Consider the following 55,549-nt stretch of genomic DNA (forward strand, 5'->3'; position numbering starts at 1 on the left):
CGGGAATGTCGCGGAAGATCGTGATCAGGGAAGGCATCCGAAAACTCCAAAATAGGAGCCATCCAAAGAATCCAGATCAAACCTCCACGCCAGTCCTATTTCTCAAATGCGATTCCCCTACGCAGGCGCAGCCGACGCCCGCCGTCAGGCGAGGACCGCGGCCGCGCGCGACAGCGCGCCCGTACCGTGCGGTATGGCGAGCGCGGCCATGGCGGTTTCGATCGCGCCGAGCACGCCGAGCGTCATGTGCGTGTTGACGTGGCCCATATGCGCGACGCGCATGAAGCCGTCGCCGGCCGGATCGCCGTCGGGCGCCATGCCGAGCCCGATGCCCAGCGTCACCCCGGCATGGGCCTGCGTCCACCGGCGGATCTCGGTGGCGAGCGGCGCGGCGAAGCGCACGCTGGTGACGGCATGCGAGCGGCAGGACCGGTCGGCTATGTTGAGCCCGATGCCCGACGCCTTGCCCTCGTCCTCGCCCCAGGCGTCGAAGGCCGTCCAGACCGCGCTCGCCAGCCGCTCGTGCCGCCGCCAGGCCGCCTCGATGCCTTCCTCGCGGATCAGCATGTCGAGGGCCGCGCGCAGCCCGAACAAATGATGCGTCGGGGCGGTGCCGCCGAAGCGGTGGTAGAACTGCTCCCCCTTGGTGCGCAGCCGCCAGTCCCAGTAGGGGGTGCGCCAGCGCGCATCGGCGCCGGCCTGCAGCGCGCGGTCGTTGAGCCAGACGAAGCCGAGGCCGGGCGGCGTCATCATGCCTTTCTGGCTGGCGCAGACCATCACGTCGACGCCCCAGGCATCCATCTCGAAGACGTCGCAGCCGAGCGAGGCGATGCAGTCGACGGCGAGGATGGCGGGATGCCCTACCCGGTCGATCGCTGCCCGGACCGCCGCCGCGTCGTTGCGCACTGATGTGGTGGTGTCGACATGCGACATCAGCACGACCTTGATCTTCCCGCCACGGTCTTCGGCCAGGGCCTTCGCCACGGCATCGGGATCGACCGGGTCGCGGCGGCCGAAGTCGAGGCGCTGCACCGTCACGCCGAGCGCCTCGGCCGCCTGCGCCCAGCCCTCGCCGAAACGGCCAGTGACCAGCGCCAGCGCGTGGTCGCCGGGACTGAACAAATTGGTGTTGGCCGCCTCCCAGGCGCCGTGCCCGTTGGCAATGTAGACGGCGACATGGTGCTTCGTCCGCGCCAGCCGCTTCAGGTCCTCGTAGAGGCCGGGCATCATCTCGTGCAGTTCGCCGCCATAGATGTCGGGCGAGGCGCGGTGCATCGCGTTGAGGACGCGGTCGGGAATGACCGAAGGCCCCGGGATGGCGTGGTAGTGGCGGCCTGTGGCGGTCATGTCTCAACGAATCCGGAAGGGGAGGGCGCGAGCCCGCGATATCCTCCCGCGGAGCGGCGCGGTCAAGCCGCGGCGGATGCGGCGGCCACAGCGGCGAAGTCGCAGGTGCCTACGGCCCGTCCGCAATCCAGCCACTGCGGCGACAGTAGAGAATTTCGGTGCGACCGCTGACCGGGCTGTTCTTGAATCCCGGAACGTCGATAAGTCTTGTCCCCATCTCGGCGAGATAAGCGTCATAGGACGCGTTGCGAAGCAGGCCGACATAGAAGACATATCGCGGATCCGCAGTCTTCTTTGCCCGCCTTTCCAGATGGGACCGATTGAGGATCCGATATGGTCCGATCAGCGTCGTCGCGGCCATCGCGCGCCTCACGCCGCCGAACGACTGGAGGCGAGCCCGCCCATCTCGACGATGTAGCGCACCACCTCGTCCAGCCCCTTGCCGCGCGACAGGTCGGTGAAGCCGAAGGGGCGCTGGCCGCGCTGTTTGGCGGCGTCGCGCTGCATCACGTCGAGATCGACGTTGACGTAGGGCGCGAGGTCGCTCTTGTTGATCACCAGGAAGTCCGACCGGGTGATGCCGGGGCCGCCCTTGCGCGGGATTTCCTCGCCCTGGCACACCGAGATGACGTAGAGCGTCAGGTCGGCGAGGTCGGGCGAGAAGGTTGCGGCGAGGTTGTCGCCGCCCGATTCGATGAAGATGATGTCGAGATCGGGGAACCTGCGGTTCATCTCGGCGATCGCCTGCAGGTTGATCGATGCGTCCTCGCGGATCGCCGTGTGCGGGCAGCCGCCCGTCTCGACGCCCACGATCCGCTCTTCCGGCAGCGCCTGGAGGCGGGCCAGCATCATGGCGTCCTCCTTGGTGTAGATGTCGTTGGTGACGACCGCGATGGAAAAATCCTCGCGCATCGCCTTGCAGAGCTTCTCGGTCAGCGTCGTCTTGCCGGAGCCCACCGGCCCCCCGATGCCGACGCGCAGTGGTCCCGTGCCCTTGGTCATGATCTGAACAGCCTCGAATATTGCGTTTCGTGTTTCATCGCGGCGATCTCGGCAGTCACCGTACAGGAGCCGAGATCGTCGAGCGTCGACCGCCCCGCCCGCGCCGCCGTCTCGATGATCGCCGGTTCCAGCGCCGCGAGCAGGCCGACCGCGTCGGTCTGGCCGATGACGGAGAGGCGGATGGCCGCCTGCAACTGGTTGGAGGCGAAGGCCTGGAGCCAGGCGCCGAGCGCGGCTTCCAGCGGCACGGCGTGCCGGCCGGCGGTGGAGCCGACGGCGACGCAATAAGGCAGGGCGACCGCGCCCTCGCCCCAGGCGGAAGCGGCCGTCATGAAGGCCGCGCCCTGAAGCGTCGATTCCATGTGGCGCTCGCGCGAGCCGGCCATCGCTTCGGCCAGTTCCGCTGCCGTCCCGACATCCTCGCCCGAAGCGCCGCGCCGCCAGCTCTCCGCAAACAGCACCGCGTCGTTCCAGGCCGAGCCATGGTGGAGCAGCGCCTCGATCCAGCCCTCCAGCCCGTGGCGTCCGTCGACGAGGCCGTCATGCACCGCGCGCTCCAGCCCGTGGCTGTAGGTGAACGAACCCACCGGAAAGGTGGGCGACAGCCAGGCCATCAGGCGCAGCAGCGCCGAAGGGCCAAGGCCATCATGCATGGTTGTGGCCGTAGTGCGGGTCGCCGGGCAGGCGACCGAAGCGGTCGCGATCTCCGTCTCCGCCATGCGCGTGGCCGTGCGAATGCCCATGTCCGTGGGAATGTTCGTGGGCGTGGCCATGATCATGGGAATGGCCATGCTCGTGCCCGTGGCCGGAATAGGCGCCGCGCACCGGCTGGAACGGCTCGGTCACCAGCGTCACCGTCGCGCCCAGCCCCTCCAGCATCGCCTTGATGACGTGGTCGCGCAGAATGAGGATGCGGCTCGCCTCGATCTGCGCGGCGAGGTGCCGGTTGCCGATGTGCCAGGCGAGTTCCGACAGATGCACGGGGCTCGTCGCGCGGATGTCGTAGACCTCCTCGTCCGCGGCGATGATTTCGGCGCGGCGCCCATCGTCGAGCACCAGCACGTCGCCATGGTCGAGCGAGACCGGGTCGGCGAGGTCGACGAGGATTCGGTCGCCATGCACCAGAGACACGACGCGGCGGCGCAGGTGCCGCTCGTCATGCGCCAGCACCGCGAGGTCGAATGGCAGCGGTCGGCTCGCCTCGGGTTCGAGATCGGCGGCGCGCAGCACGCGGCCGGCCCGGGGTAGCTTGGTGAAATCGGTGTTGAGGTTGAGCTTCATGCGGCGGCGGCGTCCTTTTCCCGTTGGCGTGCCCGCTCCAGCGCGGGGCGCGACAGCACGCGCTCCAGATAGGCCCTGACACGGTCGGATTCGACCGGAAACTTGCCGCCACGGGCCCAGTAGCCGCAATGGCCGAGGATGACGTCGACGGCCGAGAACCGGTCGCCGAGCGCATAGGGACGGCCGCCGAGCTTGGTTTCCAGCGCCTTCACCTCGCTTGCGAAATCATGCGCGGTCGCGGCACCCACGTCGGCCCGGCAGGGCTCCGGCAGCACGAACTTGTGGCGCATCTTGTTCCACAGCGGCGCCTCGAATTCCGACTGCGCGAACTGCATCCAGGCTTCCATCTCGGCCTCGCCGCGCAGTCCCGGCTCCGGGCCCATGCCCTTGTCGGCGTGTTTCTTGGCCAGATAGCTGCAGATCGCCGCCGAATCCGCCAGCGCGAAGTCGCCGTCCACCAGCGCCGGCATCTTGCCGGTCGGGTTGTAGCGCCGCATCGTCTCCGTGTGCTGCTTGGCCTTGACGATCTCGTAGGGCTCGCCGAGCTCCTCCAGCATCCACGTGACGCGCGTCAGGCGCGATCCCGGCGTTCCGACGGCCTGGTACATGGGGTGTGTCCTCAATCGCGGATGAGATCGTCCGCCGTCCACGGCGGACCGGGCAGGAAGGCGTCGTCCAGGGCCTGCGCGGCGGTGTATGGCGGCTTCTGCGGAAACGTCGCGGGCGCAAGCCCTGTTTCGCGTGCCGCATGTCGCGCAGCCCAGCGGTAGGACCAGTCCATCGACTCGTCGGGAAACCGAGCGAGGCTAGGACTGAGCTCGATGAGGCCCTGCACATGCGCCCGCTGTTCGGAAATCGTCGATTGCCAACTATGGCTTCGTTGCGTGGGCTGGTGCTCCCACTTCAGCAGATGCATCAACAGGACGCCGAGCCGCTTGCGGATCTCACGCTTCTGGCTCAGTCCCACGCTTTCGACCTCCTCCGCAAGGTTGTCCCAGTCGATGTCGTTGTGGGAGCGGGCGCGAAGCCTCTCGGCCTGGTCCATCAGCCAGGCGTGAAAGTCCCGCTCGTAGAGCGTGTCGGGGGTCTTGGCCAGTGTCTTGCCCATGGTCGAAATCTAGTACGGCGGCGCGCCGCGCGCCACGGTCAAAACGCCTCCACCTTCTCCGGATGGACGATCTCGATCGCGCGCGATACGAGATAGGGCGCGCTCGCATCGCGCCACACCGCCAGGTGCGGCTGCTTCGAATGGGCCGTCAGGTGCTCGCGGGTCTCCCACTTCTCGACGAAGACCAGTTTCAACGGGTCGGACAGGCTCTCGTAGAGTTCGTAGGCGATGCAGCCCTTCTCCTTCAGCGTCTCCGCGATGCAGGCCTCGGCCGGCGCCCGCAGCGCCTCCAGCGAACCCGGCTTGATGGTGAGCGTGGCGACGACGTAGATCATGGGAGATGCGATGCCTTGTCTGGAAGGGGAAGAACGCCGCTCAGGGCGCGTCGGGCAGGAAGTCGGGATCGAGGATCTCGTCGATGGTGAAGGGGCAGACGGCCGGGAAGGTGGCCATAGGCAGGCCGGTCTCGTCGGCGGCCTTCAGACGGGCGATCTCATAGGCTTCGTCCAGAACATCCGATGGATGGGACCGAAGGCTCGGGTTTTCCGCCAGCGTGCGGTGCAACTCCCGTCGCTGCGTCAGGATCGTGGACGCCCAGCCGCCCTTCCGCTTCGCCGGCTGGCGCTGCCACTTGAGGAGGTGGGCGAGCAACACCCTCAGCCGCTTGCGGATTTCCTTGCGTTCGCTCCGTCCCAAGCTCTCGATCTCCTCGGCGAGGTTTTCGCGATCGAGCCCGTCCTGATGGCCGGCGCGCAGCAGCGCCGCCTGCTCGGCGCTCCACAGCGCGAAGTCCTCGTCATAGGCCGCGAGCCGGCCGATCCGCGTGATCCTGTTCATGGGTGGCATATTGCGCTGAAACGGGCGGGGAGCCAATGCAGCGCAAAGGGGTTTTTCATGCGCTGGCCTGCCCCGCGGGCGGGAGCATCGCTTCGTCCGGGGCATGGCGGCGCAGGGCCAGAAGCAGGACGAGGGCGGCGAGCGAGGCGGCGAGCGCGATCCACAGCGCCAGGCCGGGCCCGAAGCCGGAGAGCAGCGCCGCGAAGGCCGGCGGCGCGGCGGCGAAGGCGAGGTTCAGCGGCAGCGCCAGCCGGGCGGAGGCGGCCGCATAAGCGTCGCCGGGGAAGAAGACGAGCGGCAGCGTGGCGCGGGCCACCGCCAGGGCGCCGGTCGCCGTCCCGTAGAGCAGCACGAAGGCGATCACGGCCGTGGTTCCGGTCCCGATCAGGAGGACGACCAGGCCGGACGCAAGTAGGACGCCGGCCGCGATCGTGGTCGTCAGGCCGTTCCAGCGCGCGCCGCCTGCGAAGTCCACCGCGCGCGCCGCGATCTGGACCAGGCCCATCGCGGACGCCGCCGTGACGGCTTCGGCCCGGTCGAGACCGCGGGCCTCGAAGAGGGCGATCAGGGTCAGCGCGAAGCCCCAGCTGATGAAGCCGTTGAGCGAGATCGCGCCGGCGAGCAGGACGAAGACGCGCCTTCCGGTTGGCGGCCCCAGCCGTCGCGCCTCGGGCTTGCCGGACGCCGGCGCCGCGGGCGGGATGTGCGGCAGGGTGAGATGCAGCGGCGCGCAGACCGCGAGATGGAGGGCTGCGAAGACGACGAGCGTCTCGCGCCAGCCGATCCAGGCTTCGAGCGCGGCCGCGATGGGCCAGAACAGGCTCGACGACAGCCCGGCGATCAGCATCAGGACGCCGAGCGCCCGCCGGGCGCCGTCGCCCGCGATCGCCGCGAGCGCGATCTGGGCTGGCGTCGTCAAAACCGCCGTTCCGGCGAGGCCCAGCAGCGCCCATGCGGCAAGGAACGCAGCGGGCTGCGCGGCCGAGGCAAGCACGAGCAGGGCCGCCGCGGCAAGCGCGGACCCCGCGGCCATGGTGCGGGCCATTCCGAACGACGTCGCGGCGCGGGGAAGGAACGGTGAGGCGAAAGCCATGACCACGAGCATGATGGTCGGTCCGAACAGCACGGCCGCCAGGGGCAGGCCTACGGCGCCGCCCATCGCCGGGCCGAGCACGGCGGCGACCTGGAACGTGGTTCCCCAGCCGATCAGCTGGGTCGCAGCGAGCGCGCCGACGGCGAGGATGACGGGACGCTGCATCGGAGATTTCCTGAGGAAAGGCATCGGGTTTTACGGCAGCCGTTTCCTCGGCGCAATCGAGCACGCCGGGCGGCGCTCGGTTTACGACCACGGTTTCACGCGGCGGGCGCTCTGCTCCTACCGGGACGCCGACAGGCCGGCCGTCACCGCAGGGTTGTCCGCGAGATACTTCTCCGCCTTGCGGAAATAGGCCAGACAGCCGGGCTCGAGGTGGGTCCGCAGATCGGCTGCGTCCTGCGGGCGGCGGTGCACGAACAGCGCGAGCGCGAAGGCGCGCTCGGCCGGCGAGAGATAGCCCAGCCGCTCGAACGACCAGCCTTCGGTCCCCGTCGCGGCGTCGCGATAGCCGCGGAAGGAGGAGGCCGAATTGCAGTTGAAGACGCCGAAGCCGAAGAACGTGACCGCGAGATCGGTCGCGAACTCCTCCATCTCCTCGCCGCCGGGTGGCGCCTCGTCGATGGACAGCAGCAGGGGATGGCAGATCTCGTGCGCGAATGTCGCGATCAGGTGAATGGGCCGCGCCACGAGCGCGGGATCGTAACTCACGATCAGCCGTCCGCCCTGTCCGGTCGTGAACGTGCCCGCAGGAGCGGCCGGTGCATTCTGGACCACCTGCAGCGGTCCGAGCACCGGATCGATGGAGGCATCCTGCTCCACCAGGTCGAAGGCCGCGGGATCGAGGCCGAACAGCCGTGCGACCTGACCGAAGCATGCGCCGGCGACGGTTCGATCGTCGCCGCGCGCGGGCGTGAAGAAGTCGCGCGTCGGCAGCACCAGCGGGCGGGGGCCAGCGTCGGACGGTGCTGGGAAGCTCGCGCTCAGCCAGTTCCAGCAGTCCAGGATCCACGCCTCGTCGTCGGCATCGAGCGGCGAGCGTGGGCGCCAGAACATGACGGGATCAGAACAGGAAATACCGCTGCGCCATCGGCAGCACGGTCGCCGGCGGGCAGGTCAGGAGTTCGCCGTCGGCGCGGACCTCGTAGGTTTCCGAGTCGACCTCGATGTGCGGCGTGGCGTCGTTGAGGATCATCGAGCGCTTGCCGATGCCGCCGCGGGTGTTTTCCACCGCGACCATGCCCTTGTCGACGCCGAGCTTCTGCTTCAGGCCGGCATCGAGGGCGGCCCTGGAGACGAAGGTGACGGAGGAATTGGTGGTGGCCTTGCCGAAGGCGCCGAACATCGGGCGCATGTGGACGGGCTGCGGGGTGGGGATCGAGGCGTTGGGGTCGCCCATCGGGGCGGCCGCGATCATGCCGCCGATCAGCACCATGTCGGGCTTCACGCCGAAGAAGGCGGGGTTCCAGACGACGAGATCGGCGCGCTTGCCCACGTCGATCGAGCCGATCTCCTTCGACAGGCCGTGCGCGATGGCCGGGTTGATCGTGTACTTGGCGACGTAGCGGCGCGCACGGAAATTGTCGTTCTCGCCGCTCTCCTCCTTCAGCCGGCCGCGCTGGCGCTTCATCTTGTCGGCGGTCTGCCAGGTGCGGATGATCACCTCGCCGATGCGGCCCATGGCCTGGCTGTCGGAGGAGATGATCGAGAAGGCGCCGAGGTCGTGCAGGATGTCCTCGGCCGCGATGGTCTCCTTGCGGATGCGGCTCTCGGCGAAGGCGATGTCCTCGGGGATCGACGGCGAGAGGTGGTGGCAGACCATCAGCATGTCGAGATGCTCGGCGATGGTGTTGACCGTGTAGGGCCGCGTCGGGTTGGTCGAGGACGGGATGACGTTGGGCAGCCCGCAGACCTTGATGATGTCGGGCGCATGGCCGCCGCCGGCTCCCTCGGTGTGGAAGGCGTGGATGGTGCGGCCCCTGATGGCCGAGACCGTGTTCTCCACGAAGCCGCTTTCGTTCAGCGTGTCGGTGTGGATCATCACCTGGACGTCGTAGGCGTCGGCGACCGACAGGCAGCAGTCGATGGCGGCGGGCGTCGTGCCCCAGTCCTCGTGCAGCTTGAGCGCGCAGGCGCCGCCGAGCACCATCTCTTCCAGCGCGCCGGGCAGCGAGGCGTTGCCCTTGCCCGACAGGCCGATGTTCATCGGGAAGGCGTCGAAGGACTGGATCATGCGGCCGATGTGCCAGGGGCCGGGGGTGCAGGTGGTGGCGAGCGTGCCGTGCGCGGGGCCGGTGCCGCCGCCGAGCATCGTGGTCAGCCCGGCCATCAGCGCCTCCTCGATCTGCTGCGGGCAGATGAAGTGGATGTGCGCGTCGAAGCCGCCGGCGGTGACGATCTTGCCCTCGCCGGCGATGGCTTCCGTGCCCGGGCCGACGACGATCGTCACGCCGGGCTGCGTGTCGGGGTTGCCGGCCTTGCCGATGGCGTGGATGCGGCCGTCGCGCAGGCCGATGTCGGCCTTGTAGATGCCGGTGTGGTCGAGGATCAGCGCATTGGTGATGACGGTGTCGACCGCGCCGGAGGCGCGCGTCGCCTGGCTCTGGCCCATGCCGTCGCGGATCACCTTGCCGCCGCCGAACTTCACCTCCTCGCCATAGACGGTCAGATCCTTCTCGACCTCGATGAAGAGCTCGGTGTCGGCGAGCCGCACCTTGTCGCCGACGGTGGGGCCGAACATCTGGGCATAGGCGGATCGGGTGATGCGTGCGGGCATGGGTCGGTCCCTTCAGAACGGTGAGGAGCCGGAGAGATTTCTCCGGGTCCGATTGACGCGCGGGTAAGGTGCGGCATAGTTGCGCACGCTCGTAGCCAGAAATGCACGCGGAACGGGAAGATTCGTCGTGCGTGCCAGCCATCGGAGGAAAAGATGAGCATCAGGACAGTGACCGCGATTCTGATCGCGCTGGGCGGCATGACGGCTGCTCAGGCCGAGACCCCGGTGGAACGAGGCGAATATCTGGTCCGGGGCATCGCCGGCTGCGGCAATTGCCACACACCGATGGGGCCGGACGGCTTCGTCATGGAGCAGGAACTCGCCGGCCGGCTGGTGGAGGACAACCCGCTCTTCACCGCCTATGCGCCGAACATCACTCCCTCGGGCCGCATCGCCCAATGGTCGGACGAGGAACTGGCCAGGGCGATCCGCGAGGGCATCCGCCCGGACGGCAGCCTGATCGGACCGCCGATGCCGTTCACCATGTATCGCGGGCTCGGCGACGACGACCTGAACGCGATGGTCGCGTTCCTGCGCACGCTGCCGGCGGTCGACAACGAAGTGCCGGCCTCCACCTATCGCATTCCGCTGCCGCCGGCCTACGGCCCGCCGGTCGAAAGCGTCACTGCGCCGGAGCGCGGCGTCACGGTCGCCTATGGCGCCTATCTTGCCGGCCCGATCGCGCACTGCATGGAGTGCCACACGCCGATGGGGCCGCAGGGCCTGCTCCTCGACACGGCGCTCGGCCAGGGCGGGTTCGAGTTCCACGGACCGTGGGGCACGTCCGTCGCGGCCAACATCACGTCGCACGAGGACGGGATCGGCGGCTATTCCGACGCCGAGCTGAAGGCGATGATCACCAAGGGCGTGCGGCCCGACGGTTCGCCGATGTTCCCGCCCATGCCCTACGGACTGCTCGCGCGGATGAGCGCCGAGGACCTGGATGCCATCGTGCTCTACCTGCGCAGCCTGCCGCCGCTGCCGGACGCAAACTAGTCCGGCCTTCGGGCGCTCTCGTCCTGACCTGCCGGGAACCATCCGGCAGGTGCCTTCGTTCGGCCAAGAGTCTTGCGCGCTGCTTGCGCTGAGCGAGACCCGATCGTCCGACCGAAGGAGACCGGCTTGACCCGATACGATCCATGGACGCGCATCGCGCGGATGGCGCTTGGCGCATCGCTCGCGGCCGGGCTGACGGCGGCTCCCGTCGCCGCCCAGGGGCTCGACGCGCCCGAGGCGATCGACTCGATCGTCCAGTCCGACGTTCACGAGGAGGAGGCTGAATCCGGTGCCGATGCCGCCAGGGTGATCGCTGCGATCGAGAAGGCGGGGCAGTCGGCGAGCGATGTGCGCAAGGTGACCGTGCTCGATCGCCTCGACATCGTCTTTCTCGCGGACGCCGCGGCGACCGAGGGGGGGCCGCCGCCGGAGATCGCCGAGAAGCTGGCCGAGCATGGGGACGAGATCGAAACGCTGCGGCGCGAACTCACCGGCAACGCGATGCTCTTCCACGCCATCGATTCGCGCAACATCCTGCCCCAGGATGTGCTCGGGATCGAGTTCGACGACGCGCGCGGCGCGATCATCTACGCGGCGGCAAGACCCGCCAATTGACGGGCTTCGGGCGTGACTGCCGCTGGCTGCGCCCCCGTCCTGCATTTCAGAGCTTCCCCATCACCTTCTGCTGGAAGCCGTACACCGTCCGTCCGCCCGACAGCGGCACAAGCGTGATGTCGCGCTCCTGTCCCGGCTCGAACCGCACGGCCGTGCCCGACGCGATGTCGAGCCGCATGCCGCGCGCCTTCTGTCTGTCGAACCGGAGGCCCTCGTTCGTCTCGAAGAAATGATAGTGGCTGCCGACCTGGATCGGCCGGTCGCCGGTATTGGCGACCTTCAGCGTCACGGTCGGCTGGCCCGCGTTGAGTTCGATGTCGCCTGCGGCGGTGATGATTTCCCCGGGGATCATGGCGGCCTCCCGTCAGCCGGCCAGGGCCAGCCAGACGCCGCCGAGCGCGGCGGCCCCGCCGGCCAGCCGGGTCGCCAGCCGTCCGCTCGCGGTCCCGAACGCCTTGCCGAGCAGCAGTCCCGCGGCCACGCCCGCCGCGTGCAGCAGCGCGGTCGCGAAGGCGAATCCCGCGGCGTAGGGCCAGGCACCCGCTTGGCCGATCTCGCCGCCATGCGCATGGCCATGGAAAACGGCGAAGAAGCCGACCATGGCCATCGCTAGGACGGTCTGGACGTTCAGGGCGACGGCCGCGAGCAGTCCGATCACGACGACGGACGACAGGATCACCGGTTCCACGAAGGGCAGCGGCAGGTCCAGCATCGCCGCTCCGAAGCCGATGACCATCGTTCCGACGAAGGCCGCCGGGATCAGCCAGAGCGCGCGCCGATCGGCCGCCTGCGCCAGCAATGCCGCCCACAGGCCGACCGCCATCATCGCCAGGATGTGATCGGTGCCGGACAGGGGATGCGAGAAGCCGGCGGCGAAGGAGCCGTGCGCGACGGGATCGAGATGTGCGAAGGCCGGCGAGGCGGTGAGGCCGAGCAGGGCGGCGGTTGCGGCAATTTTCCGGATCATGGGTCCCTCTTCGGTCTTGGTCGGTGGCGTCAGGCGGCGCGGCCGGCAGGTGCGCAGCCCTCGGCCTTGAGAATGCGGGCGGCGGATGGTGGGTATTTCGACAGGAGTCGCGCAGGGCGGATCGGTCGCGGCACGAAGCCGCCGCCGCAATTGGGGCAGGCGCCGGCCAGTAGGCCTTGGGCGCAATCGGCGCAAAAGGTGCACTCGAAGCTGCAGATCATCGCGTCTGCTGCATCGGGCGGCAGGTCCTTGTCGCAGCATTCGCAGTTGGGTCTCAGTTCCAGCATCGCGCGCTCCTGTCGGCCGGCGGTCCTACCGGATCGGTTCGTGCACTGTGACGAGCTTGGTGCCGTCCGGGAAAGTCGCCTCCACCTGAACGTCGTGGATCATCTCGGCGATGCCCTCCATCACCTGCTCGCGGGTGACGACGTGCGCGCCGGCCTCCATCAGGTCGGCGACCGAGCGGCCGTCACGCGCGCCTTCCACGACATAATCGGTAATCAGCGCGATGGCTTCCGGGTGGTTGAGCTTGACGCCGCGCTCGAGGCGCCGGCGGGCGACCATCGCCGCCATGGAAACCAGAAGCTTGTCCTTTTCACGCGGCGTCAGAATCATGCATCCGTCCCTAGATTGACCACACTTTGGGCAGCCCTGCCGCTCCATTGAGCATCTGAAGCAGGGGTATCAGCCGCTTGCGAAGGCCGTATCCGTCCTCGGCGATCAGCCTCGCAAGAAACTTGCCAGTCTCGCCGATGCGCCAGGCGCTGGCCCCGCCGCCTTCGCCGATGATCGCGCGGGCGGAATCAAGCAGGTCCTCGGCATCGTCGCGCAGTGCCAGCACGGTGGCGATGGCGGGGGCACCGGCGGTCGCCGCGGCGGCTGCCAGACGCGCCGCCACTTCCGGACCGACGGCGAAATCCTCGGCATGGACGAGGCGCCCGCCGCTGCGGATGCGCCAGCGGTCGCCAAACAGGCCGCGCCGCAGCGTTTCGCCCATGGTGAGGCGGCCAAAAAGCGCCGATTCCACGATCAGCCCGCGCGCCCCCGGGGCGAAGTCGGCTGAAATCGTGCGCCGGAAGGCGGAGCCGTCGAACAGGATCGTTTCCTGCGGCAGCCAGGCGAGGCTTGCCCCGGCGCCGACGTCGAGGACGATGGTCGAGGTCGCTTCCCCGCCCGAGGAGCGGTAGATCTTCTCGCAGGCCTGCGTGGTCACCGTCGCATGCGCATCGGCTCCCACGGACACGGTCCAGGACAGCCTGTCGCCGCCCGTCATGCCGCCCGCGGTGTTGATCAGCACGGCCTCGAGCGGATCGGCCGCGCCCTGCGGCAGCCGGATCTTGGCTGCGCCTTCCTGGAAGAGCCGTTCGATGCGGGTCCGGCCGACGCGCCGGCGCACCGCCAGTACGCCACGGGCGTCGACCCTCTGCTCCGCCAGTGCGGCCCCGACTGCGCCCTCGAACGACATCCCGTCCCTCCGTCGGTCCGCACGATAGCGATTGCGCTGGACCTGTCGAGCGGTCTTCTCCGCCGGTCGTGACGCAAGCCGACCTCCGGTATGGCGTTGTACATACGGGTTCGAGCGGCTAGAACTTGGACGGGAGCGAGTAGCATCGGGTACGAACAACGGGATGGAGCCCAATGAGTGACGATATTTCCAGCCGCATCATCGGCCGCATTGCTTCGCATGCGCAGCCCGATGCAGGCGAGATCACGCTGGACACGGAGCTTTCGGCTCTCGGCATCCATTCGCTCGAGCTGACCGAGATCATCTTCGACATCGAGGACGACTACGGCATCGAGGTCGAGATGAACACGGCCGACGCGTGGAGCAACCTGCGCAACGTCGGCGACATCGTCGAAGCGGTCCGCGGCCTGGTCGAGGCAAAAAAGACAGCATGAACAGGCCCCGTATCGTCGTCACGGGCCTTGGCGGTCTCTGCTCGCTGGGAACCGACGCCGCGTCCATATGGACGGCCATGAAGGATGGCGTGGTCGGCATCGGGCCGATCACCACCGTGCCGCTCCGTGATCTCAAGATCACGATCGGGGCCGAGATCAAGGTTCTCCCGGACCACGGGATCGACCGCCGCCAGATCACGACGATGGATCGCTTCAGCCTTCTGGCGGCCATAGCGGCGGGCGAAGCCATCCGCCAGTCTGGCATCGCCGTCACCCCGCAGAACGCCACGCGCATCGGCGCGATCGTCGGGACCGGCGTGTGCGGCTGGGAAGCGATCGAGGAGAACTACCGCGCGCTGCTGCTCGACAACAAGCCGCGCGCCGGCATCTTCACCGTGCCGCGGGTCATGCCTGGCGCCGCAGCGGGCCAGGTCTCGCTGGTGCACGGCATGCGCGGGCCGGTGTTCGGCGTCACGTCCGCCTGTTCGTCGTCCAACCACGCCTTCATCGCCGCGATGGACCAGCTTCGCTCCGGCCGCGCCGACGTCATGCTGGCCGGCGGTTCGGACGCTCCCATCATCTGGGGCGTCATGAAGGCCTGGGAATCGCTCCGCGTCCTGGCGAAGGAAGCCTGCCGGCCGTTCTCTGCCGATCGCGACGGTCTGGTGCTGGGCGAAGGCTCGGCGATCGCGGTGCTCGAGACGCTGGAACATGCGCAGGCCCGCGGCGCGACTATTCTGGCCGAACTCGCCGGCGGCGGCATGTCGGCCGACGCGTCCGACATCGTGTCGCCGACGGTGGATGGACAGGCCTTCGCCATCCGCTCCTGCCTCGACGATGCCGGGCTGGCGCCGCAGGACGTCGACTACATCAACGCGCACGGTACGGCGACCAAGATGAACGACGCGACGGAGACCAAGGCGCTCCAGGCCGTCTTCGGCGAGCACCTGCCGAGCATTTCGGTCTCGTCGACCAAGTCCATGCACGCGCATTGCCTCGGGGCGTCGGGTGCGCTCGAACTGATCGCCTGCGTCAACGCCGTCCGCGACGGCATCGTGCCGCCGACCATGGGCTACCGGGTTGCCGATCCCGACTGTCCCCTCGACGTCACGCCGAACGAGGCGCGCCGCCGGCCGGTCCGGGCCGCGGTCAGCAACTCCTTTGCCTTCGGCGGCACCAATGCCGTCATCGCGGTCAAGGCCTACGGCAGCTGACCGGCCGCGGCGGTGCCGGACTGTTCATCGACGGACGGTGCCGGCGTCATTGCCCCGACGCACGCCGCCGGGCATGATCGGGCGATCGAAGGCCGATTTCCCCTATCTTCCCGGAGACCAGCATGACCGACCTGTCCGCGTTCCCGATCGCACGCGCATATGCCCCGCAGCATCCCGATCGGCTGCAGCTCTATTCCTTCCCGACGCCGAACGGCATCAAGGTTTCGGCCATGCTGGAGGAGACCGGCCTCCCCTACGAGCCGCATCTCGTCAACATCATGAAGAACGAGACCTGGACGCCCGACTTCCTGGCGCTCAACCCGAACGGCAAGATTCCGGCGATCATCGATCCCGACGGCCCGGGCGGTAAGCCGCTGCCGCTGTTCGAATCGGGCGCGATCCTGGTCTACCTGGCCGAGAAGACCGGCAAGCTGATGCCGCAGGATCCCGCCGGCCGCTACGAGACCATGCAGTGGGTGTTCTTCCAGATGGGCGGCCTCGGACCGATGTTCGGGCAGCTCGGCTTCTTCTTCAAGTTCGCCGGCGCCGCCTTCGAAGACAAGCGCCCGCTCGAGCGCTATGCCGCCGAGAGCAAGCGGCTGATGGGCGTGCTCGAAACGCGGCTCGACGGCCGGACCTGGATCATGGGCGACGACTATACCATCGCCGACCTCGCGATCTTCCCGTGGGTCAACACCGTCAAGGGATTCTACCAGGCCGGCGGGATCACCGGGCTCGACACGTCGGCCAACGTCCTGGCCTGGCTCGACCGCTGCATGGCGCGCCCCGCCAGCCAGGCGGCGCAGAACATTCCGCAGCGGCCCTGAGCCGCGGGCGATCCCGGCGCCGGCAGACCGTCAGTCGCCGCCGAACAGCTTCTTCAGCGCGGCCTCGAGCCGGCCGCGCTCTTCCTTGTCGATCGTGACGGGCATGATGAAGCGGTTCATGAACAACCGAGCATCGTTTGCCGAGTTGATCGAGCCAAGCCGCAGCAGCGAGAGCGTCGACAGCAGCGCATCGCCGTCGCATTCGGCGGGCAGATACTGCCAGTAGGAACCCTGCTCGCCCTGCGCCCGCTTCATGCCGCAGCGCTTGTCGGGGGGCGCATCGCGCCAGAACAGCGACAGGATGTCGGTCAACGCCGAGGGGTTGTTGGCGTAGTAGCTGTGCTTCAGCATGTCCTCGCCGATCTCTGTCATGTCGATGCTGTCGACATCGGCGACGTGCAGGATGTTGCGCCCGCCCTGGCCGGCCCGCGGCGAATCGCCGTGCAGGCGACGCGACACCGCCAGCGCCCAGTCCTTGTTGGAGGCATAGAGCGTGATGCGGCGCGCCGTCACGCGGATTGTCTTCATCATCTCGGAGAACAGGCCGGCATCGAGATCGGGCGCGGTGAACAGGACCTGGTCGAAGGCGGGCTGCGAACCGCGGTAGCGCAGCGCGAAGAGTTCCAGCGCGTCGGTCAGGGCGCGGTTGCCCATGGAATGCGCGATCAGGTGGATCCGCTGCGCGCCCGACTTCGCCACAACGTCCTCCAGGAAGCGGCTGAGCCGGCGGCCGCTGAGGTTCACCACGGCCGTGTCGGCGATGTAGGCCAGCAGCGAGGAGCGCGACGGCCACGAATACAGGATCGGCAGGCCGTCGAAATTCATGTCGTAGGCCATCTGCGCCGTGCGTTGCGCGGCCTCGTGGAACGGCACGTTGAAGCCATGCACGAAGACGAAGGCCTCCGCCTTGCCGGTCTCGGCGACCTGTGCCCGCATCTCGACGAACACGTCCTCGTCCGTCTTCGGCGTGACCGACAGCAGCACGATGTGGCGCTCGGGATCTTCCCTGAAGTCGAAGGTCCAGATCGATGGTTTCTCGATCCGTCCGGGCTTGTGGACTTCGGGAATGCTGACGGTCGCGGTGCCGAGTTCGAGTTCGCCGCGATCACCGCCGTAGACCTTGGCTGGCAGGGTCTCCTCGGTGCGCGCGCGGTCGGTGGCGTAGTAGATCCTGACGGTCGAGTAGCTCGTGTCCGGGTCGACGTCGAAGCTGCGGCCCGTCTCCGCCAGACGGTCCGTCTCCTGCGCATGGAGATCGGCGACCGAGCGGGCGCGTTCGGCCGCGTCCGGATCGTCGATGGCGGCAAGCCTGTCGAGGAGCGGCTGCGCCGTTTCGGCAAGGCCGGCCGAGCGGACGATGGCGAGTGCACGGTCGAGGGCGTCGACAGCCTCGCCGGGGCGGCCTGCGGCGATCAGGTCACCCGCCACCGCATCCAGCACCAGGATGAGATCCGGAGCGTTCTCCCCGTCTTCGGCCGCAATCAGGTCGGCGAGTGCCAGCCGAGTCGCGGCTGCCTGCGCTGGCCGCCCGGCTTCCGTCTCGATCCGGGCCTTCTGTTCCAGCAGGTCGCTGCGGGCGCGCGGCTCGGTCTCCTGAACCAGTGCCGCAGACAGCAGAGCGATCGCGCCATCGCGGTCGCCGTCAGCCAGTCGTTCCGAAAGCGTGACGCCGAGCATGGGGTCGCTCGCATGCGCGGGCAGCGGCCAGGCGCTGGCGACGGCAAGGAACGCAGCCGCGACGCAGCGCAGCCCCTTCTCTGCAAGTCGAGTGGAAACGAAGAACATGCCGCACACCCGCATGAGAAACCGGCCTATTTTCAGTGAGCCTGACGGCAGAGACACTGCGGGTCAAGAACGTCGTGAATATGACAACCGCCCGGAGCCGCAAATCATCCAGATTTCGGCACGCCAGATAGAATAAAGGCGCGACCTCGCGGGCCGCGCCTTGGATATGCGTCACTGGAAAAGAGTCTGGAGGATCAGCTGCGGCCGAGCCACTCGTCGATTTCGCGATCGGCCTCTTCCTGGCCCTTGCCGTAACGCTCCTGGAGCCGGCCGGCGAGCTGCTTGCGGTCGCCCTCGATGACCTGCAGGTCGTCGTCGGTGAGCTTTCCCCACTGCGACTGCACCTTGCCCTTGAGCTGCTCCCAGTTGCCTTCCATCTGATTGCGGTTCATCTCGGATCTCCTTGGTTCGCAGGCGACGGGCTGTCGTCCGTTGTTCGAGGCAAACGCCGACGGCGAAGCCCGGTTCCACCGGAGGTCGAAGGGACGTTCGGATGGGTCCCAAGAAAAAACCCCGCCGGATCGCTCCGGCGGGGTCTGCCGGATCGCTCCGGCGTCATCATCATCCCGGCCCGGAGGCCGGAAGGGTTCGTCAGGAGTTGGTCTGCTTCTTCAGCGCGGCACCCAGGATGTCGCCCAGGGAAGCGCCCGAGTCGGTCGAACCGAACTGCGCCACCGCTTCCTTTTCCTCGGCGATCTCGAGCGCCTTGATGGAAACGTTGATGCGGCGGGTCTTCTTGTCGAACTGCGTCACGCGGGCATCGACCTTCTGGCCGACCGAGAAGCGCTCGGGGCGCTGCTCGTCGCGGTCGCGCGACAGGTCCGAACGGCGGATGAAGGTGTCCATGTCGTGGTCGACGAGACGCACTTCCAGGCCGCCGTCCTTGACGCCGATGACCTCGCAGGTGACGACCGCGTTCTTGCGGAGGTCGCCGGAAGCCGCGGCTTCACCGACAGCGTCGCGGCCGAGCTGCTTGATGCCCAGCGAGATGCGCTCCTTGTCGATGTCGACGTCGAGCACCTGCGCCTTGACCATGTCGCCGCGGTTGAACTCCTCGATGACCTGTTCGCCCGGACGGTTCCAGTCGAGGTCGGAGAGGTGCACCATGCCGTCGACGTCGCCCTCGAGGCCGATGAACAGACCGAACTCGGTCTTGTTCTTGACCTCGCCCTCGACCACCGAACCGGTCGGGTGGTTGCGGGCAAAGGCCTCCCACGGATTCTCGAGCGTCTGCTTGAGGCCGAGCGAGATGCGGCGCTTCTGCGGGTCCACCTCGAGCACCACGACGTCCACCTGCTGGGTGGTCGACAGGATCTTGCCTGGATGCACGTTCTTCTTGGTCCACGACATTTCCGAAACGTGGATGAGGCCCTCGATGCCCGGCTCCAGTTCGACGAACGCGCCGTAGTCGGTGATGTTGGTGACCGTGCCGGTGATCTTCTTGCCGAGCGGGAACTTGGTGCCGATCTCCGACCACGGATCCGCCTCGAGCTGCTTCATGCCGAGCGAGATGCGGTGCGTTTCCTGGTTGATGCGGATGATCTGCACCTTGACCGTCTGGCCGATGTTGAGGATCTCGGTCGGATGGTTGACGCGGCGCCAGGCCATGTCGGTGACGTGCAGCAGGCCGTCGATGCCGCCGAGGTCGACGAACGCACCGTAATCGGTGATGTTCTTGACCACGCCCTCGACCACCTGACCCTCTTCGAGGTTCTGGACGATCTCCGAACGCTGTTCTGCGCGGCTCTCTTCCAGCACGGTGCGGCGCGACACGACGATGTTGCCGCGACGGCGATCCATCTTGAGGATCTCGAAGGGCTGCGGGTTGTGCATCAGCGGGGTGACGTCGCGGATCGGGCGGATGTCGACCTGGCTGCGCGGCAGGAACGCCACGGCGCCGTCGAGATCGACCGTGAAGCCGCCCTTGACCTGGTTGAAGATGACGCCTTCGACGCGCTCGCCCTTGGAGAACTTCTCCTCGAGGCGAACCCAGCTTTCTTCGCGGCGAGCCTTCTCGCGCGACAGCATGGCCTCGCCCAGCGCGTTCTCGATGCGCTCGACATAGACCTCGACGGTGTCGCCGACCTTCATCTGGCCGTCCTTGGCCTTGGCGCCGAATTCCTTCAGCGGGACGCGGCCCTCGACCTTCAGGCCGACGTCGATGATGGCCATGTCCTTTTCGATGGCCGTGATGATGCCCTTGACGACCGAGCCCTCGGCGGAGTGGCTTTCGGAGAAGGACTCTTCGAGCAGGCTCGCGAAATCGTCACGGGATGGATTGAATTCCGACATTGGTTCTCCTGGATGCCCCGCACCTCATCTCGGACGGGGCGGCACCGGTGGTTCGTGTTTCGGTTCGCCTGGAGCCGCATTCCGCTCGTCTCGAGCGTTTGGCCGCCGCGGCGGCCGGTCCGGTGCAGTCTGAATGCGGGCAGGCGTCGTTCATCCGGAACGCAAAAGGGCGGTGGGACTTCCATTCGCTCGCGAAAGGAAAGGTCCGCCGCCGCTGCTTCCGGTCAGTTCCGTGCCGCCAGCGCCTCGTCAATGATGGCGCAGGCCGCAAGGAACGCGGCTTCTATACTCATTTGCGAGGTGTCGAGCAAGTGTGCGTCGTCGGCCGGCCTGAGCGGCGAATCCGCCCGCCCCATGTCGCGCGCGTCGCGCCGCTCGATGTCGGCGAGGATCGCCGCGTAGTCGGCCTGGCCGCCGAGCCGCAGGATCTCGCGGTGGCGCCGGCCCGCCCGCACGGCGGGGCTCGCGGTAACGTAGAGCTTCACGTCGGCGTCCGGGCACACCACAGTGCCGATGTCGCGCCCGTCGAGCACCGCCCCCGGCGGGTCCATGGCGAAGGCGCGCTGCTTGTCGACCAGGATGCGCCGCACCGGCGGGAACACGCTCACCCGTGACGCCGCCTCGCCCACAGCATGGGCCGACAGCACCGACGGGTCGAAAACCGTGAAATCCACCGCTCCCGCCGCCTCGACCGCCAGCGCCTCGTCGTCCAGCGGCTGCCCCGATGCCAGCAGCGCCTGCGCCACCGCCCGGTAGGACAGCCCGGTATCGAGATGGCGCAGCCCGTACTGCGTGGCCAGCCGGCGGGAAAGGGTGCCTTTGCCCGAGGCGGCTGGTCCGTCGACGGCGATGACGATGGGTCTGGTCATGCGCGGCGTTGAAGCGGGATTCGGGCGGGGAGGCAAGGGGGAGGGGCAAGGCAGGACCTGTGATGCGCGCTTCGACGCTCATGGTTTGCATGCGAATGGGACGTCCGGGCCGGGAAGAGACCGGCGGCCTTCGAGGCGGTCGGGATTCCCAGCCCGATCGTCGAGTTGCGCATGGCCGGGTGGTTGCGCAGAGAACTGGAACTGTCAGTCTATCCGTTCCATGATCGGGACACCAAGATTGCACCATAGGTCACGAAGATTGCCCGTACCCTCCGCCGTGCTTAAATGCCTGAGCATCTGTCCAAGGCGCGATCCTGACCAGGGGTCCTGACTCCCATGCACTCTGTTACCGCAACCGGTACGCCACCCACCCCGGGTCCCGGGCGCCGGCGGGTCTGCGTGCTGGGCGCCACGGGGACCATAGGCCGCGCCACGGTCGCCGCACTGCTCCGGCGGGGACACGAGGTGGTCTGTCTCGTCAGAGCCCGCGCGGGCGTCGGTGGATCGTTGTCCCCGGAAGACACCCTCCGGCTTCTGCAGGGCGCCGCCGTCAGGTTCGTGGACGCTGCCGATCCGGTGTCGCTGCGCCGCGACGGATTCGATGGCGAGCGGTTTGACGCCGTCATTTCGTGCATGGCCTCCCGCACCGGTGCGCCGCAGGATGCCTGGGCGGTCGATTGTCGCGCGCACATGAACGTCCTCGACGCGGCAAGGCGTTCGGGCGTCGGTCACTTCGTGCTGCTCTCCGCCATCTGCGTGCAAAGGCCGCTCCTCGCCTTCCAGCGTGCCAAGCTGGCCTTCGAGAGGGCGCTGATCACATCGGGCATGCGCTATTCGATCGTGCGGCCGACCGCCTTCTTCAAGTCGCTGTCAGGCCAGATCGAGCGTGTCCGCAACGGGCGCCCCTTTTTGATCTTCGGTGACGGCACACTGACGGCGTGCAAGCCGATCAGTGACGGCGATCTGGCCGAATACATCGCGGGCTGCCTCGACGACGAGAGCCGCTGGAACCGCATCCTGCCGATCGGCGGCCCGGGCCCTGCGATCACGCCGCGGCAGCAGGGCGAAGCGCTGTTCGAAATGCTGGGGCGCCCGGCGCGGTTTCGGTCGGTACCCCTGGTCCTGCTCGATGTCGTCGCCGGGGGGCTCGGGGCCGTCGGTCGCATCTGGCCTCCGCTGGCCGAGAAGGCCGAACTGGCCCGCATCGGCCGGTACTACGCGACGGAGTCGATGCTGGTGCTGGACGCGCGGACGGGCCTGTACGATCCCGATGCCACTCCCTCGACGGGAACCGAGACACTGTTCGACTTCTACCGCTCGGTGCTTGGCGGCGGCCGCACGCCGGAACGCGGCGACCACGCCGTCTTTTGAGAAGGCGCGGAGGCGGCGAGCGCCACTCGGTCATGCGTCCTGCTTGCGATCACCTCGCCAAACGCTAGGTTTCCTGCAAATGAACTGATGCAACGGGGTCGTGGATCTGGCCAGGAGAATGAAGAGGACGAAGATGGTTCTTGCCTGGCTGGCGGGACTGGGCGCTCTTGCGATCATCGCGTCGACCGTTCTTCTCTATGCTCCCGACAAATCCCGCGCCGTGCTGGAAGTGGCCTACCCTGGCGACTATCGCACGGTGGGAGGGGTGCGGCTGCGTTTGCGCGACACCGGTCCGCGCGACGCGCCGGCGGTGATCCTGCTGCACGGGTTCGGCGCCAGCCTCGACACCTGGGAGGCCTGGGCGCAAGCACTGTCGTCACGTTTCCGGGTGGTCCGCTTCGATCTCCCCGGCTTCGGCCTGACCGGCACCGACCCGACAGGTGACTATACCGACGCCCGGGCGATCGAGATCCTGCTCGGTCTGATGGATCAACTGGGTATCCATCGCGCCGGAATCGTCGGCAATTCCCTGGGGGGGCGCATCGCCTGGAACTTCGCCGCACGTCATCCCGACCGGGTATCGCGCCTCGTTCTTGTCTCGCCGGACGGTTTTGCCAGTCCGGGCTTCGCCTATGGCAAGGCCGCCGACGTGCCATTGATGATGCGGGCTCTGCCCTATGTCGCGCCGCGCGGCATGCTGAAAGCCAATCTGGCCGCCGCCTACGCCCGTCCGGAAGCCCTGAGCGAAATGACTGTGACGCGCTATCGCGACATGTTGCTGGCCCCGGGCGTCCGGGCGGCGATCCTGGCCCGCTTGGAACAGACGGTCCTGCGCGATCCCGGGCCGGTGCTCTCGAACATCCGCACGCCGACCCTTTTCCTGGGGGGCGAAATGGACGGGATGATTCCGATTTCGAATGCAGCCGACTACTTGCGACTGATGCCGAATGCCATCCTGGTGCGCCTCCCGGATGCTGGTCATCTTCCGTTCGAGGAGGATCCTCTTGGGTCTCTTCCACCGGTCGAGCGGTTCCTGTGCGGCGAGACCCCGTGACTTGAATCGGGGATGGCTGATCGCTGTATGGGCCGAGCGACGGCGGATCGCGTCATGCCAAACGGGGCCGACTGGCATCCCGGCCCGTTCGGATGTTCGATAGCTGCACCGCGCGACGCCGCCGGCCCCGATATCGCAATTGACCGCCTGGCGGAGCAGCAGTCTGAGGGACCGACGTCGATGCTCGGGCGCTTGCCTCCCCCGCTCACACGCTCTGCGTGATCCTCTCAAGCCGAGCCCGCCGGGTTGTGCGGCCAGCCCCTTGCCGTGCCCGACGAGGGACAGGATGGCGACGGCGTGGCCTTCGCAATCGGCAATGTACTTCGACAGGTTCCTCGAGCGGGCGCCGGTTATTTTTCTCCACTGTGTTCCGTCCGGCGTTGCTGCAGGAAAATCGATCGCTTAGCAAAAAAAGATGGCGCATACCCAAAAGTGGGTATGCGCGATTCTTCCAAATCCTTAGCGTCGATCCCGCCACAAGAAGGGACTTATTCGGCAGTCGTGCCGCGAGACGGGGTTAACTGGGGGATGCTTTTGGCTGCGGGCAGCGCCGGGCTGGCGACGACCACCATCGCAGACGCACACTGCGACACGCTTCGGTTTCCGTGTCGCCAGAAGACGCTCCCGATTTCTCGATCCGGCCTGACGCATGCATCGGTCGAGGTTCGGGGCGGGCGCTTTCGGCGGATGCGTGTCCGCCCGGTGTCCTTCACCATCGGACCCCGTGACGCATTGGGTGGACGCGGCACTCAACGGAGCCGGGATCACCGCACAGATGCGGCGCTGTCGAGCCGTCGGCCAGAGCGGGCGAAGTGATCTGCCGGAGATCGACCGTGCGAGAACGACAAGGGGCGTCAAGCGAAACGAGAAGAGGCGGAGAGACAATGGGCAGGGGGAACCTCATGACGAACCGGCCGCTCTGCGCCCCGGCCTGGGCCGCGGCACTCCTGGCATCGGCGCTCGCCTTCCAGCTTCCGGCGCACGCCCAGACCGAGGAGTTCGGACGCGCGGGAAACTTCACCGTCCTCCTGGAGCCGCACGCCCCCGGGAACTGTCGCGCGATCATGTACGACCGAAAACACCAGCCCGACTTCGGCGAGTTCTTCGCAATCGCCTTCGACGGTCGAGACTGGCAGATCTGGACCGACTACCGGATCTACCACGCGCAGACCTATTCGATCACGGTGGACGGCCGGCCTTTCGATGCGTGGTTCGAGCAGATCGAGAACGTCGGGGTGGCTTCGGTCGATCGCAACCTGATCGATGCGATTGTCGATGGCGGACGGATCAGTCTCAATCTCGACCCCGACGGACCGGACTACTCTCTGCGCGGGTCCGCGCGCGCGATCGAGATGCTGGAATCCTGCGCTCGCGGCAGCGGCCCGAGCGGCAGCGGGATCGAGAACGCCAGCGATGGCGAGACCAACGCGTACGGTGGCTATGATATCGGCGGAACCCCGGAGGCCGACGAAAGCCGGTACGGTTCGGTGCGGGGCTGGACGGTCTACAGCGCCACGATCTCCGACAACTTCGCCTACTGCGCGGGCGAGTTCGACGATCGCGGTACGCCCTGGCGGCTGGGTTGGGACGGGATGCAATGGCAGGTTGCGGTGGCCTTGGACGCCGAGCCCGACTGGAGCGGCTCTCTCGACGTCGACGGCGACAGCCTTTCGATCAGCGGTTCGGCCAAGAGTGGATGGACGCTTCTGTGGCTGGGGATGCCGGAACTCGAAAGGATTCGCGACGGCAACTTGATGATCGTCGATGTCGGCCGTGTATCGATCGACCACCGCCTGATTGGAACGGCAGCCGTCATCACCAAGATCGAGGAATGCGTACGGCGCAACGGAGGGCGCGCCCGCGCGGCGGAGGCGCCGGTGTCGTCCCGCCGGACCCATGTCGCCAACTCGGGTGGCGCGGACTGCCCGGACGACGGCCCTCGGCTTCCCTTCACCGGCATCTGCGCGGGCCGCGCCGTCAACTATCTCGGGGGCGAGGCCACCTACGGTGACTACCTCCCCGACCCGGCTTGCGAATGGGTCGTCAACGAGGTGCAGATCGTCGAAGACGCGCTGCTCTACCGGGCGCTGCGCTGCAAGGGTGTCACCGCGCAACTCGAATTCGCCGGCGGGGCGCAGTGGGCCCAGCTGATGGTCGTTCGCTCGGCGCTCGAAGCGGCTTACGGGTCGCCCGTCAGCGATCCCGAGACCCCTCTGGTCTGGTTCAGCACGATCGACCCGACCGACGTCGAACGGCAGCTCGACATGCGATCGCGCCAGGGCGCGGAGGCGGAACTGCGCGGGCGCGTCTGTGCGATCCGGAAAGCCGATCCTTCCATTTCGCCGGACGGCTACGTCTTCGACATCACGCCCGCCGACCCGCAATACGCGCAGAGCCTGGAAGAGCCGACGGGCGCGCAGTGCGGGCCGTTCAGCTATGGCGACGGCTCGGTCCGCTTCTGGCGCGTCCTGGGCGACTACGCCTTCCTGTTCGACCTCAGCGCGGACATCTACCAGGACATCGATCCGAACACCGTGACGCTGCTCAGGAAAGATGGCAGCGGCGCCTGGGCGGCTGTGGACTGAGGCATGCGTCGGACCAGCCCAAGGCCGGTCCATCTGAAAGCGGGCAACGAACGCCGTTCGCCCTTCCGGCAGTCGGCACCTGAATCATGAGGGGACCACCATGTTGAACTTGCGCATCATCGCTTGCACGACCGTCGCAGTGGCCGCGGCTCTGCCGGTTCTTGCCCAGACGAACGATTATGGCGGCTACGACATCGTCGGCCAGCGGCAAGGCGAGTACTTCTACTCCGATACCCGCGGATGGCGCATATTCGCCGCCAAGGACGGCCCGACATTCGCCTATTGCTTTGCGGATACGGATCAGAGCAACGGATATTCTCACCGGCTCGGCTGGGACGGCATGCAGTGGCAACTCGCGGTGCCGGTCCGGTCGCGACCCGACTGGGAGGGAACCCTCCAGATCGATGGGGCAGGCTCCGGCCAGGGCTATGGCAGGGGCGGCGATTTCATCTCCGGCACCGCGGATGCCGACTGGACCATCGCCTGGCTCGGGGAGGCCGAACTCGACGGCATCCGCCGTGGGAGCGTCGCGGTGCTGGGCGCAGGCAGGCACGATTACGAGTTTTCGCTGTCGGGCGCGACGGCGGCCATGCTGAAGGTTCAGGAATGCGTCGAACGGTCCGGCCGTGCCGCACCGGCTACAGTGGCACAGCCGGAGCCTGTCGCCAGCGACACCGTCCGCTTCGGCAAGGCCGGGAACTGGCTCGTCAACGAGATCCGGGATGGCGCGCAGACCGTCGCGTGCGAAGCCCTCGACCCGTCCGAAAATCCGAATCTGCGCTTCGAGATCGATCGCGACAATTCCTACATCGACTTCCGGGATGGCGGCTACATGGGCGACCTGGGTGAACGCGTACCCATCCGGGTTCTGTTCGGACCGGGCAGTTCGTGGAGCGAAACGGAAGTCGAGATCATCGAAGGCCGGGATGGCGACAAGTGGGCCCGCATTTCCGAGGGACGCAGCGACGGGCCTGGCTTCCTGGACGATGCCATTCCCAACGCGCCTCAGGTCTCGTTCGTCGGCGAGAGCATCATCCTGGATACGCCCCTTACCGGCACCAACCGGGCGCTCGATCTGTTCTTCCGCTGCAGCGACAAGATCCGCTGAGCCCAACGCCGATCTGCTCCTGCGAACCAGAACGGCCCATCACTCCACTGGAAAGGGGAATTTCCAATGCGTCTCATTCCAGCATCCTTCTGCCTCCTGCTGCTCGGCGCCGCAGCGTCCCACGCCGCTCCGTCAAGCTTCCAGAGGTCATGCGAGGACGTCCAGATCGAGGTGGCAGGCGGCGAGGTATACCTCGTCGCACAATGCCGGGACAGGGCAGGCCGCTACCGCCCCGCGGAACTGCGCCTCTATGGCTATCAGAACGATGACGGATATCTCGTCCGGAACGGCTATGGGAAATCGTCCTTCCAGCGCAGCTGCGATCAGTACTGGCTCGACGTCGGCAGGACGTCGGTGTTCCTGAACGGCAACTGCAGGACGAGGAACGGCCGCTTTCGAGAATCGAGGATCGAGCTGCAGGACATCAGCAACGACGATGGTCGCCTCGTCGGCAACTGAGCGGGTGGTCCCCCAAGTCGGGGCGGCTTTCGATCGATCCGGCCCGACCTGCGGAGGCAAGGTCCGACAGGATTCACCATCCCCTTCACACGCTCCGCGTGATCCCCCCGTCGATCCGCAGATTCTGCCCGGTCATGTAGCTCGACCGCTCCGTCGCCAGGAACAGGATCAGTTCCGCCACTTCGTCCGCCGTTCCGTAGCGTCCCATGGGAATGCGGACGCGGCGGTCTTCCTTTTCCGGCAGGGAATCGATGAAGCCGGGCAGCACGTTATTCATGCGCAGGTTGTCGGCCGCGTACTGGTCGGCGAAAAGCTTGGTGAAGGCGGCCAGGCCGGCGCGGAAGACGCCGGAGGTCGGGAACAGCGCTTCCGGCTCGAACAGCGCGTAGGTGGCGATGTTGACGATCGAGCCGGATTTCTGCGCCTGCATCACAGGCGTCACCAGCCGCGTCATGCGGATCACGTTGAGCAGGTAATACTCCATCCCGAGGTGCCAGTCGGAATCGGAGATGTCGAGGATCGGTCCTTTCGGCCCGTGCCCCGCACCGTTGACCACGGCATCGATGCGGCCCCAGCGGTCGAGCGTCAGGTCGACGAAGCGCTTCAGGTCGTCGGGCTCGCGGTTGGAGCCGGTGAAGCCGAGCCCGCCGAGTTCGGCGGCCAGCGCCTCGCCCTTGCCAGACGAGGACAGGATCGCGACGGTGTAGCCATCGGCGGCCAGCCTGCGCGCGGCAGCGGCCCCCATGCCGGACCCGCCGGCGACGATCATGGCGACTTTGGTGGACATGCCTGCGTTTCCCTCCCGACGATCCCGCCTGCGCGGACGGGCGCGATCAGCACCCCTCCGCGTTGCCGTGTCGCGGGCTTACCTACCACGGCTTCACCCCCTGGTCACCCATGCCGCCCCTTGCTTGCATCAGGTCGAAAAACCTTGTGAGGAAGACCCTTGATTAGCCTTTGACAGGACGATGATCTGTGTTTATGGGGACCGATCTTTCAAGGAAGCAACGCCCGTACCCGGCGGCTTGCGGCGCGCCCGCCGGTCGGTACGGCTCCACCATTCGACGAGGCTAGGCCGTGGCGAAACCCGAACTTGGCACCAAGCGAATCTGCCCTGAGACCGGGCGGAAATTCTACGACCTGAACAAGGACCCGATCGTGTCGCCCTACACCGGCATGACCTATGCCCGGTCCTATTTCGAGGGCGGGTCGGCCGTTCGCGAGGAAGAAGAGGAAGTCGAGACCAAGGAGATCGACGCCGAAGAGGGCGCGGAGATCGTCTCCCTGGAGGATGCGGACGAGGAAGCCAAGGGCGGTGACCTGCCCGATCTCGACGACGACGAGGACGTGGATCTCGGCGACGACGACGACACGTTCCTGGCCGACGACGAGGAAGAAGACGACGACGTTGCCGACATCATAGGCGTCGGCGGCGAGGACGACGACGAGGTCTGATCGACTGTCCCCAGCCCGGTCGAAAAAAAGCGACATGGGCGGGCTTGATCTTACAAACGGGCGGGGATAGAAGCCGCCAACACGTTTCGCCCCGGTCCCATCCGGAGCGGTTTTTCCCCCCGAAAGGGCGGGTTCCGGCGAAGGCCGGAGCGTGGGGCCATAGCTCAGTTGGGAGAGCGCTTGAATGGCATTCAAGAGGTCGGCGGTTCGATTCCGCCTGGCTCCACCAGTTTCCAGATCTCACGGCAGTTCGCCTCTCTCACGCCTCCGATGGGGCGGGCAAAAACCCGGGCCGCGGTCGCGGCCCTGTTCCGGTCCGAGGATGATCCTCTCCCCTCCGCCATATGTCCTCCGGCTGCAGTTTTCTGGCTCCGGACAGGCGACGCCTTTCCTGGCGGATCGCATTTCCCGACCGGCCGGCGGGCGATCGGCGGTCGCGGCCTGTTTCGCCGCGTGTGTGGGCAGCCTGCTCTCCGGGATTCGATGCTGAGCTTCAATTCCCTCGGTCGCCGCGGCCGGCTCGGAAACCAGATGTTCCAGTATGCCGCCCTCTTCGCCTTCGCCCGACGCCTCGGGGCAGACTTCTGCATCCCCAGGGCGGATGGCGACGATCCCTTTGCCGACCACCAGCTCCTGCGGGTCTTCCGCTTGCCGGGCCTGCGATTCCTTGGTCGGCCGCGGGGATTCCTGACGTTGAAGGAGACCACCTTCGCCTACGACCCGAGCTTCTGCTGCACCTGTCCAGGCGATGCCGACCTGGACGGGTACTTCCAGTCGGAGAGATATTTCGCAGCCTGCGCCGAGGAGATACGGGCGGAGTTCCGCTTCCTTCCGGACACGGAACGGTCCTGCCGCGAGCTGATCTCGGGGTTCGGTGGGGAAATCATCTCGCTCCATGTCCGCCGCGGCGACTACCTCACGGACAGCGGGAACCATCCGCCGTGCCCGGTCGAGTACTATGCCGAGGCGCTGCGGCATCTGCCGGCTTCGCTCCCCGTCCTCGTCTTCAGCGACGATCCGTCCTGGTGCCGTACCCAGCCCCTGTTCCAGGGCGACCGATGGCGGATCGTCGATGGCAATCCGAATCATGTCGACCTTTGCCTGATGTCCCTCTGCAGCCACCACGTCACCGCAAACAGTTCCTTTTCCTGGTGGGGCGCCTGGCTGGGGCGGAATCCCCGCAAGATCGTCGTGGCGCCGCGACGCTGGTTCGGCAATGCGGGCTACACGTCGGCCCACGACACGAGCGACCTCGTCCCCGGCGACTGGATCCGCATCTAGGGATTCCCGCTGCCGCATGGAATGATGCTAGGCCTCCTGGCCGCAACCGGGTTCCCCCGATGACCGATGCCGCGCGACAGATCCTCCAACAGGTGCTCGGCGGGCATGCGTCCGGCGGTCGCTACGCGATCGTCGATTATCCCGGTTACGCCAATCCGGGCGACGCGGCGATCTGGTGCGGGGCGCGCGTCCTGCTCGAGGCGCTGGCCGGCCGCGCGCCATCCTACGTCTCCACCCTTCGCCATTTCGACGCGGCGCGTTGCAGCCATGCGGTGGCGGGCGGCACGGTCTTCTTCCTCGGCGGCGGCAGCTTCGGCTCGCTGTACGGCAAGCACCACCGGATGCGCTTGCGCGCCCTGGAGCAGCTGCGGGACGAGAGGATCGTCCTCCTGCCGCTGAGCGTGGCCGACGCCGCGCCGCCGGGCGGCGATCCCGGCCTGGAGGCCGAGACGGCGGACGTCCTGCGGCGATGCGCGAGGCTGACGGTGCTCGCACGGGAAGGCAGGAGCCAGGCGCTCCTGCGCGACGTCTACGGGATCGAATCCGCCCTGTGCCCTGACACCGCCCACGGCCTGACGCCACCCGTGGTCATCCCGGAGACGGAGACGGTGGTGCTTCGACGCCGGGACGGGGAGGCGCGCGGGAATGGGCAACCGGCGCCCGCGGCGAGGGATCTCGCTTTCGACTGGCGGGACGATGCAGCGCTGCGCTGGATCAACCGGGCAGGCAAGCTCGCGCCGCTCGTCCCGTCTCACCGGCTGCGGCTCGCCATGTTCGATGGGATCGCCCGGCGCAAGGTCGCGGTCGCTTGCGGCCTCGTCGGGCGCGGCCGGATCGTCGAGACCGATCGCCTGCACGGCGTCATCCTGGCGGCTCTCATGGGGCGCACGGTCATCGTCTCGGACAACGCGACCGGAAAGGTCGGCTCCTACGTCGAGACCTGGCCCGGGCTGCTGCCGCGCGTTTCGCTCAACCCCGGCGACGTCTGATCGCCGTCAAAGGAACCGGCTCCTGCGCGGGAATTCGCGCGCATGGAGGCTGCGCATCCGCGCCACCGCGACCTGGTAGCGGAGATTCGCCAGGAAGCGGGCCGCCAGGCTCGTCTTGTTGTGCGATTCGCGGTTGCTGTCGAGCGTGCTCGCGGAGAAGGGATCGGTTCTGGGTTCACACGGGGAGGGGATGACGATCCGGCTGCAGAGGCCGTGCACCCACCAGAATTTCAGCGCCATGTCGACGGGCTGAGCGAACGGAACCATGATCTCAGCCAGATGCGCGGCGGCGGGCCTGGTGATGGCATAGGCGATGGTCGACATCGGGTATTTGCGCGAAAGCACGGAAGCGAAGCGGCCATGCAGCGGCCGGACGTCCACGGCGGGGATGGTCCTGGGGCAGAACAGCCGCACCATGTCCCAGTCGCGCGGGCCGTTCTCCAGCGCGATCAGCGCCTCCCGCGCGCCGGCGGCGAACGCCACGTCGTCCTCGAAGACGAAGGCCATCTCCGCAGGGCTCTGCGCGATCAGGCGCCAGACCTTCAGATGCGACAGGAAGCAGGCGACCTCGCCCGGACTGAGCACGCGCTTGAACGGCAGCGCCGGCGACGGATCGACCGCCCGCCGGATCGTTTCCGGGTCCAGGTCCCGGTAGTCGATGCCTTCGATGCGCGTGAAGCCTGTTCCCAGCGTCTCCAGTTGAGCGACGGTCGCGTCGCGCCGCTCCGGATGGCGATCCAGGTTGATGAAATAGGCCGGGGCGGACAATTCGCTCACGAGACGCTTCCACCGGCATGTCCTGGCGCCTGCTTTGCACGCGCATGGCCCGGCATGCGCGTTCGGCCATACGTCGGCCATGCGCCAAGCCGGGACAGCGCCCTCGCGATGGTGCCGCCATTCTCTTCATGGCTCGGGAAGAGCCGTCCCGCACGTCTACAGTACATGGCGGGGCGGCTCTCCATAGAGATGTTTGCAGTGATTGCACGCGAAGATCTTGCCGCAGTTGGTCGTGCGACAGGTTACCGGCCTGGCGTAGTCAAGCATGACGCGTTCGAGGTGATCAATGCCCGAAGCCTTGATGGAAATGAGATCGCCCGGACGAAGCGTTTCCTTCAGGAAGGCCATCAGCGCGTCGAAGGTGTCGAAGGTGAAGAGCCTTTCGCGGTTCTCGGCCACGAGACGGCTCACGCGCTCGGCCTGCGGACCGTAGAAGATGACGATCTCGGCCTCGGCGAGTGCCGCCTTCGCTGCCGTCACATACTTCGTCCGTGCCGTGCCGCGATAGTCCGAGATGGTGCCGAACAGCATCAGCTTCCGCGGCGCTTCGGCTGCGGCCAGGATCTCGATGCTGGACGCGATCGTCCAGTAGGGCGCCTTGAGCGCGTCGACGATGAACGTTACCCCCGCGTGAACCTCCACCTGGTCCTTGAAAAGTTCGGGCTCCACCGACCCGATCGCCTTGGCCGCGGCTAGCGGGTCAATGCCGAGCGCCGTCGCCGTCGCCATGGCCGCCAGCACGCTCGTCTCCCACCGCCCGCCGATGAAGCGCGTCTGGATGTCGATCTCGTCGTCGCCGAGGCGGACGCGCATCGCAAGGCGCTTCGGGTAACCGCTGGAACTCGACATCAGCCGGATGTCGGCCCCATTCCCCCGGCCATAGGTGACGATCCTGGCTTTCGTCCGGGCTGCCATCGCCGCGACCAGCGGATCGTCGGCGTTCAGGATGGCGACGCCGTCGGCGGGAAGGGCCTCGACGAGCTGCGCCTTCGCGTCGGCGATCGCCTCGCGCGACTTGTAGTGCGAGATGTGATCCATGCCGATCGTCGTGACGACGCCCACCGTCGGGCGCACGAAAGCGACCGAAGCCTTCATGGCCTCGTGTTCGTGGCCGCTGATTTCCTGGACCCAGAGCCTTGCCTTCGCCGGCTTCCGCAGGAAGGACCTGCGGATCCCGTCTGTGGTATTGATGCCGAAGCCCAGATGGACGACGTCATTCGCCTCCAGCACCGCCGCGATCAGGCGGCAGGTGGTGGACTTGCCCGCGCTGCCGGTGACGCCGATGACGGCGTCCAGTCGGGCCGAACGACGCAGCAGGATCGCCAGCGGGATCTTCCACTTCGTCCGGATGGCGCGCACGCCGCGCCGCAGCACGCCATCGCGGGGATTGAGCGCCGAGAGCAGGCCATCGGTGCGGCCGCGATAGTGTTGCTGGCGGGTCACCGGGAGCGCTTGGCCGGATCGGCGTCGACGGAGCCGCTCGCCTTCAGCGCCGAAGCTTCGCCGGTCAGGCCCAGCAGTTCGGCAAGCTTGAGGCGCTGGATCTTGCCCGTCGGTCCCTTGGGGATGACATCGAGGAAGACGACGGTTCGCGGCACCTTGTGCGGCGCCAGCACGTTGCCCAGCACCGAGCGGACGTCCTCCGCATGCAGGGTCCTGCCTTCTGCGGGCACGATCGCGACCGCGACGTCCTCTCCCAGCGACCTGTGCGGGATGGCGAAAGCGATCGCCTCGGCGATGCGTTCGTCGCGCGCAAGCACGGCGTCGAGCTCCAGCGGCGCGATCTTCTCGCCGCCTCGGTTGATGATCTCCTTGGTTCGACCGGTGATGGTGAGGCGCCGGAGATCGTCGAGAAACCCCTGGTCGCCGGTATCGAACCAGCCGTCGCGGAAGGATGCCTCGTTGGCGGAGGGAGCGTTGAGATATCCCCCGTGCACGTTGTCGCCCTGGATGACGATGGCACCCACGGTCCCCGTCGGCACGTCGTTCCACGCCGCGTTCACCACTCGCACCCGCGCGCCCGTCATCTCTCCCACGGAACCGGGCAGGCGGTGGTCGAGGCGGTTGCTCGTGATCTGGTGCGCGGCCTCCGTCATCCCGTAGGCTTCGACGACCGGGCACCCGAAGGTCGTCTCAAGTCCTTCCAGCGTGGCAGGCGCGAGGGCCGCCGACGATGACCGCACGAAGCGCAGGCGTGCCTTTGCCACGATCTCGGGGTTGCGTTTGGCGCGCTGGAGGATGGCCTGGTGCATGGACGGAACGGCGGAGTACCAGGTGGGCGAGAAGTCGCCGAGCCAGCGGAAGAACTTCATCGCGTCGAAGCCTTCGGTGCAGACGACGGCGCCGCCGGCGTGCAGCGGCGCGCACAGCGTGGCGACGAGGCCGTGGATATGGAACAGCGGCAGGATCGACAGCCCGACGTCGTCCTGTCCGAGATGCAGCGTCCCGGCGACGTTTCGGATCGACGCCTCGATATTGCCCCGGGTCAGCCCGACGAGTTTGGGCCGCGCCGTCGTCCCGGACGTGTGGAGCAGGAGTGCGATGTCGCTGGACCGGTTCCCGGCAATTTCGACGATGCCCTCCGGCGCCGCCGCCGGCAGATCGACGATCAGCGCGTCGCAGGCTCCGCCACTGCCGAGTTCCACCTCCGCCACCGGCACGCCGCGCGCCCGTGCCACCGACTTCGCGGTCTCGAAGCCTGACTTGGGACAGAGGAGCAGCTTCGCGCCCAGGTCGTCGAGGTAGAAGTCCAGTTCCGCTTCCCGATAGGCCGGGTTGAGAGGCGCTGCGGTCGCGACCGTGGCGACCGCGAGGAACAGGATCGCCATCTCCGGCCCGTTGGGCATCGACAGCGCGACGACGTCGCCGGGCTTCAGCCCGGCCGCGACGAGACGGGCCGCCGTGCCGGAGACCGCGGCTGTGAGACTCTGGTGCGAACAGGCTTGACGGCCCGGCGAAAGAAGTGCCGTCTTGCGGCCTGTCCCCGATGGAAGGGAAGGCAGGAACGGGCAGACGAGGGATGTCATCGTGTTTCGCTTCTTTGCGTCACAATTGTAGATTGCAGATTTGCAGGCAGAATTGTCATGCTGCGAATGTTGCCGGATTTGAACCTTGCAGACGTGGTCGACGATGATGGCGGACCGCTACTTTTCATATGAGGTGATCGAAGAAGTCCAGCCGGAAAAAGGCGACCACGCTGTGATCTTCTACAAGAGAAAACGTCACATCGATGTGAAAACGCGCCGCTTTTCAGAAGGGGATGCACGTGAATTGCTGGGTCTTGCCGGTGCCGCCGCAGCAACGGTTCTCCCTATGCGATCATGGCCTGCGCTCGGCCGGTTCGCTTCGGGTCTCCGCTACCGCCGCAAGCGGGAGAAAGGCTATGTCGGCTTCGCGGAGTCGATGCAGTCGGTCCTCGGGATTCACGACGACACCTTGATTGAGGCCCTGTTCCGGGTGCACCTCGAAATGATCGTGCGGCGGCGATTTTCCCTGGCCCTCGACCATCTGGCGCCGCGCAGGAATCCGCGGATCGACGTCCTGGGGGCCGAAAGCCTGCAGGCGGCGCTCGCCAGGGGCAGGGGCGCCATCGTGTGGACCTCGCAGTTCGCCTACCAGACACTCGCCGGCAAGCGCGCCCTCTGGGAGCAGGGTTTCAGGCCGATCCAGATCAGCGACCCCTATCACGGAACTTCCAGCACGCGCTTCGGCAACGTCACGCACAATCCGCTGCTGAGGCAGGCCGAGGAGCGCTATCTGAAACAGCGCATCGTGTTCGAGCGCGACAGCGGCGCGACCGTCACCCGCAAGATCGTCAGTCTGCTGGACCAGGGCGAACTGATCCTCCTGACGAACAACGTGCATGCCGGATCGATGTTCGTGGAAATGCCGATCGGCGAGCAGGGCCATGTCAGCATGCCAACGGCGCCGCTCTCCATCGTCGCCCGCCGTGCCACGCCCTTCTTTACGATGGCGACGCTCGAGACGAAGCCGTTCGAGCGGCTGGAAGCCGTCATCCAGCCTGTCGACGATCAGGGAGGTGCAGAGGTTCGAGCCGCAAGGCGGGACTACGTCCGAATGGCGAGCCTGGCCCTGATCGCGCGGGACAACCTCTTCACGCAGTTCCGCCGCGCCCCGGAGCAGTATCTGATCCCGGCCAGCCTGGCGCGCAGCAGGGTCGTGCCGCAATCATCCGACGGTGGCATGTCGCCCTAGGGCAGCGCCTGCCGACGAGCACGGTGCCACGGCAGGAGGCTCGCCCTGCAGGTGAAGGTCTCGCCGGGCCTGTCGCTCAGACGGTCCTTCCACGGGCTGCCACCGATCATGAAGTCCACCGTGGACAGCTTTCTTTCGATGGCGAACCGGACCATTTCGACGAGCAGCACCCAGCCCGGCGAGAAGCGCTCCCAGTCGGGATTGTGCGCCATTTTCGACAGGAAGATCGTCCCGTCGCGCTCGAAGCAGAGGATGCTCGCGATCCACGCGTGATCGGACCGGAGCCGCAGGAGATGGGTGCGGTTGCGCGCATCCTCTTCTGCGGCGACGCGCTGGAACCAGATCTCCGTCTCGGGCGGCACGATCCAGTCGGAGAGCTCATGATCCTGCACCCATTGCCGCTTGCGCGCGAACAGGCGCGCGATCTCGGCGCTTCGCTCCTGCGGATCGGTGACCAGGTGAACCGGCCCGGCGCCGGCCTTCTGGAGGCGGCGGCCGAAATTGCCGAACTGCTGGCGCCGCTTGGCGGACATCGCCGCCAGATAGGCGTCCCATGTCGGGAAGGCGGATGTATCCAGGCTTGGCGCGGCGGTCCTGTGGACCAGCGGCAAGCCGGCCGCATCCAGCACACGGTGGAGGGCCGAGCCTCCGTGGACGAAGCCGATCTTCAGCAGCCGCCTCGTCCAGGACGAATGGAGAAACCGGGTGAAGACGCGCGCCGCCATGGCCGTGTCCATGTCGGGATCGAGAAGCAGGCCGTCGTAGAAGGGCGTCCTGGAGTCGAGCCAATACAGCGAATGCGGCCCCAGGCGGTCGCGACGCTTGACCATCGGCAGCCCCATCACCAGCCTTCCGTGCAGGCGGATCGCCAAGACGTGCAGGGTGGTCCGCGGGTCCTTCCTGTGCCGGTCCCAGTTCGCCCGCACGACCTCCATTCGCGAAAAGAAGCCTTCCTCACCACATCTGGCGTTGAGGGTTGCCCATTCGGGAGCGAGCCGGTCCAGTCCGCCGTCATCGCGGACGATCTCCCAGGCGATGCCGTCGGGGCCCTCCATCCCGTAACCCATGTCAGAACATAGTCCGGAGTCCCGCCAGGATCTCATCCCAGCGGCTCGGTGTGCGGAAGAACTCGATCCCTTTGGCGGCCAGCGCGGCCTCGCGACGGTGGAGCATCCGGCGGTCGTCCGCCAGGATCGCCACGCGCAGCCGTGCCGGCCCGGTGCCGAGCCCGCCATGCTCGGGGTCGAACGTCGCAAGCGGCACCAGCCAGCCGTCGCGCAAGCCGGGCTCGCACCGCTCGATCATCGTCTCGAGCCGGCAGTCGGACCTGCAGAAGGCGAGCCGCGCGAGACCTCCCACGCCGGACCCGGCGCTGCGGCGAAGCATCTCATGGACGAAGGCGGTGCTGGAGACCGGCCGAAAGTTGAGATCGATGGCGAGCGGCTTCCCGCCACGATCGATCAGAATGTCGAAGCCGCAGACACCGCGGAAGCCGAGCCTGCTCCCCTCCGCGGCGATGGCGCGCCCGAGAAACATCGCCTCCGGAGGCGGCGACCTGTCTGCGGCGAGCAGGTTGCCTGCATGGACCCCGTTGCGCAGGCAGACCTGCTCCGAAGCGCCGACGTCCCGGACGGCGCCATCCGGCAGCACCGCATACTGGATGCACCAGTTCTGCACCGCGTCGACGAGGCTCTCGGCTATCGCCGTTCCAGCATGCGAAAAGCGCGACAGGGCTCGTTCGAGATGCCGCCGTCCGCGGCAGATCGCGACATCCAGGCCCCCGGCGCTCGGCCCGTCGGTGGCGACCTTCAGCACGATCGGGCACTTCAGCGTCGCGCGGTCCGCCGGATCGGTCAGGTCGACGAGCCGGCGCGCCGGTGCGTTCTCCGCTCCCGCAAGCTGCGCGATGTTTCGCTTGTCGTTCAGGAATCTCAGCCGCTCGGATCCCACGAGCATCTGCGCGTCGCCGGGTCGGCGGCCTTCGGGACAGTGCACGTAGGCGACCGTCTCGCCATGCCGCCGGCGTCGTTCGATGGCGAGCCGATAGTCGTCCGGCGAGCCGTAGACCTCGATCGCCGAGCCGATGCGGACGCCGCTGCGTTCCATGGCTGCCAGCCCGGCCGGCGACATGGCGGCCTTCTGGACCAGCATCGGCAATTGTCCGGCGCAGGCGATCAGGTTTGCGGTCATGAACTCGGTCATGTGCGGTTCCGCCGGCGCCCATGCCGGTCCGGCATCCTCGCGGCGCGGCGCCAGGAAGGTCGCGGGCGGATAGAGGGCGTCGAGCGTCGGCGCGGTCATCGGGCCTGCCGGCCTGTTCGTCGCAGGAACCGCCTCTGCCGCTTGAAGCGCTTGAACCGGCGCGCGATTTCGTCGAGCGGGACGACCCGGTTGAGCGACTTTTCGAAGCGATAGCGCGTCAGCGCCCGGTCGACGGCCGCGACGATGTCGCCATCGCCGTGTGCTTCCGCCGCTGCCCGCAGATTGCGCATGTCGGACAGCGATCCTTCCCCCGTCACCTTCAGCAACCGCTTTCTCGACGTTAGGTGACGATAGGTCGGCGCCCTGCCGCGCATGTCGAGCACGTCGAGCGCGGCGAGCATGAACTGGCAGCTGTGGCAGACGCCGCAATGCTCGAAGCCGCGGTTGCAGACCCGCAGATGCTCCATCAGCGCGGGCTCGCAGCTGATCCGCCGGACCTTGGCAAGCCGGTGCACCAGCCCGTGATGTTCGACGCGCGCCCCGCCGGTGCCCCAGAGGACGTCCAGCGCCGGGTGCGATCCCCAGCGCCGTGTCCAGGAGGACTCGTCGGCCGAGGAGGCGATCAGCTGGCTCTCGAACCGATGCGCCAGCATGTGGCGCACGGCCGCCAGCACCGCGCCGTGATACTCGACCCAGCCGATCAGCCGATCCGAGACCGAACGGATGTCGGTTGTCACGAGTATGCGGTCGATGCCGAACCGCGCGGCGACGTCCTCCGACATCGTCTTCAGCCGCGTGACGCGGGGCTGGTCGGCTGGATCGACGTCCGCGCCGATGAGCGTCACCAGTCCCGAGATCCTGTCGCGCTCGGTGGCGAGCGAATAGCCGGAATCGACGCCGCCCGAGAAGAAGAGCCCGGTTCCGCGGCCTTCGGGATAGGACCGGCGGGTGGACCCGGCGTCGACGGCGACGGTGCGGTAGCCGGGGTACCATGCGCAGAGGAGCGCCTGGATCTCCCGGGCGTGGTCGAGGAGTTCCTCGTCGACCTCGGCGTCGATGCGCAGGTCGACGCCCAGTTCCATGGCCGGGACGAGGCCGAGGCAAAGAAGAGCGTCTCCCGTGGCGACGAGAGTCGCGCCGGTTGCCTCGAAGCGGACGACCTCGTCGAACCCGCCGCACATCAGCCGCACGTTCAAGGCGCAGCCGCCGCCCTGCTCGGCAGGAGGCGTCGCCATGTAGGCAAGCGTCAGACGATCGGTGCTCTTCATGCGGCTGCTGTGTTCCGGTCAGGCGCGGATCATCGTCGATCGGTGTTCCAGATACTACGCCGGACGCAATCCACCAATCACCATTCCCACGCGGCCAGCCGCGCAACCGGCACCGATTGCCGGGGTCGGTGCATTGTGATCATATGATGCCATGGGGATAGGCTCACGGCTTCGTTCGTTGTCCGATCTGGTGGCGGAGGAGTTCGGGCAGGACGTCCCCAATCCCGCCTGGCGGCTGCGCGCGCTGGCGCAGGGCCATCCCTCGCGGGCGATCGCGCTGCTCCCGCCCGAGATCCGCGCATCCGGCGCTTATCTGCGACAGTCGCGCTTCTATCGACGGCGCGCCTACTACAACCGCATGCTCTATGCGGCGCTCCACAACAAGATCTCGCAGAAGCTCTGGCTGGACAGGGTGTGCCCGCAGGCATCGCCGCCGATGACGCACTACGTCGTCGGCGAAAGGCTGGTGCAGATCGGCGGGCGTGAACTGCCGTTTCGCACGCGGGCTGAGGTTCCTGCTCTCCTGCAGCCCGGCAGGTCGATCTTCGTCAAGCCGGCCGATGCCGGGCAGGGGGCCGGCGCCTTCCATCTCGCCGCTGACGGCGACGCGGTGCGCATCAACGGCGAGCCCGCCGACCGCGCCGGCTTCGGACGCTGGCTCGCCGGCCAGCCGCTCGCCTTCACGATATCCGACGTCATCGATCAGTCCGGCTGGAGCTGCCGCATCTTTCCGGGCGCAGTCAGCACCGTGCGGATCATGACCGCGACCTCCTTCGTCGACCGGCGGGCCGTCGTTCTCGGCGCCGTTTTCAAATGCGCGACGAGCCGGTCGGCGCCGACCGACAATTTCCAGAGCGCACGCGGCGGGACGACGTCATCGATCGATCTCGATACGGGAAAGGTCGGCCCCTGCGTCTCCTTCGACGAGGACAGGTTCGAGCGGGTTCTGGCCGATCGGCATCCGGAAACGGGGGTTGTGGTGGCGGGAGAGACGCTGCCGCACTGGCGCCTGCTGCGGGACACGATCGCAGGACTGGCAGCCATCCTGCCATGCGCCGGTGTCGCCGGCTGGGACGTCGCGCTGCGCGATAACGGGATAACCGTCGTCGAGATCAACACGCTTCCCGGTCTCAACGTGCTCCAGAGCGCGGTGCCGCTGCTCGACACCGACGCCAAGCGCGCCATCCTGTCCGAGATGCGGATGATCTGATGCGCAGGACTGCGGGGGACCGGGATCGATGTGCGGGATAGCGGGAATCTGGCGCTTCGCGGGCCAGGCCGGCGAGACAGACGATGCGGACGTTCGCGCCATGATCGCGGCGATCGTTCACCGCGGTCCGGACGGACAGGGATACTGGTCGACGGACCGGCTGGCGCTCGGGCATTGCCGCCTCGCCATTCTCGACACCTCCGATCGCGGCCTGCAGCCGGCGATCACGCCCGACCAGTCCGGCGTGCTCGTCTACAATGGCGAGGTCTACAATTTCCGGGAATTGCGAACGGAACTGGAGGCCGCCGGCATCCGCTTCCTGAGCGAGAGCGATACCGAGGTGGTGCTGTGGGCGCTGCACCAGTGGGGCGTGGATGCGGCGGTCCGGCGCTTCAACGGCATGTTCGCCTTCGCCTATTTCGACCGTCGGGAACAGGCGCTCTGGCTGTGCCGGGATCGGCTCGGCATCAAGGCGCTCTCGGTCGCCCGCACCGGCAGCCGACTGATCTTTGCTTCGGAAGACAAGGCGCTGCTTTCCGCCTCCGGCTTCGACACGCGGATCGACACACGCGCGCTGACACTGTCGCTGGCGCTTCAGGACATCGATTCGCATCTGTCGTCCTTCGCCGGTATCCGCCGGCTGCCTCCGGGCGCATGCTGGCGCGTCGATGGCGACGGCATCCGGGAAGGCAGCTTCTGGAACGCGCTCGCGGCCATCGACATGGACCGTCTCAGCGACCGGAACCGGAATGTCGCCGGGGCGAAGGAGGAACTGGAGAGCCTCCTGCGCACCAGCGTCGGCCTTCACTGCGTCTCCGACGTGACGCTGGCCACGGCCTGCTCCAGCGGCGTCGATTCAGGGCTGGTCACGGCGTTGAGCCGGGAGTTCGTCGATCCCTTCCACGCCTATGTCGTCGCTCCCGATACGGGCGTGAGCGAAGTGGAAGGCGCGCAGCGCACCTGCGACCGTCTGGGCGTTCCGCTGCGGCGCGTCGTGTTCGATCGCGCCGCCTATCTGCGCAACCTCGCGATCGGTATCCATCACGTCGAGAACGGCAACCTCAGCAACTCGACGGCCGCGCTGCTGGCGATGACGCGGCAGTGCCGGCAGGACGGCGTCAAGGTCCTGCTGACGGGTGAAGGATCCGACGAGCTCTTCGGCGGCTATCGCTGGCAGGCGGTTTCCGCCAGCCGCGCCCGATGGGCGCATTTTCTTGCGACCTTCGGTCCCACGCGCCATGCCCGCGAGCGCCGCAGGAAGAGGATCGCGATGACGCCGTTTTCGAACGCATTCGCCGGGTCGGGCACGGTCGAGCATCGTATCCTGTCCACGTCGCTTTTCGCGCAGCACATCCTCTCCGCCGAAGAGATACTCGAAACCCTTGCTCCCCTGTCGCCTGTCTTCGCCCGGGTCTTCGCCGGCAACGGCATCTTCGACCTGTACGGTCACATGCAGTCCATCATCCACCGCCACGACCGGATCTCGATGGCCTCGTCGGTCGAGCTGCGGGTGCCGTTCCTCGAGAACGGCGTCATCGACTTCGCGCTCAACCTCCATCCCGACTTCAAGCATCGGAAGCGGCAGGGCAAATGGCTGCTGAAGGAGGTGGCGCAGACATACCTGCCGCGCGAGAACGTCCTGGCTCGGAAGAAAGGTTTTCCGATCTCCAGCGACTACTTCGCCGGAACCCAGTCGACGCTGAGGAACGGCGCACTGCGGGACCTGATGGCGTGGAGCACGGGCGAGACGGAGCGGATCGTCGACCTGTGCGCCGCCGACGGCACGCTGCGCTCGCGCCTGGTCGGGCACGAGGTCTTCGCCCGCATCTATGCCGCGGGCGTCTCTCCCGAACAGGCCGGCGAGACGCTGGTGGCCGCGGCGGCGGAGCGCGGAGCGGACGGCTGACGCGGCAAGCCGGCCTCGACGCGGGAGGTCACTCCACCCAGGCCGTTCCGGGCTTTGCCGCCGCACAGAAGAGGGCTGCCGCGCGCCGGCTCTCGTCGACCACCGCGCGGATGAACTGGTGGTGCGTCAGCGCCTGGTAGCTCGCCACCACCGGCATCGACGGGAAGTGCTTCGTCACCTTCATCGACACCAGCCGGCCGTTGGCGAGTTCGCGGCGGATCGCCACCGAGGGCAGGGCGGCGACCCCGAAGCCGTCGAGGATCAGGCTGACGATGGCGTAGAGCGAGTTGCAGGAGGTCAGCTTCGACGCCAGCACCTGCTCGTCGTGGAAGTAGGGCGCGACCATCTGGAACGGCGGCGAGTCCTTCGGGAAGGAGATGATCGGCATCGACGCCAGATCCTGCGGCGTGTAGGTCCGGTCCGGATTGATCAGCCGCGGCGAGCCGACCCAGCCCATTTGCAGCACGCAGGCCGTGAAGCTGCGGAACCCCTCGTCGACCACCGGCTGGATCGCGAAGATGATGTCGAAGAAGCCCTTCTTCAGTCCTTGTGCCAGCGCCTTGGTTCCGTCGACCGTCAGTTCGACCCGCAGGTGCGGATAGCGGGCGTGGAGCGTCTCGATCAGGCCGGGCAGCCATGTCGCCGCGACGGTGTCGATCGCGCCGATGCGCAGGGTGGCCGCGACAGGCTCGGGCTCGCGCCGCAGACGGGCCGCGAGCCGGTCGAGTTCGGCGAGCACGGTCTCGAACGTCTCGAGCGCCCGCTCGCCGGCCTCCGTCAGCCGGAACGCGCCGTCGCCGCGCTCGATCAGCCGGCATCCCAGTTCCTCCTCCAGGGCGGCGATGCGGGCCGAGATGGCGGGCTGGCTGGTGGCGAGCTCTTCCGCCGCCCGGCGGAAATGGCGCGTCCGCGACAGCACGACGAAACTGCGCAGGTCGACGCTGCGGACCTGCAGGCCGCGGCCGGCGCGCGTGGGCGGCCGTTCCTCGTCGCTCATCCGGGCAGGATCCGGATACGGTCGGGCGCGATGCCGATGCGGGCCTCCGAACCCGGCTCCAGCATCACCGAGGCGGGTGCCAGCACGCTGATGGTCTGGCCGGCGAGATCGAGGATGTAGCGGTGGCGCGATCCGAGATAAACTCGGGTGATCACCTTCGCGGCCAGGCCGCCTTCGGACAGGAAGTCGACGTTCTCCTGTCTGAGCGCGAGCGTGGCATTGCCGTCTGGCGCGCCGGACGCGATCGGAAGGGTCTGCCCGTCGGCGAGCGTTGCCAGGCCGCCCGCGATGCGCGCCGGCACCAGGTTGGCGGCGCCGAGGAAGGACGAGGCATAGGCGGTCGCGGGCGCGTCGTAGATTTCGCGCGGCGGCGCCTCCTGCTCGATCGCGCCGGCATTCATCAGCACCACCCGGTCCGACAGCGACAGCGCCTCGTCCTGGTCATGGGTGACGAAGAGCGTGGTCAGTCCGATCCGGCGATGGATCTCGATCAGTTCCACCTGCATTTCCTCGCGCAGGCGGGCGTCGAGATTGGACAGCGGCTCGTCGAGGAGCAGCACCTTGGGATTGGAGACGATGGCGCGAGCGAGCGCCACGCGCTGCTGCTGGCCACCGGACAGCTGGCGCGGCGCGCGGTCGGCCAGATGCGTGAGCTGTACCGTCTCGAGCGCGGCCTTCACCTTGGCATCCTGCTCCTCGCGCGTGCCGACACGGCGCATCCGGAGCGGAAAGCGCACGTTCTCCGCCACGCTCATGTGCGGCAGCAGCGCGTAGCTCTGGAACATCATCGCGATATCGCGCTTCTCCGGCGGCAGGTCGGTGACGTCGGCTCCGGCGATCTCGACCTTGCCCGTGCTGACCCCTTCCAGCCCGGCCACGATCCGCAGCAGGGTGGTCTTGCCGCATCCCGACGCGCCGAGCAGCGAGACGAATTCGCCGGAACGGATCGTCAGGTCGATGCCGCGCAGAACCTCGACCTTGCCGAAGGATTTAGTGATGTTGGTCAGCGTCAGGTCGGACATTCAGCCACTCGCGAAACGGGTGAGGCCCAGCATGCGCTCGAGGATCAGCATGAGCGCGACCGTGATCAGGATCATCAGCGTCGAGACGGCCGCGACCGTCGGATCGGGCGAAAACTCGAGCTGGCCGTAGATCTGCACGGGCAGGGTGGTGAGGTTGGGATTGCGCAGGAAGAGCGACAGCACCGCCTCGTCGAACGAGATGTTGAAGGCGAAGAACGCCCCGGCCAGCAGGCCCGGGCGGCATTGCGGCAGGGTGACGAACCAGAGCCGCTTCAGGCGCGTGGCGCCCATGGTCCGGGCGGCTTCCTCCAGGAACGGATCGCGCTCGGCCAGCACGGCAAGCGTCGTGCGGATGACATAGGGGATCGCCACCACCGTATGCGCCAGCCAGAGCGCGTAGAAGGACGTGGCCCCGAACACGGCGCTCCACAGCATCAGGAGGCCGATGGCGAAGATGATCGAAGGCAGCACGAGCGGCGAGAGGAAGAAGGTCTCGACCGCTCCGCCCGATCGCCGGCCGCGCGAGAGACCGATCGCCGCCGCCCCGCCGAGCAGACTGGCCGAGACCGTGACCAGGACGGCGAGGTTCAGCGACAGCCAGAACGCGCCGAGATAGGCGGGGGAACCCAGTGCGTTTTCGTACCAGCGGAACGTGAATCCCTGCGGCGGGAAGGCGACGAACTGGCTCTCGGACACGGAGACGCCCATGACCACGACCAGCGGCGCCAGCATGAAGATCGCCGCCAGCAGGACGAAGACGAAAGCCGCGATCCGCAGCCAGCCGGGAACGGCCCTAACCATGCGCGCGCCTCCCCAGCCTGAGGTAGGGGATCAGCAGAAGCGCGATGCCGGCAAACAGGATTACCGCCTGTGCCGCGGCGAAGTTCCAGTCCAGCGTCTGCGTGACGTTCTTGTAGATCGAACCCGCCAGCACCTCGATCCGCGGGCCTCCGAGCAGCGCCGGCGTGACGAAAGACGAGGCCGACAGCGTGAAGACGAGGATGGAGCCGGCTAGCAGGCCGGGCGCGGCGAGCGGCAGCACCACCCTGCGCATCGTCTGCAGGAAGGAGCAGCCCATGGTCCGCGCGGCTTCCTCGAGCCTGGGGTCGAGGCGGATGATGACGCCGAGCAGCGAGAGCACCATGAAGGGCAAGAGCACCTGCACCATGCCGAGGACGATGGCGGTTTCGGTGTGCATCAGCTGGAAACTGCGGCCGACGAGGCCGAAATCGCGCAGTGTCGATGCGATCAGTCCGCTGCGCGACAGGAGCACCATCCAGCCGAAGGTCCGCACGACCACGGAGGTCATCAGCGGCAGGATCACCATGATCACCAGCCAGAGCCGGACGCGCGGGCCGCTGCGCGCCATGATGTAGGCCAGGGGAAAGCCAATGGCCGCACAGATCGCGGTGATGAGGGCGGAGAGATAGACCGTCCGCCACAGGATCGATGGATAGAATGTGTCCTGAAAGAACCGCGCGAACTGGTCGACGGTGTGGCCGTCCGGCCCCTGCACCGAGAGCACGAGCATGCGTGCGATCGGAAAGATGAAGCCCACCACCAGCAGAGCCAGTCCGGGGAGCAGGAAGAGCCAGGTTTCGCGGCGGTCTGTCATGCGTTGCAATCGCGCTGGGACCCCGACCCGCGCGAGGGCGCGGGCCGGGGTGCCTCGATCAGCGGGCGATCGTCTTGGCGAAGGCCTCGGTCCATGCGGAGCGATTGGCCTCGATCACGCGGGGATCGAAGCGCATCAGGCCCTTGGTGGCGTCGGCACCGTAGACGACGTCGGCCGCGACCTCGTCCGACAGTTCGGTCTTGGCGTTGGTCGGCGTGTAGCGCAGCGCGTCCGAGAAGCAGGCCTGGGCCTCGGGGGAAAGCTCCCGGGCGATGAACTCCGACGCCAGTTCGACATTGTCGCGTCCGGCGACGAGGTTCGCCGTGATGAAGCTCGCCGGCGTGCCTTCCTCGCCCTGGATGAACTTCACGTTCAGCCCTGCCTTCTTCAACGTGAAGGCGTAGTCCGAGGCATACGGCGCGATCCACGCGTCGTTCTGCGCGAATTCGGCCTGGATCTCGGGCGACTTCGACACGACCACCGCGCCGGCGTCGAGCAGCTTGCTGACGGCGTCGAGGCCGGGCTGGATGTTCTCCAGCGTGCCGCCCGAAACCTGGTTGAGCATCAGCAGCCCGATCATGCCGTAACCGTTGCTGATGTCGGTCAGCACCAGATGCTCGGCATATTCGGGCTTCATCAGGTCAGCCCATTTGGTCGGCTCGCTCGGCACCTTGTCGGATGCGACGACCAGGCCGACGGCGGCGATCTGGTAGGCCGGTCCCTCACCCTTGGCGACACCCGCCTTGGCGAAGTCGTAGAGGTCGGCCAGCGCCGGGACGAGATCCTCGGTGACCGGCACGAGCAGACCTTCGGACGCCGCGACGATCTCCTGCCCGCCCGAGAAGTGGATCACGTCGTACTGCGGCGCGTCCTTCTGGGCGCGCAGCTGCGCGAAGGCGTCGGCCGAATAGGCCGTCACGATGTTGACCTTCGCGCCGGTCTCGGCCGTGAACGGGTCGATGACGCATTTGCGGTGGGCCTCTTCATAGGCGCCGCCGAAGGAGTTGATGGTGATCTCCTGCGCCAGCGCCGGAGCGGCGAATGCGCAGAGCGAGGCTGCAATTGCGATACGAGCGGTGGCGGTCATCACGGTTCCCTTGTTCTCTTTTTCGATGAACTGACTCTTGCGTCTGAATGCCTGCGGGCGGCGCGGTGCGCGCCGGCCGCCTATTTCACCCGGCCCAGTTCGACCATGCGCTCGCCCTTGCGGCGGATCACACGGCACTGCTCCACGACGGCGTCGAAATTCTCGGTGACCTTGCCCCAGAAGTTCGGTGCGGTCCATCCGGTCGGGCCAGCGGTGCGGGCGCCCTCGCCGTAGACGAGACCGATTTCCCAGAATTCGTCCGGATCCATCTTGAAGTAGTTCTTCGGCTGGTAAAACCACAGCAGTTCGCCCGGCGCGGGGAAGCTGGTGATGTTTTCCGGTCCGAGCGACCTTGGGTCGAAGGTCTGTGCGCTCTCGGGAAGACCCATCATGATCTCCGGTCCGGTGAAGGAGGCGTGCAGCGCTGGCCACTGGATCGGCTGATGCAGCGCGCCCCAGATGGCGTCGCAGGTCTTCGGCGCCACATCCTCATAAAGAGAGATGATGCCGGTAACGTCGGCTTCGAGAAACTTGATGTAGAGCTTGCGCTCGGACATGGGTCCTTACTCCCTATTGATAGCCAAAGTGGAGCAGAAAACGGGGGACTGGTCCAATTCAATCGCAAGATCGGCTCGATCACGAGAATTTATCACGCCGACTTGCGCGCGTCGCCATCAGCAGTTGCAGAACCGGCGTTTCCGGCCGAAGAAGACGCTGCTTTCGCTTCTTCCCTTGCGCGAGGCTCCGGCTTTCGGCCACACTGCGCCTCACGGCCCGCGGCCTCGTCCGCCTGACGGCGGTTCCGCCGGGGCCGGCCGCATGCCTCGACGGGATGGCGCTTCCATGATCGGCACGAAGATGCATCCGCCCCATCTGCGCGCCGCGCTGATCGAGCGGTCGCGTCTCCTGCGCATGCTCGGCCAGGCTTCCGAAGGCAAGCTGACCATCGTCTCCTCGCCGGCTGGCTTCGGAAAGTCGACGCTGCTTGCGCAATGGGCGCAATCGGTCGCCGGCGGCCGCGTCGCCTGGCTGTCGATCGACCGGCTCGACAACGATCTGGCGCGCTTCCTGAAGTACCTGGCGGGAACGCTGCACCGCGTCGACCCGGAGATCGCGGAGAATGCCGGCTCGCTGATCGATTCCAGCCCGGTGACGCCGGTCGACTCCCTCCTGACCAGCATCATCAACGACCTCTCCCGCGCCACCGTCCCGATCTACCTCGTGCTCGACGACGCGCACCTGATCGTGTCGCAGGAGATCGCGGCGTTCCTGAACGCGCTCGTCGCCTATGCGCCGCCGGCGCTTCACGTCGTGCTGGCCACCCGCGGCGACCTGCCGATCGAGCTCGCCGGCATGAAGATGAAGGGGCAGGTGGTCAGCCTCGGCGACGGCGACCTGCGCTTCTCGCTGGAGGAGAGCGAGGACTACCTGCTCAATGTCTGCGGGCTCGACCTGCCGATCCCGGCCATCGTGTCGCTGCACCGCAAGACGGAGGGGTGGCCGGCCGGCCTGCAACTCGCCGCGCTGGCGCTGGCGCATGAAGCATCTCCGGAAGCCTTCATCGCCGAGTTCTCCGGCAGCCAGCGCGACGTGGCGACATTCCTCGCCCACGACGTGCTGGCCCGGCAGAAGCCGGAAATTCAGGAGTTCCTGCTGCGGACGTCTGTGCTCGACCGCTTCTGCCTGGGCCTGACCCAGGCGCTCTGCCCCGACATCGACTGCGCTGCCGCGCTGGAGACGGTCGAGCGGTCGAACCTGTTCCTGATCGCGCTCGACAATTCCGGCCACTGGTTCCGCTACCATCATCTGTTCAGCGAATTCCTGCGCAACAAGCTCGACACGCGCGCGGCGGGCGAGCGCGCGGGGCTGCATGCCGCCGCCGCGTCCTGGCTTGCTGCCCACGACCACGTCTCGGACGCGGTCGGCCACGCGCTCATGGCCGGCGACACGGATTTCGCGGCCAGGCTGGTCGAGACCTGCGCCATGCCGCTGATCATGCAGGGCCACATTCCCCGCCTGACGGAATGGCTGAACCAGCTTCCGGAGGATGTCGTCGCACGGCGGCCGCGCCTGCTGCTCGCCCGCGTCTGGGCGCAGTTCCATATGAGCCGCCCGCGCCAGGCCGTGCGCATTCTCAAGCAGGCCAAGGACCTGATCGAGCGGCTGGCGGACGAGGGGCAACTCGGACCGGCCGCCGCCCGGTCGCTCAAGGCGGAACTGCGCACGCTGACGGCCGGCGTCATCAGTGCCAGCGACCGCTCGCGCTCGGCGACGCGCGCAGCGGCACGCTGGCTGCCGGACTTCCCGGAAGACGAGCCCTTCGCCCGCGGGACGCTGGCGAACATCGCCGCTTTCTCGCAGTATTCGCTGGGCGACCTTGATGCCTCGCGCCTGTTGAGCCTCAAGGCGCGCGACTACCACGCCATGTCCGACTCGGTGTTCGGCATCGTCTATTCCGACCTGCTGCTCGGCCTGGTCGAGATCGCGGCCGGCGACCTGCGCTGCGCCCACGAGCATCTGGAACGCGCCTGCCGCCTGGCGCGCGAGCGGCTCGGGTCCGGCTCCTACGCCGAAGCCATGTCCGCGATCTTCCTCGTCGAACTCGCCTATGAATGGAACGATCTCCAGGGCGCCGAACGCATCCTGCACCAGCATCGCCAGCTGATCGAAGAGTGCGGACTGGTGGTCCATGAGATGGCCTGCAAGCTTCATCTCGCGCGGCTTGCTGCGGCGCGCGGACGGCACGAGGATGCGCTGATCCACCTGGAGGCGGCCGAACGGCTGGGCATCGAGAAGCGGTACCGGCGGCTGACGGCGAGTGCGCTGAACGAGCGTGTCCGCATGCTGCTGGCGCTGGGCGACGTTCGCGCCGCGCGGCTTGCCCTGCGGTCGCGCGGCATCGAAGTGTCGTCGGAGGCGCTCTCGGGACCGATACATCCCATGGAGGAGAATCTGCGCATCGGTGCTGCGCGGCTGCTGATCGCCGAAGATCGTCCGAAGGAGGCGGTGGCGCTGCTGGAGCGCATTGCGGCGCGGATGAGGAGCGACGGCCGGATGCGCGGCTTCATGCAGGTGCGCGCGCTGGTGGCGGTCGCCGCGCGTCGGGCCGGCGAGCCGCTGCTGGCGCTCGCAGCCGCGGTCGACACCGTGACGCTGGCGCAGCAGCAGCAGGCGGTGCGCTCGCTGGTCGACGAGGGCGCGCCGTTGCTGCAGGTGCTCGATTTCGCCCGTACCCGCATCCCCGCCTGGTCGGGCACGTCGGAAACCGCCGTCTTCGTCGAGACCCTGTTCCGCGCCTTTGGCCGCTGCGGCATCGACCGGCCTCTCACCGGCGCGATGAACCCGCGGCCGGGGCGCGACCTGCTGAGCCGCAAGGAGACCGAGGTGGCGACGCTGCTGATGTGCGCCTACACCAACCGTCAGCTGGCGCAGACCCTGTCGATGGCACCGGACACGGTGAAGTGGCACCTGAAGAACATTTTCGGCAAGCTCGGCGTGTCGAGCCGCACCGAGGCGGTGCTGCGGCTCCGCGAGATCGGCGTGGAAGGCGCGCCGATGCATCATCTGGTCGGATAGGCGTCAACACCACCCGGATGGGTGGGGTGAAAAAGGCTACCCGTTACCCGAAGGTGGCGGGACAGCTGCGGTCGGCTGCGCGAACATCCCCGACATGACGGCAATCAGGCGTGAGGCGTGATGACGACGGGCTTCGTCTTCCATGAACTCTATCTGTGGCACAACACCTGGAACTGGAACCAGGTGTTTCCGCCCGGCCTGACCATCCAGCCGGGCACCCACGCCGAGAACCCCGAGACCAAGCGGCGCCTGCGCAACCTCATGGAGGTGAGCGGCATCCTCGACCATCTCGTGCCGATCAAGCCGCGGCCGGCGACCGTCGAAGAGCTCCTGCGCGTCCACACCCCCGGGCACGTGGCGAAGATCAGGGAGATCAGCGACCGTGGCTATGGCGACGCCAGCGTGCTGACGCCGCTCGGCGCCGGCAGCTACGAGATCGCCCTGCTCGCGGCCGGCGGCGCCATCGAGGCGGTCGCAGCCGTGATGGCCGGCACGGTCGACAATGCCTATGCACTCGTTCGGCCGCCCGGGCACCACGCGACGGCCGATGTCGGCATGGGCTTTTGCCTGTTCTCCAACGCTGCCGTCGCCATTCGCCATGCCCAGCAGGCGCTCGGCGTCGGCCGGGTCGCCACCGTCGACTGGGACGTCCACCACGGCAACGGCACCCAGTCGATCTTCTACGACGACCCGAGCGTGCTGACGATCTCGCTGCACCAGGACAATCTCTTCCCTGCCGCGTCCGGCGCGGTCGAGGAGAATGGGACGGGTCCGGGCGAGGGCTACAACATCAACGTGCCGCTGCCGCCGGGCTCCGGCCCAGGCGCCTATGTCGAGGCCTTCGAGAAGGTGGTGCTGCCGGCGCTGCACCGCTTCAGGCCGGAACTGATCGTGGTGCCGTCCGGCTTCGACGGCTCCGGCGTCGATCCGATGGGCCGCATGATGGTCAACTCGTCGGGCTACCGCGCGATGACCAAGATGCTGCTCGGCGCCGCGAAGGACCTCACCGGCGGCAGGATCGTGATGACGCACGAGGGCGGCTATTCCGAGATGTACGTGCCCTACTGCGGCCTCGCGGTGATCGAGGAGATGTGCGGCCACTATACCGCCATACCCGATCCGTGGGACCGGCTCATGCAGCAATGGGGCGGCATGGACGTCCAGCCCCACCAGACCGCGGTCATCGACCGCTCCGCCAGACTCGTCCAGAACATTCGCTAGCCATAATCAACAAGGGGAACAGCAATGGATCGTGACCAGAAACTGCAGAAGCCGAACGTCATCGCCGGAACCCGGCGCAACTTCCTCATCAAGGGCGGCCTGACGAGCGCGGCCGCGCTCACAGGCATGCCGGCCATGCTTCTGTCGATGAACGGCGAGGCCCGCGCCCAGGGCGAGCCGATCCCGGTCGGCCAGTGCGGCCCGACGACCGATTTCGCCGCGCCTGACGGCATCGAGTTCAAGAACGGCCTGATGCTCGCCTGCGAGGAGATCAACGCGCTTGGCGGCATCCTCGGCCGTCCGCTCGAGCCTTCGTTCGAGGACACCGCCCAGATGGGCGATGCCACCAACGTTCAGGCCGCCCAGCGCCTGGTCGACCGCTACGGCGCGCATGCCATCATCAACGGCTACAACATCGGCTCCGGCGCCGCGATCCAGGAAGTCGCCGCCGATGCCGGCATCGTCTACGTGCACTACGACACAACCATCGGCCACAACGACCTCGTGAAGTCCAACCCCGACCGCTACTGGGGCTCCTTCCAGGGCGATCCGGCCGAGTACTGGTACGGCCCCGGCTTCCTGAAGTTCCTGCAGGACCTCGAGACCAACAAGGAATGGACGCGGCCCAACAACAAGATGGCGGTGATCCTGTCGGCCGGCGTCTACGCCTCCAACATCGCCAATGCCGTCAAGGAGCAGGCCGCCGCGTATGGCTGGGAGATCAGCCTGTTCGAGACGGTGAGCGTGCCGGCCTCGGAATGGGGGCCGACGCTGGCGAAGATCCGCCAGGACCCGCCGGCGGTCATCTGCATCACCCACTTCCTGCCTGCCGACCTCGGCCAGTTCTGCGTCCAGTTCGCGCCGAATCCGACGCCGAGCCTGATCTACATGCAGTACGGCCCGTCGATCCCGGCCTTCCGCGACATCGCCAAGGAAGCCGCCAACGGCATCATCTACGCTACGCTCGTCGGCGCGCTGCAGGACGAGATCGGCACCGCCTTCGAGACGCGCTACAAGGCGCGGTTCGGCGAGAATGCCGGGCACAACTCCGGCGCCCAGCCCTATGACGGCGCCTATGTCTGGGCGACAGCGGCGGCGCTCGCCGGCGGCACCGGCGAGCCGGGCGAGTTCGACCAGAACCGCAAGGTCGCAGCCCGGATGAGTTCTATGATCTGGCGCGGCGTGACGGGCACCACCCGCTTCAAGCCACTGGAGAACGCAGCCTACACCTATCCGACCGAGACCAACGATTCCTCGCTCGGCATGCCGCACCAGTTCCTGCAGATCCACGACTACACCAAGGGTCCGGGGCTGATCGCGCCCTTCCCATACGGCGCCACCAAGTTCATGATGCCGCCCTGGATCAAGGCCTGACGGCAAGGGGGACGCCGAGCGATGCCGCTCCTGTCATGCCGCGGTGTCGGCAAGTCGTTCGGCGCCCTGACGGCCGTCCATGACCTCACCTTCGATGTCGAGCCCGGCGAGGTGCTCGGCATCGGAGGCCCCAACGGCGCCGGCAAGACGACGCTGTTCGAGGTTATCTCGGGTCTGAACCCGGCCACTGCCGGTTCGATCCTGCTCGATGGCACCGACATCACCCGCATGGCGCCGGAAAGCATCTGCCATGCCGGCATCGCCCGCACGTTTCAGCTCAACGCCGGCTTCGAGACGATGACGGCGCGCGAGAACGTGCTGGTCGGCGCCTATTTCGGCCGCAGGAACCGGGCGATGCCGAGCCTGCGTGCCGGCCGCGAGACCGAGCGTGCGGCCGACGAGGCCATGGCAATGCTCGGCATCTCCGAGGGGGCCGACCGGATCACCGGGCAACTGCCGGTCCTCGACCGCAAGCTCCTGATGATGGCGAGCGCGCTGGCGACGCGGCCGAAGCTCCTCCTGATGGACGAGCCGGTGGGCGGGCTGACGGCGCGGGAGGTCGATCGGGTGATGCAGGCCGTTCGGGCGATCAAGGCGACGGGCGTCACCATCATCCTGATCGAGCACGTCATGCGCTTCCTGGTGCAGCTCTCCGACCGCGTCCTCATCATGCATCATGGCGAGAAGATCTTCGAGGGCGAGCCGTCCAGGCTGGTGGAAGATCGCACGGTGATCGACGTCTATCTGGGGCAGGGGGCGTCCGACCGCCTGAAGAGCTTCATGGGCGCGCGGGAGGCCATACATGGCTGAGCCGGTGCTCGCGATCCACGACGTTGCCGCCGGCTATGACGGGCGGCGCGTGCTCGACGGGGTCGACCTCGTTGTCCCGGCCGGCCGGCTGACCGCCATCATCGGCCCCAACGGCCATGGCAAGTCGACGCTGCTCAAGGCGATCTCCGGCCTCGTGCGCGTTTCAGCGGGATCGATCGCCCTGCACGGCACGCGGATCGACGGGCTGCGGCCCGACCAGATCGTCGAGCGCGGCGTGATCCAGGTACCGCAGGGCGACCTGCTCTTCCCGGGCATGACCGTCCTCGACAACCTGCTGATGGGCGCCTACCGCCAGGACGCCGCGCGCGACGCGGGCGCGCGTCTCGATATGGTTTTTACGCTCCTGCCGAAGCTCAAGGAGCGTCGCCACCAGATCGCCGGCACGCTCTCGGGCGGCGAGCGGCGCATGTGCGGCATCGGCCGCGGGCTGATGGCGGGCGACGGGCTGCTGATGCTCGACGAACCCTCGCTCGGGCTCGCGCCCATCGTCATCGACCAGATCTACGAGGTCATCTTCGACCTCTGCGCCGCCGGCCGCACCATCCTGCTCGTCGAGGAGAACGCGCAGCGCATCACCGAGCGCGCCGACAGCATCCATCTTCTCGACAATGGCCGTTTCGTCTGGTCCGGGATCGGCGCCGAACTGATGGCGCGACCCGAGATCATCGAAGCCTATCTCGGAGCCTGACCGATGGACGTCTTCATCCAGATCGTCGCGTCCGGCCTCACTCTCGGCGCTATGTACGCGGTCGCGACCGTCGGCCTGTCGCTGGTCTACGGCTCGCTCAACATGCTCAACATGGCGCACGGCGCGATCCTGACCCTCGGCGGCTATCTATGCTACGCCGGCATCCAGCACCTCGGGCTGCACCCGGCCCTGGCGCTGGCCGGAGCGGCGGCGCTCTGCGCCGTGGTCGGGCTGCTGATCTATCTCGGTGCGGCGCTGCCGCTGCTGCGCGCCGAGGGCTTCGAGACCAACATCTTCATCGCCACGATCGGCATCGGCTCGATCCTCGAGAATCTGATGCTCAAGGGATT

General features: G+C 67.4%; 56 protein-coding genes and 1 tRNA gene (1 of these 57 cut by a window edge). 23 read left to right on the forward strand and 34 right to left on the reverse strand.

Going from position 1 to position 55,549, the window contains the following annotated elements; translation table 11 throughout:
* Positions 1 to 144 precede the first annotated feature (144 nt).
* The 12 genes from N1F91_RS17355 to ureC all read right to left on the reverse strand — a co-directional run bounded on the left by N1F91_RS17355 (position 145) and on the right by ureC (position 9,444).
* The gene (locus N1F91_RS17355) at positions 145 to 1,347 is read right to left on the reverse strand and encodes an aminotransferase class V-fold PLP-dependent enzyme (RefSeq protein ID WP_289994198.1); all 1,203 of its coding nucleotides are present in this window, start codon (positions 1,345 to 1,347) and stop codon (positions 145 to 147) included.
* Between the two features lie 109 nt (positions 1,348 to 1,456).
* On the reverse strand, positions 1,457 to 1,708 hold the full coding sequence (locus tag N1F91_RS17360) for a hypothetical protein (protein WP_289994200.1): 252 nt from the start codon (positions 1,706 to 1,708) through the stop codon (positions 1,457 to 1,459).
* Between the two features lie 8 nt (positions 1,709 to 1,716).
* On the reverse strand, positions 1,717 to 2,349 hold the full coding sequence (gene ureG / locus N1F91_RS17365) for an urease accessory protein UreG (protein WP_289994202.1): 633 nt from the start codon (positions 2,347 to 2,349) through the stop codon (positions 1,717 to 1,719).
* Positions 2,346 to 3,002, reverse strand: coding sequence for an urease accessory protein UreF (locus tag N1F91_RS17370; RefSeq protein WP_289994204.1), 657 nt, complete (start codon positions 3,000 to 3,002; stop codon positions 2,346 to 2,348). The genes ureG and N1F91_RS17370 overlap by 4 nt, the downstream gene beginning before the upstream one ends.
* On the reverse strand, positions 2,995 to 3,630 hold the full coding sequence (locus N1F91_RS17375; protein ID WP_289994205.1) for an urease accessory protein UreE: 636 nt from the start codon (positions 3,628 to 3,630) through the stop codon (positions 2,995 to 2,997). The genes N1F91_RS17370 and N1F91_RS17375 overlap by 8 nt, the downstream gene beginning before the upstream one ends.
* The gene (locus N1F91_RS17380; protein WP_289994206.1) at positions 3,627 to 4,238 is read right to left on the reverse strand and encodes a glutathione S-transferase family protein; all 612 of its coding nucleotides are present in this window, start codon (positions 4,236 to 4,238) and stop codon (positions 3,627 to 3,629) included. Before N1F91_RS17380 ends, N1F91_RS17375 begins: the two co-directional genes overlap by 4 nt.
* An 11-nt stretch (positions 4,239 to 4,249) precedes the next feature.
* Entirely contained in the window at positions 4,250 to 4,738 is a 489-nt protein-coding gene (locus tag N1F91_RS17385) for a DUF29 domain-containing protein (RefSeq protein WP_289994207.1), read from the reverse strand.
* Positions 4,739 to 4,776: 38 nt separating this feature from the next.
* Complete coding sequence (locus N1F91_RS17390; protein ID WP_289994208.1) at positions 4,777 to 5,073, reverse strand: putative quinol monooxygenase; 297 nt, start codon at positions 5,071 to 5,073, stop codon at positions 4,777 to 4,779.
* A 40-nt stretch (positions 5,074 to 5,113) separates the two neighbouring features.
* A complete protein-coding gene (locus N1F91_RS17395; RefSeq protein WP_289994209.1) occupies positions 5,114 to 5,575 on the reverse strand; it encodes a DUF29 domain-containing protein in 462 nt (153 codons plus the stop codon).
* Between the two features lie 55 nt (positions 5,576 to 5,630).
* Positions 5,631 to 6,833, reverse strand: a complete 1,203-nt coding sequence (locus N1F91_RS17400; RefSeq protein ID WP_289994210.1) for an MFS transporter — start codon at positions 6,831 to 6,833, stop codon at positions 5,631 to 5,633.
* A gap of 117 nt (positions 6,834 to 6,950) precedes the next feature.
* Positions 6,951 to 7,724: a hypothetical protein gene (locus N1F91_RS17405; protein WP_289994211.1), complete on the reverse strand. Its 774-nt coding sequence runs from the start codon at positions 7,722 to 7,724 to the stop codon at positions 6,951 to 6,953.
* 7 nt (positions 7,725 to 7,731) lie between these two features.
* Entirely contained in the window at positions 7,732 to 9,444 is a 1,713-nt protein-coding gene (ureC, locus tag N1F91_RS17410; RefSeq protein WP_289994212.1) for an urease subunit alpha, read from the reverse strand.
* A 153-nt stretch (positions 9,445 to 9,597) separates the two neighbouring features.
* Here ureC and N1F91_RS17415 point away from each other — a divergent pair, with 153 nt between their 5' ends.
* Together N1F91_RS17415 and N1F91_RS17420 are read left to right on the forward strand one after the other, a co-directional pair.
* Positions 9,598 to 10,440 (forward strand): cytochrome C, encoded by an 843-nt coding sequence (locus N1F91_RS17415; RefSeq protein WP_289994213.1) that lies wholly within the window; start codon positions 9,598 to 9,600, stop codon positions 10,438 to 10,440.
* 126 nt (positions 10,441 to 10,566) lie between these two features.
* On the forward strand, positions 10,567 to 11,055 hold the full coding sequence (locus tag N1F91_RS17420) for a hypothetical protein (RefSeq protein ID WP_289994214.1): 489 nt from the start codon (positions 10,567 to 10,569) through the stop codon (positions 11,053 to 11,055).
* A 46-nt stretch (positions 11,056 to 11,101) separates the two neighbouring features.
* Here the strand turns inward: N1F91_RS17420 and N1F91_RS17425 are convergent, their stop codons facing one another.
* The 5 genes from N1F91_RS17425 to N1F91_RS17445 are packed head-to-tail and all read right to left on the reverse strand — an operon-like array spanning position 11,102 to position 13,487.
* Entirely contained in the window at positions 11,102 to 11,407 is a 306-nt protein-coding gene (locus N1F91_RS17425) for an urease subunit beta (RefSeq protein WP_289994216.1), read from the reverse strand.
* 12 nt (positions 11,408 to 11,419) lie between these two features.
* Positions 11,420 to 12,022, reverse strand: coding sequence for a HupE/UreJ family protein (locus N1F91_RS17430; protein WP_289994217.1), 603 nt, complete (start codon positions 12,020 to 12,022; stop codon positions 11,420 to 11,422).
* Between the two features lie 29 nt (positions 12,023 to 12,051).
* Positions 12,052 to 12,309, reverse strand: a complete 258-nt coding sequence (locus N1F91_RS17435; RefSeq protein WP_289994219.1) for a DUF1272 domain-containing protein — start codon at positions 12,307 to 12,309, stop codon at positions 12,052 to 12,054.
* Between the two features lie 25 nt (positions 12,310 to 12,334).
* Entirely contained in the window at positions 12,335 to 12,637 is a 303-nt protein-coding gene (locus tag N1F91_RS17440) for an urease subunit gamma (RefSeq protein ID WP_126702212.1), read from the reverse strand.
* Between the two features lie 10 nt (positions 12,638 to 12,647).
* Positions 12,648 to 13,487 (reverse strand): urease accessory protein UreD, encoded by an 840-nt coding sequence (locus tag N1F91_RS17445; RefSeq protein ID WP_289994223.1) that lies wholly within the window; start codon positions 13,485 to 13,487, stop codon positions 12,648 to 12,650.
* A gap of 173 nt (positions 13,488 to 13,660) precedes the next feature.
* Here N1F91_RS17445 and N1F91_RS17450 point away from each other — a divergent pair, with 173 nt between their 5' ends.
* The 3 genes from N1F91_RS17450 (at position 13,661) to N1F91_RS17460 (ending at position 15,962) form a co-directional block, all read left to right on the forward strand.
* Entirely contained in the window at positions 13,661 to 13,921 is a 261-nt protein-coding gene (locus N1F91_RS17450; protein WP_187973342.1) for an acyl carrier protein, read from the forward strand.
* Positions 13,918 to 15,135: a beta-ketoacyl-[acyl-carrier-protein] synthase family protein gene (locus N1F91_RS17455; protein WP_289994230.1), complete on the forward strand. Its 1,218-nt coding sequence runs from the start codon at positions 13,918 to 13,920 to the stop codon at positions 15,133 to 15,135. Before N1F91_RS17450 ends, N1F91_RS17455 begins: the two co-directional genes overlap by 4 nt.
* Positions 15,136 to 15,257: 122 nt before the next feature.
* Positions 15,258 to 15,962 carry a glutathione S-transferase N-terminal domain-containing protein gene (locus N1F91_RS17460; protein WP_289994231.1) on the forward strand — a complete coding sequence of 235 codons (705 nt, stop codon included), beginning with the start codon at positions 15,258 to 15,260 and terminating at the stop codon, positions 15,960 to 15,962.
* 30 nt (positions 15,963 to 15,992) lie between these two features.
* Here the strand turns inward: N1F91_RS17460 and N1F91_RS17465 are convergent, their stop codons facing one another.
* The 4 genes from N1F91_RS17465 to cmk all read right to left on the reverse strand — a co-directional run bounded on the left by N1F91_RS17465 (position 15,993) and on the right by cmk (position 20,908).
* Positions 15,993 to 17,747 (reverse strand): alpha/beta hydrolase, encoded by a 1,755-nt coding sequence (locus N1F91_RS17465; protein ID WP_289994232.1) that lies wholly within the window; start codon positions 17,745 to 17,747, stop codon positions 15,993 to 15,995.
* A 194-nt stretch (positions 17,748 to 17,941) separates the two neighbouring features.
* Positions 17,942 to 18,139, reverse strand: coding sequence for a CsbD family protein (locus N1F91_RS17470; RefSeq protein ID WP_289994233.1), 198 nt, complete (start codon positions 18,137 to 18,139; stop codon positions 17,942 to 17,944).
* Positions 18,140 to 18,338: 199 nt separating this feature from the next.
* Positions 18,339 to 20,039, reverse strand: coding sequence for a 30S ribosomal protein S1 (gene rpsA, locus N1F91_RS17475; RefSeq protein WP_289994234.1), 1,701 nt, complete (start codon positions 20,037 to 20,039; stop codon positions 18,339 to 18,341).
* 224 nt (positions 20,040 to 20,263) lie between these two features.
* On the reverse strand, positions 20,264 to 20,908 hold the full coding sequence (gene cmk, locus N1F91_RS17480; RefSeq protein WP_289994235.1) for a (d)CMP kinase: 645 nt from the start codon (positions 20,906 to 20,908) through the stop codon (positions 20,264 to 20,266).
* Between the two features lie 399 nt (positions 20,909 to 21,307).
* Here cmk and N1F91_RS17485 point away from each other — a divergent pair, with 399 nt between their 5' ends.
* The 5 genes from N1F91_RS17485 to N1F91_RS17505 all read left to right on the forward strand — a co-directional run bounded on the left by N1F91_RS17485 (position 21,308) and on the right by N1F91_RS17505 (position 27,485).
* The gene (locus N1F91_RS17485) at positions 21,308 to 22,279 is read left to right on the forward strand and encodes an NAD(P)H-binding protein (RefSeq protein WP_289994236.1); all 972 of its coding nucleotides are present in this window, start codon (positions 21,308 to 21,310) and stop codon (positions 22,277 to 22,279) included.
* A gap of 118 nt (positions 22,280 to 22,397) precedes the next feature.
* Positions 22,398 to 23,333 (forward strand): alpha/beta hydrolase, encoded by a 936-nt coding sequence (locus tag N1F91_RS17490; RefSeq protein WP_289994237.1) that lies wholly within the window; start codon positions 22,398 to 22,400, stop codon positions 23,331 to 23,333.
* Positions 23,334 to 24,217: 884 nt separating this feature from the next.
* Positions 24,218 to 25,918 carry a hypothetical protein gene (locus N1F91_RS17495; RefSeq protein ID WP_289994238.1) on the forward strand — a complete coding sequence of 567 codons (1,701 nt, stop codon included), beginning with the start codon at positions 24,218 to 24,220 and terminating at the stop codon, positions 25,916 to 25,918.
* Between the two features lie 100 nt (positions 25,919 to 26,018).
* The gene (locus N1F91_RS17500; RefSeq protein ID WP_289994239.1) at positions 26,019 to 27,026 is read left to right on the forward strand and encodes a hypothetical protein; all 1,008 of its coding nucleotides are present in this window, start codon (positions 26,019 to 26,021) and stop codon (positions 27,024 to 27,026) included.
* A gap of 66 nt (positions 27,027 to 27,092) precedes the next feature.
* On the forward strand, positions 27,093 to 27,485 hold the full coding sequence (locus tag N1F91_RS17505) for a CVNH domain-containing protein (protein WP_289994240.1): 393 nt from the start codon (positions 27,093 to 27,095) through the stop codon (positions 27,483 to 27,485).
* An 85-nt stretch (positions 27,486 to 27,570) separates the two neighbouring features.
* Here N1F91_RS17505 and N1F91_RS17510 read toward each other — a convergent pair whose 3' ends face one another.
* Positions 27,571 to 28,272: an SDR family oxidoreductase gene (locus N1F91_RS17510; protein ID WP_289994241.1), complete on the reverse strand. Its 702-nt coding sequence runs from the start codon at positions 28,270 to 28,272 to the stop codon at positions 27,571 to 27,573.
* A gap of 290 nt (positions 28,273 to 28,562) precedes the next feature.
* Between N1F91_RS17510 and N1F91_RS17515 the strand changes: the two genes are divergently transcribed.
* The 4 genes from N1F91_RS17515 (at position 28,563) to N1F91_RS17530 (ending at position 31,210) form a co-directional block, all read left to right on the forward strand.
* Complete coding sequence (locus N1F91_RS17515; RefSeq protein WP_289994244.1) at positions 28,563 to 28,940, forward strand: TIGR02300 family protein; 378 nt, start codon at positions 28,563 to 28,565, stop codon at positions 28,938 to 28,940.
* A 153-nt stretch (positions 28,941 to 29,093) separates the two neighbouring features.
* Positions 29,094 to 29,169, forward strand: a tRNA-Ala gene (locus tag N1F91_RS17520).
* Positions 29,170 to 29,423: 254 nt separating this feature from the next.
* The gene (locus tag N1F91_RS17525) at positions 29,424 to 30,221 is read left to right on the forward strand and encodes an alpha-1,2-fucosyltransferase (protein ID WP_289994245.1); all 798 of its coding nucleotides are present in this window, start codon (positions 29,424 to 29,426) and stop codon (positions 30,219 to 30,221) included.
* Positions 30,222 to 30,280: 59 nt separating this feature from the next.
* Entirely contained in the window at positions 30,281 to 31,210 is a 930-nt protein-coding gene (locus N1F91_RS17530) for a polysaccharide pyruvyl transferase family protein (RefSeq protein ID WP_289994246.1), read from the forward strand.
* 6 nt (positions 31,211 to 31,216) lie between these two features.
* On the opposite strand, the gene N1F91_RS17535 is transcribed toward N1F91_RS17530, so the two are convergent.
* The 3 genes from N1F91_RS17535 to N1F91_RS17545 all read right to left on the reverse strand — a co-directional run bounded on the left by N1F91_RS17535 (position 31,217) and on the right by N1F91_RS17545 (position 35,013).
* Positions 31,217 to 31,987, reverse strand: coding sequence for a glycosyltransferase family 25 protein (locus N1F91_RS17535; RefSeq protein WP_289994247.1), 771 nt, complete (start codon positions 31,985 to 31,987; stop codon positions 31,217 to 31,219).
* A 156-nt stretch (positions 31,988 to 32,143) separates the two neighbouring features.
* Positions 32,144 to 33,430, reverse strand: a complete 1,287-nt coding sequence (locus N1F91_RS17540; RefSeq protein ID WP_289994249.1) for a Mur ligase family protein — start codon at positions 33,428 to 33,430, stop codon at positions 32,144 to 32,146.
* A complete protein-coding gene (locus N1F91_RS17545) occupies positions 33,427 to 35,013 on the reverse strand; it encodes an AMP-binding protein (RefSeq protein ID WP_289994250.1) in 1,587 nt (528 codons plus the stop codon). The genes N1F91_RS17540 and N1F91_RS17545 overlap by 4 nt, the downstream gene beginning before the upstream one ends.
* 85 nt (positions 35,014 to 35,098) lie before the next feature.
* Between N1F91_RS17545 and N1F91_RS17550 the strand changes: the two genes are divergently transcribed.
* A complete protein-coding gene (locus tag N1F91_RS17550; RefSeq protein WP_289994251.1) occupies positions 35,099 to 36,202 on the forward strand; it encodes a hypothetical protein in 1,104 nt (367 codons plus the stop codon).
* Here the strand turns inward: N1F91_RS17550 and N1F91_RS17555 are convergent.
* From N1F91_RS17555 to N1F91_RS17565, 3 genes are read right to left on the reverse strand one after another with little or no spacing between them, the layout of a single operon-like run.
* Positions 36,199 to 37,269 (reverse strand): GNAT family N-acetyltransferase, encoded by a 1,071-nt coding sequence (locus tag N1F91_RS17555; protein ID WP_289994252.1) that lies wholly within the window; start codon positions 37,267 to 37,269, stop codon positions 36,199 to 36,201. The genes N1F91_RS17550 and N1F91_RS17555 overlap by 4 nt on opposite strands.
* 1 nt (position 37,270) lies before the next feature.
* Positions 37,271 to 38,503: a hypothetical protein gene (locus N1F91_RS17560; RefSeq protein WP_289994253.1), complete on the reverse strand. Its 1,233-nt coding sequence runs from the start codon at positions 38,501 to 38,503 to the stop codon at positions 37,271 to 37,273.
* A complete protein-coding gene (locus N1F91_RS17565) occupies positions 38,500 to 39,672 on the reverse strand; it encodes a hypothetical protein (protein WP_289994254.1) in 1,173 nt (390 codons plus the stop codon). Before N1F91_RS17565 ends, N1F91_RS17560 begins: the two co-directional genes overlap by 4 nt.
* A gap of 178 nt (positions 39,673 to 39,850) precedes the next feature.
* Here N1F91_RS17565 and N1F91_RS17570 point away from each other — a divergent pair, with 178 nt between their 5' ends.
* Entirely contained in the window at positions 39,851 to 40,882 is a 1,032-nt protein-coding gene (locus tag N1F91_RS17570; RefSeq protein WP_289994255.1) for a sugar-transfer associated ATP-grasp domain-containing protein, read from the forward strand.
* A 28-nt stretch (positions 40,883 to 40,910) separates the two neighbouring features.
* Positions 40,911 to 42,788 carry an asparagine synthase (glutamine-hydrolyzing) gene (asnB, locus tag N1F91_RS17575; RefSeq protein ID WP_289994256.1) on the forward strand — a complete coding sequence of 626 codons (1,878 nt, stop codon included), beginning with the start codon at positions 40,911 to 40,913 and terminating at the stop codon, positions 42,786 to 42,788.
* A gap of 28 nt (positions 42,789 to 42,816) precedes the next feature.
* Here the strand turns inward: asnB and N1F91_RS17580 are convergent, their stop codons facing one another.
* The 6 genes from N1F91_RS17580 to N1F91_RS17605 all read right to left on the reverse strand — a co-directional run bounded on the left by N1F91_RS17580 (position 42,817) and on the right by N1F91_RS17605 (position 48,066).
* Entirely contained in the window at positions 42,817 to 43,785 is a 969-nt protein-coding gene (locus N1F91_RS17580) for a LysR family transcriptional regulator (protein WP_289994257.1), read from the reverse strand.
* A complete protein-coding gene (locus tag N1F91_RS17585) occupies positions 43,782 to 44,807 on the reverse strand; it encodes an ABC transporter ATP-binding protein (RefSeq protein WP_289994258.1) in 1,026 nt (341 codons plus the stop codon). Before N1F91_RS17585 ends, N1F91_RS17580 begins: the two co-directional genes overlap by 4 nt.
* Positions 44,808 to 45,608: an ABC transporter permease gene (locus tag N1F91_RS17590; protein WP_289994259.1), complete on the reverse strand. Its 801-nt coding sequence runs from the start codon at positions 45,606 to 45,608 to the stop codon at positions 44,808 to 44,810.
* A complete protein-coding gene (locus N1F91_RS17595; RefSeq protein WP_289994260.1) occupies positions 45,601 to 46,422 on the reverse strand; it encodes an ABC transporter permease in 822 nt (273 codons plus the stop codon). Before N1F91_RS17595 ends, N1F91_RS17590 begins: the two co-directional genes overlap by 8 nt.
* 58 nt (positions 46,423 to 46,480) lie before the next feature.
* Positions 46,481 to 47,509: an ABC transporter substrate-binding protein gene (locus tag N1F91_RS17600; protein ID WP_289994261.1), complete on the reverse strand. Its 1,029-nt coding sequence runs from the start codon at positions 47,507 to 47,509 to the stop codon at positions 46,481 to 46,483.
* 80 nt (positions 47,510 to 47,589) lie between these two features.
* Complete coding sequence (locus N1F91_RS17605; protein WP_289994262.1) at positions 47,590 to 48,066, reverse strand: DUF3830 family protein; 477 nt, start codon at positions 48,064 to 48,066, stop codon at positions 47,590 to 47,592.
* A 286-nt stretch (positions 48,067 to 48,352) separates the two neighbouring features.
* Between N1F91_RS17605 and N1F91_RS17610 the strand changes: the two genes are divergently transcribed.
* From N1F91_RS17610 to N1F91_RS17635, 6 genes are all read left to right on the forward strand, one after another.
* Positions 48,353 to 51,085: a LuxR C-terminal-related transcriptional regulator gene (locus N1F91_RS17610; protein ID WP_289994263.1), complete on the forward strand. Its 2,733-nt coding sequence runs from the start codon at positions 48,353 to 48,355 to the stop codon at positions 51,083 to 51,085.
* Positions 51,086 to 51,205: 120 nt separating this feature from the next.
* Positions 51,206 to 52,306 (forward strand): class II histone deacetylase, encoded by a 1,101-nt coding sequence (locus tag N1F91_RS17615; protein WP_289994264.1) that lies wholly within the window; start codon positions 51,206 to 51,208, stop codon positions 52,304 to 52,306.
* Between the two features lie 24 nt (positions 52,307 to 52,330).
* On the forward strand, positions 52,331 to 53,680 hold the full coding sequence (locus N1F91_RS17620; protein WP_289994265.1) for an ABC transporter substrate-binding protein: 1,350 nt from the start codon (positions 52,331 to 52,333) through the stop codon (positions 53,678 to 53,680).
* Between the two features lie 21 nt (positions 53,681 to 53,701).
* A complete protein-coding gene (locus tag N1F91_RS17625) occupies positions 53,702 to 54,490 on the forward strand; it encodes an ABC transporter ATP-binding protein (protein ID WP_289994267.1) in 789 nt (262 codons plus the stop codon).
* Positions 54,483 to 55,199 carry an ABC transporter ATP-binding protein gene (locus N1F91_RS17630; protein WP_289994268.1) on the forward strand — a complete coding sequence of 239 codons (717 nt, stop codon included), beginning with the start codon at positions 54,483 to 54,485 and terminating at the stop codon, positions 55,197 to 55,199. The genes N1F91_RS17625 and N1F91_RS17630 overlap by 8 nt, the downstream gene beginning before the upstream one ends.
* A 3-nt stretch (positions 55,200 to 55,202) precedes the next feature.
* A protein-coding gene (locus tag N1F91_RS17635) for a branched-chain amino acid ABC transporter permease (RefSeq protein ID WP_289994269.1) crosses the window boundary here: on the forward strand, positions 55,203 to 55,549 show its 5' end (the start). It continues 532 nt past the right edge of the window; only the first 347 of its 879 coding nucleotides appear in the window; it begins with the start codon at positions 55,203 to 55,205; its stop codon lies off the right edge, out of view.

The organism is Aquibium sp. ELW1220, from assembly GCF_030398385.1.
Lineage (GTDB): Bacteria > Pseudomonadota > Alphaproteobacteria > Rhizobiales > Rhizobiaceae > Aquibium.

Coding starts and splice junctions, on each gene's coding strand:
- N1F91_RS17355 (WP_289994198.1), bottom strand. CDS start 1,347: ATGACCGCCACAGGCCGCCACTACCACGCCATCCCGGGGCCTTCGGTC.
- N1F91_RS17360 (WP_289994200.1), bottom strand. CDS start 1,708: ATGGCCGCGACGACGCTGATCGGACCATATCGGATCCTCAATCGGTCC.
- ureG (WP_289994202.1), bottom strand. CDS start 2,349: ATGACCAAGGGCACGGGACCACTGCGCGTCGGCATCGGGGGGCCGGTG.
- N1F91_RS17370 (WP_289994204.1), bottom strand. CDS start 3,002: ATGCATGATGGCCTTGGCCCTTCGGCGCTGCTGCGCCTGATGGCCTGG.
- N1F91_RS17375 (WP_289994205.1), bottom strand. CDS start 3,630: ATGAAGCTCAACCTCAACACCGATTTCACCAAGCTACCCCGGGCCGGC.
- N1F91_RS17380 (WP_289994206.1), bottom strand. CDS start 4,238: ATGTACCAGGCCGTCGGAACGCCGGGATCGCGCCTGACGCGCGTCACG.
- N1F91_RS17385 (WP_289994207.1), bottom strand. CDS start 4,738: ATGGGCAAGACACTGGCCAAGACCCCCGACACGCTCTACGAGCGGGAC.
- N1F91_RS17390 (WP_289994208.1), bottom strand. CDS start 5,073: ATGATCTACGTCGTCGCCACGCTCACCATCAAGCCGGGTTCGCTGGAG.
- N1F91_RS17395 (WP_289994209.1), bottom strand. CDS start 5,575: ATGAACAGGATCACGCGGATCGGCCGGCTCGCGGCCTATGACGAGGAC.
- N1F91_RS17400 (WP_289994210.1), bottom strand. CDS start 6,833: ATGCAGCGTCCCGTCATCCTCGCCGTCGGCGCGCTCGCTGCGACCCAG.
- N1F91_RS17405 (WP_289994211.1), bottom strand. CDS start 7,724: ATGTTCTGGCGCCCACGCTCGCCGCTCGATGCCGACGACGAGGCGTGG.
- ureC (WP_289994212.1), bottom strand. CDS start 9,444: ATGCCCGCACGCATCACCCGATCCGCCTATGCCCAGATGTTCGGCCCC.
- N1F91_RS17415 (WP_289994213.1), top strand. CDS start 9,598: ATGAGCATCAGGACAGTGACCGCGATTCTGATCGCGCTGGGCGGCATG.
- N1F91_RS17425 (WP_289994216.1), bottom strand. CDS start 11,407: ATGATCCCCGGGGAAATCATCACCGCCGCAGGCGACATCGAACTCAAC.
- N1F91_RS17430 (WP_289994217.1), bottom strand. CDS start 12,022: ATGATCCGGAAAATTGCCGCAACCGCCGCCCTGCTCGGCCTCACCGCC.
- N1F91_RS17435 (WP_289994219.1), bottom strand. CDS start 12,309: ATGCTGGAACTGAGACCCAACTGCGAATGCTGCGACAAGGACCTGCCG.
- N1F91_RS17440 (WP_126702212.1), bottom strand. CDS start 12,637: ATGATTCTGACGCCGCGTGAAAAGGACAAGCTTCTGGTTTCCATGGCG.
- N1F91_RS17445 (WP_289994223.1), bottom strand. CDS start 13,487: ATGTCGTTCGAGGGCGCAGTCGGGGCCGCACTGGCGGAGCAGAGGGTC.
- N1F91_RS17450 (WP_187973342.1), top strand. CDS start 13,661: ATGAGTGACGATATTTCCAGCCGCATCATCGGCCGCATTGCTTCGCAT.
- N1F91_RS17455 (WP_289994230.1), top strand. CDS start 13,918: ATGAACAGGCCCCGTATCGTCGTCACGGGCCTTGGCGGTCTCTGCTCG.
- N1F91_RS17460 (WP_289994231.1), top strand. CDS start 15,258: ATGACCGACCTGTCCGCGTTCCCGATCGCACGCGCATATGCCCCGCAG.
- N1F91_RS17465 (WP_289994232.1), bottom strand. CDS start 17,747: ATGTTCTTCGTTTCCACTCGACTTGCAGAGAAGGGGCTGCGCTGCGTC.
- N1F91_RS17470 (WP_289994233.1), bottom strand. CDS start 18,139: ATGAACCGCAATCAGATGGAAGGCAACTGGGAGCAGCTCAAGGGCAAG.
- rpsA (WP_289994234.1), bottom strand. CDS start 20,039: ATGTCGGAATTCAATCCATCCCGTGACGATTTCGCGAGCCTGCTCGAA.
- cmk (WP_289994235.1), bottom strand. CDS start 20,908: ATGACCAGACCCATCGTCATCGCCGTCGACGGACCAGCCGCCTCGGGC.
- N1F91_RS17490 (WP_289994237.1), top strand. CDS start 22,398: ATGAAGAGGACGAAGATGGTTCTTGCCTGGCTGGCGGGACTGGGCGCT.
- N1F91_RS17495 (WP_289994238.1), top strand. CDS start 24,218: ATGGGCAGGGGGAACCTCATGACGAACCGGCCGCTCTGCGCCCCGGCC.
- N1F91_RS17500 (WP_289994239.1), top strand. CDS start 26,019: ATGTTGAACTTGCGCATCATCGCTTGCACGACCGTCGCAGTGGCCGCG.
- N1F91_RS17505 (WP_289994240.1), top strand. CDS start 27,093: ATGCGTCTCATTCCAGCATCCTTCTGCCTCCTGCTGCTCGGCGCCGCA.
- N1F91_RS17510 (WP_289994241.1), bottom strand. CDS start 28,272: ATGTCCACCAAAGTCGCCATGATCGTCGCCGGCGGGTCCGGCATGGGG.
- N1F91_RS17525 (WP_289994245.1), top strand. CDS start 29,424: ATGCTGAGCTTCAATTCCCTCGGTCGCCGCGGCCGGCTCGGAAACCAG.
- N1F91_RS17530 (WP_289994246.1), top strand. CDS start 30,281: ATGACCGATGCCGCGCGACAGATCCTCCAACAGGTGCTCGGCGGGCAT.
- N1F91_RS17545 (WP_289994250.1), bottom strand. CDS start 35,013: ATGACATCCCTCGTCTGCCCGTTCCTGCCTTCCCTTCCATCGGGGACA.
- N1F91_RS17555 (WP_289994252.1), bottom strand. CDS start 37,269: ATGGGTTACGGGATGGAGGGCCCCGACGGCATCGCCTGGGAGATCGTC.
- N1F91_RS17560 (WP_289994253.1), bottom strand. CDS start 38,503: ATGACCGCGCCGACGCTCGACGCCCTCTATCCGCCCGCGACCTTCCTG.
- N1F91_RS17565 (WP_289994254.1), bottom strand. CDS start 39,672: ATGAAGAGCACCGATCGTCTGACGCTTGCCTACATGGCGACGCCTCCT.
- asnB (WP_289994256.1), top strand. CDS start 40,911: ATGTGCGGGATAGCGGGAATCTGGCGCTTCGCGGGCCAGGCCGGCGAG.
- N1F91_RS17580 (WP_289994257.1), bottom strand. CDS start 43,785: ATGAGCGACGAGGAACGGCCGCCCACGCGCGCCGGCCGCGGCCTGCAG.
- N1F91_RS17585 (WP_289994258.1), bottom strand. CDS start 44,807: ATGTCCGACCTGACGCTGACCAACATCACTAAATCCTTCGGCAAGGTC.
- N1F91_RS17590 (WP_289994259.1), bottom strand. CDS start 45,608: ATGGTTAGGGCCGTTCCCGGCTGGCTGCGGATCGCGGCTTTCGTCTTC.
- N1F91_RS17595 (WP_289994260.1), bottom strand. CDS start 46,422: ATGACAGACCGCCGCGAAACCTGGCTCTTCCTGCTCCCCGGACTGGCT.
- N1F91_RS17600 (WP_289994261.1), bottom strand. CDS start 47,509: ATGACCGCCACCGCTCGTATCGCAATTGCAGCCTCGCTCTGCGCATTC.
- N1F91_RS17605 (WP_289994262.1), bottom strand. CDS start 48,066: ATGTCCGAGCGCAAGCTCTACATCAAGTTTCTCGAAGCCGACGTTACC.
- N1F91_RS17610 (WP_289994263.1), top strand. CDS start 48,353: ATGATCGGCACGAAGATGCATCCGCCCCATCTGCGCGCCGCGCTGATC.
- N1F91_RS17615 (WP_289994264.1), top strand. CDS start 51,206: ATGACGACGGGCTTCGTCTTCCATGAACTCTATCTGTGGCACAACACC.
- N1F91_RS17620 (WP_289994265.1), top strand. CDS start 52,331: ATGGATCGTGACCAGAAACTGCAGAAGCCGAACGTCATCGCCGGAACC.
- N1F91_RS17625 (WP_289994267.1), top strand. CDS start 53,702: ATGCCGCTCCTGTCATGCCGCGGTGTCGGCAAGTCGTTCGGCGCCCTG.
- N1F91_RS17630 (WP_289994268.1), top strand. CDS start 54,483: ATGGCTGAGCCGGTGCTCGCGATCCACGACGTTGCCGCCGGCTATGAC.